52 protein-coding genes and 2 pseudogenes (2 of these 54 cut by a window edge) are annotated in these 57067 nt (G+C 59.4%); 27 read left to right on the forward strand and 27 right to left on the reverse strand.

Features of this window, described 5'->3' with window-relative positions:
- The 5 genes from WDB86_RS01115 to WDB86_RS01135 form a co-directional block, all read left to right on the forward strand.
- Positions 1–292 carry the final stretch of a glycoside hydrolase family 19 protein gene (locus WDB86_RS01115; RefSeq protein ID WP_406736354.1) on the forward strand. It extends 362 nt beyond the left edge of the window, so 292 of the gene's 654 nt are visible here — the last part of the coding sequence; its start codon lies off the left edge, out of view; the stop codon is at positions 290–292.
- 11 nt (positions 293–303) lie between these two features.
- Positions 304–639, forward strand: a complete 336-nt coding sequence (locus WDB86_RS01120) for a hypothetical protein (protein ID WP_406736355.1) — start codon at positions 304–306, stop codon at positions 637–639.
- 64 nt (positions 640–703) lie between these two features.
- Complete coding sequence (locus tag WDB86_RS01125; RefSeq protein ID WP_406736356.1) at positions 704–2500, forward strand: SGNH/GDSL hydrolase family protein; 1797 nt, start codon at positions 704–706, stop codon at positions 2498–2500.
- Between the two features lie 462 nt (positions 2501–2962).
- A complete protein-coding gene (locus WDB86_RS01130; RefSeq protein ID WP_406736357.1) occupies positions 2963–4696 on the forward strand; it encodes a hypothetical protein in 1734 nt (577 codons plus the stop codon).
- 17 nt (positions 4697–4713) lie between these two features.
- Positions 4714–5616 (forward strand): calcium-binding protein, encoded by a 903-nt coding sequence (locus WDB86_RS01135; RefSeq protein WP_406736358.1) that lies wholly within the window; start codon positions 4714–4716, stop codon positions 5614–5616.
- Between the two features lie 50 nt (positions 5617–5666).
- Here WDB86_RS01135 and WDB86_RS01140 read toward each other — a convergent pair.
- The 5 genes and pseudogenes from WDB86_RS01140 to WDB86_RS01160 all read right to left on the reverse strand — a co-directional run.
- A pseudogene (locus tag WDB86_RS01140) lies at positions 5667–5830 on the reverse strand (transposase); the annotation flags it as partial.
- 75 nt (positions 5831–5905) lie between these two features.
- Positions 5906–6631, reverse strand: coding sequence for a class I SAM-dependent methyltransferase (locus tag WDB86_RS01145; RefSeq protein ID WP_406736359.1), 726 nt, complete (start codon positions 6629–6631; stop codon positions 5906–5908).
- A 163-nt stretch (positions 6632–6794) separates the two neighbouring features.
- Positions 6795–7493 (reverse strand): annotated as a pseudogene (locus WDB86_RS01150) (integrase core domain-containing protein).
- Positions 7494–7749: 256 nt separating this feature from the next.
- On the reverse strand, positions 7750–8445 hold the full coding sequence (locus WDB86_RS01155; protein WP_406736360.1) for a hypothetical protein: 696 nt from the start codon (positions 8443–8445) through the stop codon (positions 7750–7752).
- 4 nt (positions 8446–8449) lie between these two features.
- Positions 8450–8959: a hypothetical protein gene (locus tag WDB86_RS01160; protein WP_406736361.1), complete on the reverse strand. Its 510-nt coding sequence runs from the start codon at positions 8957–8959 to the stop codon at positions 8450–8452.
- A gap of 552 nt (positions 8960–9511) precedes the next feature.
- On the opposite strand from WDB86_RS01160, the gene WDB86_RS01165 reads away from it, so the two are divergent.
- From WDB86_RS01165 to WDB86_RS01180, 4 genes are all read left to right on the forward strand, one after another.
- Positions 9512–10150: a hypothetical protein gene (locus tag WDB86_RS01165; RefSeq protein WP_406736362.1), complete on the forward strand. Its 639-nt coding sequence runs from the start codon at positions 9512–9514 to the stop codon at positions 10148–10150.
- Positions 10151–10567: 417 nt separating this feature from the next.
- Positions 10568–11122, forward strand: coding sequence for a DEAD/DEAH box helicase (locus WDB86_RS01170; protein WP_406736363.1), 555 nt, complete (start codon positions 10568–10570; stop codon positions 11120–11122).
- Positions 11123–11170: 48 nt separating this feature from the next.
- Positions 11171–12318 (forward strand): IS3 family transposase gene (locus WDB86_RS01175; protein ID WP_406736364.1). Its coding sequence is split into 2 segments (ribosomal slippage): positions 11171–11441 and positions 11441–12318, totalling 1149 coding nucleotides; the frame shifts between segments, so codons are not numbered across the junction.
- Between the two features lie 56 nt (positions 12319–12374).
- A complete protein-coding gene (locus WDB86_RS01180) occupies positions 12375–14303 on the forward strand; it encodes a helicase C-terminal domain-containing protein (protein WP_406736365.1) in 1929 nt (642 codons plus the stop codon).
- A 226-nt stretch (positions 14304–14529) separates the two neighbouring features.
- Here WDB86_RS01180 and WDB86_RS01185 read toward each other — a convergent pair whose 3' ends face one another.
- Together WDB86_RS01185 and WDB86_RS01190 are read right to left on the reverse strand one after the other, a co-directional pair.
- Positions 14530–14661 (reverse strand): DUF4113 domain-containing protein, encoded by a 132-nt coding sequence (locus tag WDB86_RS01185; protein WP_406736366.1) that lies wholly within the window; start codon positions 14659–14661, stop codon positions 14530–14532.
- A 1-nt stretch (position 14662) separates the two neighbouring features.
- A complete protein-coding gene (locus WDB86_RS01190; RefSeq protein ID WP_406736367.1) occupies positions 14663–15196 on the reverse strand; it encodes a LexA family protein in 534 nt (177 codons plus the stop codon).
- A gap of 174 nt (positions 15197–15370) precedes the next feature.
- Between WDB86_RS01190 and WDB86_RS01195 the strand changes: the two genes are divergently transcribed.
- Entirely contained in the window at positions 15371–15604 is a 234-nt protein-coding gene (locus WDB86_RS01195) for a hypothetical protein (RefSeq protein ID WP_406736368.1), read from the forward strand.
- Between the two features lie 365 nt (positions 15605–15969).
- Here WDB86_RS01195 and WDB86_RS01200 read toward each other — a convergent pair whose 3' ends face one another.
- From WDB86_RS01200 to WDB86_RS01225, 6 genes are all read right to left on the reverse strand, one after another.
- Positions 15970–16197 carry a helix-turn-helix domain-containing protein gene (locus WDB86_RS01200; protein ID WP_406736369.1) on the reverse strand — a complete coding sequence of 76 codons (228 nt, stop codon included), beginning with the start codon at positions 16195–16197 and terminating at the stop codon, positions 15970–15972.
- A gap of 107 nt (positions 16198–16304) precedes the next feature.
- Complete coding sequence (locus WDB86_RS01205; RefSeq protein WP_406736370.1) at positions 16305–16835, reverse strand: hypothetical protein; 531 nt, start codon at positions 16833–16835, stop codon at positions 16305–16307.
- A complete protein-coding gene (locus WDB86_RS01210) occupies positions 16832–17134 on the reverse strand; it encodes a hypothetical protein (RefSeq protein ID WP_406736371.1) in 303 nt (100 codons plus the stop codon). The genes WDB86_RS01205 and WDB86_RS01210 overlap by 4 nt, the downstream gene beginning before the upstream one ends.
- Positions 17118–17447 carry a hypothetical protein gene (locus WDB86_RS01215; protein ID WP_406736372.1) on the reverse strand — a complete coding sequence of 110 codons (330 nt, stop codon included), beginning with the start codon at positions 17445–17447 and terminating at the stop codon, positions 17118–17120. The genes WDB86_RS01210 and WDB86_RS01215 overlap by 17 nt, the downstream gene beginning before the upstream one ends.
- Positions 17448–18037: 590 nt before the next feature.
- Positions 18038–19597, reverse strand: a complete 1560-nt coding sequence (locus WDB86_RS01220; RefSeq protein ID WP_339107630.1) for a DHA2 family efflux MFS transporter permease subunit — start codon at positions 19595–19597, stop codon at positions 18038–18040.
- On the reverse strand, positions 19594–20715 hold the full coding sequence (locus WDB86_RS01225) for an HlyD family secretion protein (RefSeq protein ID WP_406720968.1): 1122 nt from the start codon (positions 20713–20715) through the stop codon (positions 19594–19596). The genes WDB86_RS01220 and WDB86_RS01225 overlap by 4 nt, the downstream gene beginning before the upstream one ends.
- A gap of 161 nt (positions 20716–20876) precedes the next feature.
- On the opposite strand from WDB86_RS01225, the gene WDB86_RS01230 reads away from it, so the two are divergent.
- Positions 20877–21536 (forward strand): TetR/AcrR family transcriptional regulator, encoded by a 660-nt coding sequence (locus tag WDB86_RS01230; RefSeq protein WP_406736373.1) that lies wholly within the window; start codon positions 20877–20879, stop codon positions 21534–21536.
- A 20-nt stretch (positions 21537–21556) separates the two neighbouring features.
- Here the strand turns inward: WDB86_RS01230 and WDB86_RS01235 are convergent, their stop codons facing one another.
- Positions 21557–24163, reverse strand: a complete 2607-nt coding sequence (locus WDB86_RS01235; protein ID WP_406736374.1) for a chemotaxis protein CheB — start codon at positions 24161–24163, stop codon at positions 21557–21559.
- A gap of 77 nt (positions 24164–24240) precedes the next feature.
- Between WDB86_RS01235 and WDB86_RS01240 the strand changes: the two genes are divergently transcribed.
- Both WDB86_RS01240 and WDB86_RS01245 read left to right on the forward strand, forming a co-directional pair.
- A complete protein-coding gene (locus WDB86_RS01240; protein ID WP_406736375.1) occupies positions 24241–24615 on the forward strand; it encodes a response regulator in 375 nt (124 codons plus the stop codon).
- Between the two features lie 97 nt (positions 24616–24712).
- A complete protein-coding gene (locus WDB86_RS01245; RefSeq protein WP_406736376.1) occupies positions 24713–27124 on the forward strand; it encodes an ATP-binding protein in 2412 nt (803 codons plus the stop codon).
- A gap of 25 nt (positions 27125–27149) precedes the next feature.
- Here the strand turns inward: WDB86_RS01245 and WDB86_RS01250 are convergent, their stop codons facing one another.
- The gene (locus WDB86_RS01250) at positions 27150–29093 is read right to left on the reverse strand and encodes a putative bifunctional diguanylate cyclase/phosphodiesterase (RefSeq protein WP_406736377.1); all 1944 of its coding nucleotides are present in this window, start codon (positions 29091–29093) and stop codon (positions 27150–27152) included.
- Between the two features lie 360 nt (positions 29094–29453).
- Here WDB86_RS01250 and WDB86_RS01255 point away from each other — a divergent pair, with 360 nt between their 5' ends.
- Positions 29454–30632 carry a M20 aminoacylase family protein gene (locus WDB86_RS01255; RefSeq protein ID WP_406720964.1) on the forward strand — a complete coding sequence of 393 codons (1179 nt, stop codon included), beginning with the start codon at positions 29454–29456 and terminating at the stop codon, positions 30630–30632.
- An 86-nt stretch (positions 30633–30718) separates the two neighbouring features.
- Here WDB86_RS01255 and WDB86_RS01260 read toward each other — a convergent pair whose 3' ends face one another.
- Positions 30719–31516 carry a Crp/Fnr family transcriptional regulator gene (locus WDB86_RS01260; protein WP_339107622.1) on the reverse strand — a complete coding sequence of 266 codons (798 nt, stop codon included), beginning with the start codon at positions 31514–31516 and terminating at the stop codon, positions 30719–30721.
- Positions 31517–31576: 60 nt separating this feature from the next.
- On the reverse strand, positions 31577–32584 hold the full coding sequence (moaA, locus tag WDB86_RS01265) for a GTP 3',8-cyclase MoaA (RefSeq protein WP_406736378.1): 1008 nt from the start codon (positions 32582–32584) through the stop codon (positions 31577–31579).
- 155 nt (positions 32585–32739) lie between these two features.
- Here moaA and WDB86_RS01270 point away from each other — a divergent pair, with 155 nt between their 5' ends.
- The 3 genes from WDB86_RS01270 (at position 32740) to WDB86_RS01280 (ending at position 36754) form a co-directional block, all read left to right on the forward strand.
- A complete protein-coding gene (locus WDB86_RS01270) occupies positions 32740–33231 on the forward strand; it encodes a hypothetical protein (protein WP_406720962.1) in 492 nt (163 codons plus the stop codon).
- A gap of 456 nt (positions 33232–33687) precedes the next feature.
- Positions 33688–35277 (forward strand): Re/Si-specific NAD(P)(+) transhydrogenase subunit alpha, encoded by a 1590-nt coding sequence (locus WDB86_RS01275; RefSeq protein WP_339107619.1) that lies wholly within the window; start codon positions 33688–33690, stop codon positions 35275–35277.
- A 13-nt stretch (positions 35278–35290) separates the two neighbouring features.
- Positions 35291–36754 (forward strand): NAD(P)(+) transhydrogenase (Re/Si-specific) subunit beta, encoded by a 1464-nt coding sequence (locus tag WDB86_RS01280; RefSeq protein ID WP_339107618.1) that lies wholly within the window; start codon positions 35291–35293, stop codon positions 36752–36754.
- A 40-nt stretch (positions 36755–36794) separates the two neighbouring features.
- On the opposite strand, the gene WDB86_RS01285 is transcribed toward WDB86_RS01280, so the two are convergent.
- From WDB86_RS01285 to WDB86_RS01305, 5 genes are all read right to left on the reverse strand, one after another.
- Positions 36795–37163, reverse strand: coding sequence for a hypothetical protein (locus WDB86_RS01285; RefSeq protein WP_406736379.1), 369 nt, complete (start codon positions 37161–37163; stop codon positions 36795–36797).
- Positions 37163–37450, reverse strand: a complete 288-nt coding sequence (locus WDB86_RS01290; RefSeq protein ID WP_406736380.1) for a hypothetical protein — start codon at positions 37448–37450, stop codon at positions 37163–37165. The genes WDB86_RS01285 and WDB86_RS01290 overlap by 1 nt, the downstream gene beginning before the upstream one ends.
- A complete protein-coding gene (locus WDB86_RS01295; protein ID WP_339107615.1) occupies positions 37447–38016 on the reverse strand; it encodes a sigma-70 family RNA polymerase sigma factor in 570 nt (189 codons plus the stop codon). The genes WDB86_RS01290 and WDB86_RS01295 overlap by 4 nt, the downstream gene beginning before the upstream one ends.
- 72 nt (positions 38017–38088) lie before the next feature.
- Entirely contained in the window at positions 38089–38394 is a 306-nt protein-coding gene (locus WDB86_RS01300) for a hypothetical protein (RefSeq protein ID WP_406736381.1), read from the reverse strand.
- A 48-nt stretch (positions 38395–38442) separates the two neighbouring features.
- The gene (locus tag WDB86_RS01305; protein ID WP_406736382.1) at positions 38443–38895 is read right to left on the reverse strand and encodes a hypothetical protein; all 453 of its coding nucleotides are present in this window, start codon (positions 38893–38895) and stop codon (positions 38443–38445) included.
- A 194-nt stretch (positions 38896–39089) separates the two neighbouring features.
- On the opposite strand from WDB86_RS01305, the gene WDB86_RS01310 reads away from it, so the two are divergent.
- On the forward strand, positions 39090–40379 hold the full coding sequence (locus WDB86_RS01310; protein WP_406737065.1) for a DUF3422 family protein: 1290 nt from the start codon (positions 39090–39092) through the stop codon (positions 40377–40379).
- Positions 40380–40705: 326 nt separating this feature from the next.
- On the opposite strand, the gene WDB86_RS01315 is transcribed toward WDB86_RS01310, so the two are convergent.
- Positions 40706–42274, reverse strand: coding sequence for an AcvB/VirJ family lysyl-phosphatidylglycerol hydrolase (locus WDB86_RS01315; protein WP_406736383.1), 1569 nt, complete (start codon positions 42272–42274; stop codon positions 40706–40708).
- Positions 42275–42462: 188 nt separating this feature from the next.
- Between WDB86_RS01315 and WDB86_RS01320 the strand changes: the two genes are divergently transcribed.
- The 3 genes from WDB86_RS01320 to WDB86_RS01330 all read left to right on the forward strand — a co-directional run bounded on the left by WDB86_RS01320 (position 42463) and on the right by WDB86_RS01330 (position 45212).
- Positions 42463–43686, forward strand: coding sequence for a glutathionylspermidine synthase family protein (locus WDB86_RS01320; RefSeq protein ID WP_339107611.1), 1224 nt, complete (start codon positions 42463–42465; stop codon positions 43684–43686).
- A gap of 100 nt (positions 43687–43786) precedes the next feature.
- Positions 43787–44368, forward strand: a complete 582-nt coding sequence (locus WDB86_RS01325) for a DUF1190 domain-containing protein (RefSeq protein ID WP_339107610.1) — start codon at positions 43787–43789, stop codon at positions 44366–44368.
- A 151-nt stretch (positions 44369–44519) separates the two neighbouring features.
- A complete protein-coding gene (locus WDB86_RS01330) occupies positions 44520–45212 on the forward strand; it encodes a DUF1236 domain-containing protein (protein WP_339107609.1) in 693 nt (230 codons plus the stop codon).
- A gap of 334 nt (positions 45213–45546) precedes the next feature.
- On the opposite strand, the gene WDB86_RS01335 is transcribed toward WDB86_RS01330, so the two are convergent.
- A complete protein-coding gene (locus tag WDB86_RS01335; protein ID WP_339107608.1) occupies positions 45547–46293 on the reverse strand; it encodes a DsbA family protein in 747 nt (248 codons plus the stop codon).
- 169 nt (positions 46294–46462) lie between these two features.
- On the opposite strand from WDB86_RS01335, the gene WDB86_RS01340 reads away from it, so the two are divergent.
- The 6 genes from WDB86_RS01340 (at position 46463) to WDB86_RS01365 (ending at position 54518) form a co-directional block, all read left to right on the forward strand.
- On the forward strand, positions 46463–47608 hold the full coding sequence (locus tag WDB86_RS01340) for a pyridoxal phosphate-dependent aminotransferase (protein WP_406736384.1): 1146 nt from the start codon (positions 46463–46465) through the stop codon (positions 47606–47608).
- A gap of 68 nt (positions 47609–47676) precedes the next feature.
- Positions 47677–48939 (forward strand): N-acetylmuramoyl-L-alanine amidase, encoded by a 1263-nt coding sequence (locus WDB86_RS01345; RefSeq protein ID WP_406720954.1) that lies wholly within the window; start codon positions 47677–47679, stop codon positions 48937–48939.
- A 173-nt stretch (positions 48940–49112) separates the two neighbouring features.
- Positions 49113–51674, forward strand: coding sequence for a PBP1A family penicillin-binding protein (locus WDB86_RS01350; protein ID WP_339107605.1), 2562 nt, complete (start codon positions 49113–49115; stop codon positions 51672–51674).
- 96 nt (positions 51675–51770) lie between these two features.
- Positions 51771–52898, forward strand: a complete 1128-nt coding sequence (prfB, locus tag WDB86_RS01355; RefSeq protein WP_339107603.1) for a peptide chain release factor 2 — start codon at positions 51771–51773, stop codon at positions 52896–52898.
- Positions 52899–53140: 242 nt separating this feature from the next.
- A complete protein-coding gene (locus WDB86_RS01360; RefSeq protein WP_339107602.1) occupies positions 53141–53704 on the forward strand; it encodes an adenylate kinase in 564 nt (187 codons plus the stop codon).
- Between the two features lie 67 nt (positions 53705–53771).
- Positions 53772–54518, forward strand: a complete 747-nt coding sequence (locus tag WDB86_RS01365) for an SDR family NAD(P)-dependent oxidoreductase (protein WP_406736385.1) — start codon at positions 53772–53774, stop codon at positions 54516–54518.
- Positions 54519–54572: 54 nt separating this feature from the next.
- Here the strand turns inward: WDB86_RS01365 and WDB86_RS01370 are convergent, their stop codons facing one another.
- The 3 genes from WDB86_RS01370 to WDB86_RS01380 all read right to left on the reverse strand — a co-directional run.
- Positions 54573–55073 (reverse strand): polymer-forming cytoskeletal protein, encoded by a 501-nt coding sequence (locus WDB86_RS01370; RefSeq protein WP_339107598.1) that lies wholly within the window; start codon positions 55071–55073, stop codon positions 54573–54575.
- Positions 55063–56376 carry a DUF5930 domain-containing protein gene (locus WDB86_RS01375; protein ID WP_406720952.1) on the reverse strand — a complete coding sequence of 438 codons (1314 nt, stop codon included), beginning with the start codon at positions 56374–56376 and terminating at the stop codon, positions 55063–55065. The genes WDB86_RS01370 and WDB86_RS01375 overlap by 11 nt, the downstream gene beginning before the upstream one ends.
- Before the next feature lie 231 nt (positions 56377–56607).
- Positions 56608–57067, reverse strand: the 3' portion of a protein-coding gene (locus WDB86_RS01380; RefSeq protein ID WP_339107596.1) for a peroxiredoxin. 17 nt of this gene lie beyond the right edge of the window; only the last 460 of its 477 coding nucleotides appear in the window; the start codon falls outside the window, past its right edge — the gene reads right to left on this strand; its stop codon occupies positions 56608–56610.

A 57067-nucleotide genomic window follows, 5' to 3' on the forward strand; every position in this document is an offset into this window, starting at 1 on the left:
GGGCGATCCGTGGCTCGGGCTATCGGCGGTCTGGTTCTGGCAGGCGGGGGCGGGGCGCAGCCTCAATGCCTATGCCGATAAAGGCGATATCGAGATGATCACCCGCCGCATCAATGGCGGGCTGAACGGTTATGCCGACCGGCTGGCCCTCTATACCCGCGCGGGGCTGGTGCTGCTGGGGCAGGGCCCGAACGATGTGCGCGCCTTCCAGCGGCTGGCCGGTCTGACGGTCGACGGCCTCGCAGGCCCCGCCACGCGCGGCGCGCTCCATTCCCATCTTCTCAAGCTCTGAAAGGATCTCCCATGCTTGACGCAATTATCGCGGCGCTGATGCCGCACATTCTGCAACTGCTGGCGCTGGCGATTACCGCGCTGGTCGGCTGGATCGCCGCCGAGGTCAAACGCCGCTTCGGTATCGAGATCGAGGCCCGCCACCGCGAGGCGCTGCATTCGGCGCTGATGACCGGCGGGCAGCTCGCGCTGGCGCGGCTGGGGGCAGGGGCGGGCCCCACGGCGCTGACGCAGGCCGCCATTGATTACGCCAGAACCTCGGTGCCCGACGCGATCACCAGGCTCGGGCCTTCGGCGCAGGTGCTGCAGGATCTGGCCGAGGCCAAGATCGCGGCGCTGGCCGCGTGATCTTCTGCCGGCGCGCGGGCGGATCGCGCGCCGGCTCTATCCGTTTCAGAACAGGAGGACCGTTATGGTCAGCTATACCTTCCCGCTGCCTGCGGGTGAATTTGTCGCCCTGATGCGGGCCGATGCGCAGGCGGCACGGGTGCAGAACTCGGGCGGCTTCGACATCTACCTTCTGGCCGGCGTAGGCGATGAGGCACCGCGCAGCCTTGCGGGGGCGCAACGGCTTCCGGCAGGGGCGCTGCGCGATGTGGAGATCGCCACGCTGTTTCCCGGCATCGCGGGGGCCGATACGCTTTGGGCCTGGGGGCTGATGGGCGGGGCGGCCAGCGTCTCGCATGCGGGGGTGCTGTTGCCGCAGCCGGTGCGCGAGGCACGGCTTGCGCCGGGGGCGGGCGAGGGCGAGGTGATGCTCGATCTGGTCGCGCCCTATGATGGCGGCAGCCCGCTGACCGCGCTGGAATACAGCCTCGATCAGGGGATCAGCTGGACCGCGCTGCCCGATGTGGCGGGCGGCAGCTATACGCTGGCGCTTGGCACCGGCAGCCACCTGCTGCAGCTGCGGGCGGTGAACGCGCTCGGGGCGGGGCCGGTGTCGCGCCCGCTGCGGGCGTTGGGCGGGCGTCCGGCGGGGCGCAAGCGTTTCAAGCGGCTTGTCTTTGTCGGGGCCTCGATCATGAACCGCACCTTCGGCGGGGCCAGCCTTGCCGAGGATTCCTCGGGCGGCAACTGGGCCGATATGGAGGCCAAGCTGGCGGCCAATGGCGCGCCGGGGGTCGAGGTGCGCTGCCGCGCGGTGGGCGGCTATACGGTGGCGCAGATCCAGCCGCTCCTGCAGGAGGCGCTGGACGCCTATCCCGGAGATGACACGCTGTTCTGCCTGCATGCGGGCGGTAATAACGCGACCAATGCTCAGGATCAGGCGGATTTCGAGGCCGAGGTCGACGCCATGCTTGCGGTCATCGCCACGCGCCCGGGGCAGGTGCTCTGGTCGGATATCAGCTGGCGCACGCCCTATGTCACCACCAAGGCCGATGCGGTCTCGACCGCGGCCAATTACAACAGCTGGCTCAAGGCGAAACTGCTGGCGGCCAAGAGCACGCTGTTTGCGGACGGCTACTATGATGACATGACCGCCGTGACCTGTTTCAACGATTGGGTCTATGCAAATCGGGCGCATTTCTTCGAGACCGATGACATCGTGCATCCGGACGCGGACGGGCAGGAGCGGCTGCGCGGCTGGTTTGCCGAGCGTCTGGCGCCGCTGGTCAGGGGCAGCCGGAAGGCGGTCCGCTTCGGCTGGGCGGATTTTGCGCCGGAAATCACCGCGCCCGCGATCAACGCCTTCGTGCTGATCTCGCCGCAGATCGTGCATGGCTGTCACCGGCTGAGCTTCACCGAGACGGGGGTCTATTTCGATGGCCCTGCCGACAAGGTGCTGAATTACGACGGCAGCTATGGGGGCCTGACCGCGAAAGGCACCTATACCGGCGCGGCGGTGCTTTATAACTCGACGGGCCGTGCGGACGGGAACGCCGAGTGGCAGGGCACTCTGGATTACATCGAGTTCACGCGCCGGTCCTGTTCGTGGAACACTGCGCAGGCGGTGAAGATCGAGCTGTATGCGGCCCCGAACACGGTGCTCGATATCGACTTCACGGCCTCGCGCAAATCGACCAGCGTGACCAATGCGCTCTGGACGGGCTCGGATGGTACCAGTGTCGAGCATAGCGGCACGGCGGACCCGACCTCGATCGTCTCGGCGCAGTTCACGACGGACGGGAATGGCCGGCTGGAGCTCGTGCAGACGCTCCTCTCGGGCTACGCCTATGACGGTGTGCTCTGGGTGCGCAACGCCGCGTGACGGGAAAGGAAAAGGGGGGCCGGTTGGCTCCCCGCACTCTGCACGCCTTAGGACATGTGAACCCAATTTTCATAGCGCGGGCAGGTTAAGGGCTGCCTAATTCGTGGGGTGAGTGGAGACCTTTACTCGATGTTGAAGCAAGCTCGAGAATGCCACCGCGCAATCTACAGTTAAAGGCGCCGAGCATCGAGCGCAAAAGATACTAAGAGAGCGGCAAGTCGAACCATTGGGTGAACTAATAATCGTGCGAAATGCAGTCTGGGGATCGGTGAGGGAAATGAAAATCCCTTCTTGTCGTGACGTTTGAAAGCCGTGGAACGATTATAATCTAGAAAATTTTAATATAAATCTACGCATTAGATACAATTAGAAATTATATCATTTACTGTTTCCAAAGAAGAAACCCGCACAATCAGAACTTGAGAGCAAGCCTCTCTGTTAGCTGGTTGGTGGACGCATACGATGAAGATATCGGTAAGCGAAAATTTCCATATCGTCTCTGACGATATGTTTGGAGGAAACCTATTAGCAAATAGGGACGATATTTCTACTACCAGCACTTACTCCGATTTAATCTCAGATCTGGGAGTAACATCGCTTCGATACCCTGGGGGATCGTTAACTGAATATTATTTCGATATTAATGACCCAGATCAGACGACAATAGCAGATTTAACCGGTAATTTTAACGGGGATACATCGGAGAAAGATTTCGTCGCTCTTTCCGATTTCATGTCCTTCTCCGCAGAGCGCGGGATATCAGTAACCATTGTGATTCCGACCAGAACCTATCTTACGACTGGTGTTGATGAGAATGGTGACCGTTTTGCCGATATTGACGAAGAAGTACTTAGATCGTTCATTCAGGATGTCGTGTCTGGTGAATATGGCGAAGCTTCAATCGACGCCTTTGAGTTGGGTAATGAATACTGGGGATCAGGCGAGATGTCCTCTGTCGAATACGGCAGAGTTGCCTCTGAAATGGCATCTATTATTGATGACGAACTAGCGTCTCTCTCTCTTTCGATAGAAGATGCCGAGAAAATTAAAATTTTAGTTCAATCCGGCCATAACTGGGGCGACGCAAAGCTCAGTGACGAATATACAGATATGACTTCAACGGAAGTGATATCCGAATTAAACGATAGTTATGGATTGGATCTCGACAGTAAGGCGCTGTATTCTGATGGAACTGTAAATTGGACATATGTGTCGAATAAGCTTGTCCTATCAGAATTCTCAGAGAACGAACTAGAAGCTGTGGATGGAATCACGCCTCATTTATACACGTCTGATAGCGAGTTTGAGGACGAAGTTTCCTACATCACCAATCAAATAGATAGAACCTGGGGAGAAGAAAAGCCAGGAATACAGATCTATGTCACCGAGTGGAATCAGAATACTAGTGGTTATGGTTTAGATCGTGATGAAGATTATGGCCTATGGCAAGGCCAAGAAATTCTAGAAACCTTTGAAGAAATGGTAGCTGCAGGTGTTGACGGTGCAGATATATGGCCGCTTCTGCAAAATACAGCAAATGCACTATCTCAGGGTTTCGAGTATGAAACGTTGACACCTGCGGGAGAAGTTTTTTCTCTCATGGCGGAGTCGTTGCCTGGGAAGGCTCTTGTTGAAACATCGGATGATCAAGATCATTCGGATTTATATTTCTACTATGGAAACGACGAAGCGGTAATGTTTATCGCTGCGGATGAAGACCAAACGATCTCTTTAGACTTATCTGATATAATGACTGAGATTGGCAGCGTCACGGCGGTAAAAGTCGGCGTATCCGATCAGTCAGAAGTCGGTAGTTCCCGTGCAGAGACTGTCCTAACGGAATTTGGAAATGACGACCTTGTCGACGGGAGTAGCCTTAAATTCGATTTACAGGCGGGTGAGGTAATGCAGATCTCGATTGTGGATTTCGAGCCAACCTCGGAATTTCAAAACGTAATGGACGATGTAGATACCTTACTCGAGCTCGCCGAAGACGATGATGAGCCAACAGATGTTGATGTCCCGGTTGATACCGAAGATCCCGTTGATGATGTGGTTGATCTGCCCACCGTTGATCCAGTGGACGATGAGGAAAATAGCGAAAACGAGGATGATGATGGCGGTGGTGGTGATTCCGGCTTTGGGTTTTTAGGTTTTGCTCTGCTCGTACCATTAGCACTGCTCGGAATAGCATAACTAAAAGAGGTGGTCTTGTGTTTGGAATTCTCGGAATTTGCGCCTTGGTAACTGCTGGGATGGCCGGAGCTTTTATATTCGATGGTAGTAAAGATGAAAACGATGAGGATGAAAGTGTCTCGAAAAAAAACGGAGACCTTCTGTCAGAAGAGGGGGGAGGGCAGTTGAGTGAAAGTGGGGGTGAAGTATCATCTCCAAATACAGATTCTGTTGTAGAAACAGAAGAGCCCATATTGGATGGGTTTGATGTGAATCCTTCTGACACTACGGAAGATGTTTATGGAAGCGATTCTGACGATTCTTTTGAAGGAACAGAGGGAGATGATTTTATAACCTCCAGCGGCGGAGATGATACCATATGCGCCCAGGAGGGAGACGATACAATATCCGGCGGAGTTGGCGACGATTCACTAGATGGTGGCGTGGGCGATGATCTCGTGATCGGCGGGGATGGTGAAGATGTTTTAGAAGGAAATTATGGAGCAGATTGGTTGAAAGGTGAAGCAGGTGGCGATTATCTCGACGGAGGTTCTGGAGAAGATACCCTTAAAGGGGGTGATGGCGACGATACGCTTTTCGGAAGTTTTATGAATGATGATGGAAGTGTTGACTATTTACTTGGTGAGCAAGGTAACGATTATATTGTTCTTGGTTCTGGAGATTATGCGGACGGCGGCGAAGGTGCTGACACGTTAAGCGTTTCGTATTCGAATACTTCACCAGCGTATGTAAGTAATTTTGATCCACTGAGTGATATTTTGGAAATTGAATGTGATAAGAGCGATCCCTCGATTTCTATCGAGAAAAGCAACAATAACAATATTTCAAAAGTCTTAGTAGATGATGTGGTTGTAGTCTATCTTCATAGTGAATTCGATGTCGATCTAAATTCAATTCGTATTTCGTATTCGAAAGGTTAATTTTTAGCGCCAAGAAAACCAAGCATGCATAGTGGCTACCTGTAGCAGGTCTCACTGATCAAGCTCGCATCCATGCCGCCATACTTGGTGCACCATTTGTACGGCGTCGCGCCGCTCATGCCATTTCGCGGCACAGCTCTATAGCCCGAACGCCGCATTCCATCCGGCTCAGCACGCTCAAACTCTGCGCCTCGGTGAAACGTGTCTTCTTGATCGGAATCTTCTCGTTCATCCTGCCGAGAAAATTCTATTTTTGCATCCCGTTAAAATTAGGAATGATTAGTGTACTTTAGGTCCTGATAGACAAATAACAACTTGACCTGATTTTATCAGGTGCCCGTTTTCCCGAGTTTTTTAAGTAATAGTCTTCTATAAATGTTCTCTGATCTGGAGAAAAAGTGTCCCAATCCTGCCAGAGGATATCGAAGCCGATTTGATCGCACATCTCTTCCATCGCTCGGAAAGAGGGAATGCCTACAACGGTATTTATTTGGCCGTCGTAAGTCGGAATTGCATTCAGATCGAAATTTACATTTTCTTTGATTAACGAGATCTCTGGTTCGGTAGAAAGAGTAAAGTCGCTATCCAAAATTACTAGTTTTGGTTCTAAAGCCTTAATGAGTCTCAATAGACGATGATGATCGGCAATATGATAAAATATGCCTAGCACGCAGACGATATCATATCTTATACCATCCTCTATAGCTTGCTCCAAAAAGTCGAAAATATTTGCATGAATTAGAGTTGTTTGGGCTACATTTTTCGAGTCGGGGAAAAGGTTGAACCGGTCAATTAAGTGTCTCCTGCCTTCAACACCGGTAACCCTTGAGGTACCCAATTTTGAAAAGACGTATGACCAGCGACCATCGTGCGCCCCGAGATCCAACACGCTCGCGTCGCAAAATTGGCTTTCGATAGGTTTTATAATTTTAGAATAGCGTTTTTCCAAACGTACAATTGAGCCTTCAGACTCTTTGTACTCTCGAACGGAATGTAAAAAATCAAAAACGCCCAATTTCTTGCTCCCTAGCGTGGGTCGTAATTAGAATATTTTTTTTCTTAAAAAAAGCAAGCTACTAGCTGTGCACTATCACGCGAAATTTTTGGTTATCTTAAAATCGAGCCAAAATAACGACTGGGCAGGTAATCCCCCGTTTTTGCGGGGCTTGGTTGTAAATTTACGCGGCCATTCTCAGTTTCTGGGCGGGGGGCATCCCGCTATTGCCCATGTTGGGGCGTTCATTGTTGTAAGACCCTAGCCACTCGGCGGCAATCTGCGGCACCTCGTCGATGGTTTCAAAGATGTAGAGGTCCAGCTATTCATGCCGGACCGTCCGGTTGTAGCGCTCGACGTAAGCGTTTTGCTGCGGCTTTCCGGGCTGGATGTGCGCCAGAGCAATGCCCTTGTGCTCAGCCCATTCCATGAGAGTGCCACTGATGTACTCTGGACCATTGTCGACCCTGATCGTCTTCGGTGCGCCCCGCCATTCGATGATCTGGTTCAGCGCCCGGACGACCCGTTCGGCGGGCAGCGAGAAGTCGATCTCGATGCCCAAACCTTCACGGTTGAAGTCGTCCAGAACATTCAGTAGGCGGAACTGGCGCCTAGCTCCAAGTCGATCAGCCATGAAACCCATGAACCAGACCTCATTCTGCATGCTGACATTGGCATGCATGCGTTTGAGGCGGCGGTTCTCCTCCGCCATTGCTTTTATCTCGGAAATTAGGCTCGCATCCCCGCAATACTTCGCCCGCCATTTGTACAGCGTAGCACTGCTCATGCCATTTTCACGGCACAGCTCAGCAGCAGGAACACCGCCCTCCATTTGGCGCGGTACGCCCACGATCTGGGCCTCGGTAAAACATGTCTTCTTCATCGGAATCTCCTCGTTCATCCTGCCGAGAAAATTCTACTTCCGCATCCCCCTAAAATCGGGGGGATTACCCTCCGCGCGTCGGGCGATTGCTCAACCTGCGCCGATCGGCGTAAACACCAACTGAGCTCCGCTCACGGCTGGATGAAAGACCGGTGGCAGGTCATCCGGGATAAACTATCCCAAAAGGTGGACCACTTCCGTGTGGCAAGGCCAATCTCACTCGGGTGGATGAGGGGCCCGTGGTAGATTGCGAAAATCATTTTACATAACGATACTTCAAAATTGTATCTTCAAGATGATGTAAGCTGCTAGAGCTTCTGTATATTTCAGAGATTTTGGCGTACTTTTTTAGCTGAAATTCCTTAAGGTAATTTATCCCCAGAAGCTTAGCGGCGTCAGTCAAGGTGCTGTCTTCAGGTCGGATGCCAGCTACAGTGAGGATTTCCACTTCCCGCCACATTTGCAAGGATACGAACATGACTAAGCTCTTTTGGCTATAGCTGTAGGAGTTTTTTATCATTGCTAAGAGCATAATTGATCGCACAATTCCATCACGTTTGGAGCCATCGTGCTGAAAAAGCTTATTATGAATTACTTGACCGCGAGGGCTTGCAAGTGGGTTACCCGTATAGATGGGATCTTTTTTTTGAAGATAATCTTGGAATGTCTCCAACATTTTACGTTTATGACTGAAAAGTATACATAACCTCCAGTAATTATCTTTATTTATTAGACCGTTGGTGTGCTCTAGAAGATTGTAAAAATGTTCTGGGCTTGCCCATTTTAAGAACGCGTTTAAGTCTTCCATGGTCGGTGCTGCTATCGTCTCACAATTGCCAATTTTCTCAAACTCTGTTTGAGATCCCCAAAAAGAAATGGGGGCATCATGGAGGGTAGAAGACTGTGTTTCAGTTGTAGCGGTGTGCGAAGCTTTTGAACTATTTTCAATCATTACCCTAGCTCTTCCAATGTCTCGGTCGTCGATCAATGTTTACATTCGTTAAGTGAATCTTGCATTTTTTTTCCGTATCTAGGCAGGCATTTATGACTTCCACTAAATCATCTGTAGTGTCATGCTCGTAACGCTCTGAACTTTGCAGAATGTCCAAAAATGCTATTTTGATCACAGATCCATGAATGCTCTGTGGCGAAAATTCGATTATTGCAGTTTCTAAGTTTGCCAGCCTGAGATCTATCTCTTGAAATAAGAGCGTAAGTCTCTCTATTTTTTTATTAATTTCATAAAGTGGCGATCCGATTTTGGGACCATCAAGGTTTTTCAACATTTGCAGAAGAGTATCTATCTTAGACTTTTTTCTAAGAAAGTCGTAAGTTGAAAGCTTATCCTCAACATTTTGACTTCGGCGCGTCAAATTAACGTATTTTGAAATTAGCTTTTCAAGCTCATGATCATGCATTAAGTGAATGAATAGAGTATTATATCCTAAGTTGACTTCTAGTTTCATGGTTGATCCCGTATTCCTCAGGTTATCTAAGAAAACATTGCCTGCGCGGATTTAGAGAAGAGATTTGCAGATCAAATACGTCTCTTATCCATGGGGCATATGGTTCTTGCTTTTTATCGCGGAGTTCTCAAGTTTAAGTTCGCTTGAATTCGCTCATCTCTAGACATAGTAGAGAAATCCGGTATGACTTTTGCGCTAGCAATCGCTTCGACAATTAGTTGATCAAGTAGCTGTTTGTCATGATTGACACTAGCCTGCATTAAGGCGCTGATAAGTTCCAGGTTCATTACTCGCCCCCCCAGGCGTTTGTCGGATACTCCTATAAGTTGCGTGATTCTGGTTTACCAAAACTGAATCTTTTCTAGGATATAATAAACGTCATCGGTTTCCTAAGTATCAGATCGGCCTCACTTGCTCCCGCGCTAACTGGTCGGATTGAGTTGGCCCCCAAAATTCAGACAATCTTATAAGTTTGTGGAAGAGATCCGACCACCAAATATGCTTTCGAGTTGCCCGAGATTGCGCATTGCAGGTAGCTATTATACGAAGGTAATGGGACAGGATGCGGTCAAGAGCACGCTGTTTGCAGACGGCTACTATGATGACATGACCGCCGTGACCTGTTTCAACGATTGGGTTTATGCGCATCGGGCGCATTTCTTCGAGACCGATGACATCGTGCATCCGGACACGGACGGGCAGGAGCGGCTGCGCGGCTGGTTTGCCGAAACGGGGGTCTATTTCGATGGGCTTGCCGATAAGGTGCTGAATTACGACGGCAGCTATGGGGGCCTGACGGCCAAGGGCACCTATACCGGCGCGGCGGTGCTTTATAACTCGACGGGCCGTGCGGACGGGAACGCCGAGTGGCAGGGCAATCTGGATTACATCGAGTTTACGCGCCGGTCCTGTTCGTGGAACACCGCGCAGGCGGTGAAGATCGAGCTGTATGCGGCCCCGAACACGGTGCTCGATATCGACTTCACGGCCTCGCGCAAATCGACCAGCGTGACAAATGCGCTCTGGACGGGCTCGGACGGCACCAGTGTCGAGCATAGCGGCACGGCAGACCCGACCTCGATCGTCTCGGCGCAGTTCACGACGGACGGGAATGGCCGGTTGGAGCTCGTGCAGACGCTCCTTTCGGGCTACGCCTACGACGGTGTGATCTGGGTGCGCAACGCCGCGTGAGGAGAAAGGAAAAGGGGGAGCCGTGTGGCTCCCCGCACTCTGCACGCATTAGGACATGTGAACCCCATCTTGATAGCGCGGCAGGTTAAGGGCTGGCTAATTCGTGGGGGGGTAGGTTTCGGCCCAAAGCCGACCTTCGTGCCAGGCGCAGCGGATGACCGGTGTCAGCCCTACAATACACTCGCTTCTAAAGCGGCGGGGCTGCCCAGGGTGGAATTAGGTCTGATCAGCAAGGCAGCACAGAAGCTGGAGCAAGTGCTAGATTCGACTGGTGCGAATGTCTGCCCGGTCCGCCGGCGGGGCAGAAAGCGCCGTGATCTGTTCCTCCAAGATATGCCACATCCGAGCTCTCTTCCCATGGCCATGAGCGACTCCGTCAACTACTCTACCTCTGGTTAATCTGCACAGGGGCAGCCAATGGTACTTGATCTTAAGAAATTAAAAGCGGGAAACTCGTCGAAAAAGCAGACTGATCCTCGCAAGATATTCACAACATTGAAACGTAATCCACGTTTCAAGCGGCCTTCTGATGAGCAGGGCGACGTCTTGGACGCTTGGTATGAAGTGCGAACTCAAGAAAACGTAACCTTGAAAATGAATACGGGCTCCGGAAAAACCATCGTTGGTCTTCTTTGCCTGCAAAGCTGCCTGAATGAAAGCAAAGGTCCAGCCGTCTATGTTGTACCAGACAACTTCCTCATTACCCAAGTTGTAGCTGAAGCAGGCGACCTGGGCATCGCAGTGACGGAAGATGTTGAAAGTGCAAATTTTCTATCTGGCGAAGCGATACTTGTGATCAATGTCTGGAAGTTGTTCAACGGAAAGTCAAAGTTTGGCGTTGGCCAAGGCAACAGTCAAATCCGAATTGGTTCAATCGTCATAGATGATGCGCACGCTTGCCTCGCTACGGTTGCGGACCAATTCAAGATCAAACTAAGTGGGGATCATCCGGCATACGGACCTTTGTTGTGAGGTGGTCCCCGAAAACCGGACACCCTGCTAAGCTTGCCGCCAACGAAGATGAGGAAGAACAGCGTGGCTGGCAAACGAAAGAATTACGGCGCTGAGTTCAAGGCGAAGGTGGCGCTCGAGGCGATCCGTGGCGAGCTGACGGTCGCCGAACTGGTGGCGAAGCATGGCGTGCATCAGACCTTGATCAACACCTGGAAGCGGCAGGCGCTCGATGGCATGTCCGGGATCTTCTCGGGCAAGGCCGAGGCGAAATCCGCCGAGAAGGACGGCGAGATCGAGAAGCTGCACGCCAAGATCGGCCAACTTGTGGTGGAACGCGATTTTTTAGCGAAAGCCTCCGGTCGGTGAGTGCGGCCCGGAGGCGCGAGATGATCGATCCACGGCACCCCGTGCTGTCGATCGTCCGGCAATGCGCGCTGATCGGCATGAGCCGGTCGGCGTGGTACGGGCCGGGCAGGACCGAGACGCCGCTGAACCTTGCGCTGATGAAGTTCATCGACGCCCAGTTCATGGAGACGCCGTTTTACGGCAGCCGTCAGATGGCAAGGCACCTGCGCAAGCAGGGCTATTGCGTCGGGCGGAAACGCATCCGTCGGTTGATGGCACGGATGGGCCTGCGCGCCGTCTACCAGAAGCCAAAGACAACGGTGCCCCACCCCGAACACCGCAAATATCCGTATCTGCTCAGAGATCTGGTGATCACACGCCCGAACCACGTCTGGTGCGCGGACATTACTTACATCCCGATGCGGCGTGGGTTCCTCTACCTGATCGCGATCATGGATTGGGCGACGCGGCGGGTTCTGTCCTGGCGTTTATCGAATACGATGGATACCGACTTCTGCATCGAGGCGCTGGAGGATGCCCTCAAGCTGCATGGCAGGCCTGAGATATTCAATACGGATCAGGGGAGCCAGTTCACCAGTCCGCGCTTCACGCAGATCCTGCACGACGCGACAGTGAAGGTCTCGATGGACGGGCGCGGGCGCTGGATGGACAACGTCATGATCGAACGGCTATGGCGGTCCCTGAAGTACGAATGCGTCTACCTTCACGCCTTCGAGACCGGGTCGGCAGCCCGGGCAGGCATCGGAAAGTGGATCGACTTTTACAACACCGAGCGTCCTCATTCGGCGCTCGGCGGCAGAACACCGGTCGAGGCCCATCAGGGCCCTGACCTACGGGCGGCGGCATGATCAACAGGCAAGCTTAGCAGCGCCGCAAAACTGTCCGGAAAATGGGGACCACCTCATTGGAACTGTTCGCAGACGATTTGGAGCAGCAATCCGAGCAGCTATTTCTCGATGTACAGGCGGATGATCCTACTGCGGTGATGTCTGTTCCATTCTGGGCATGGGAGAGAAAAATAAAACAGGCGACAGCCATTCTTCACCCACACCGAAAGGATGATATCCTTCAATGGCCATGGCCACTGATCCGTGATGTCCTGCCGCTATGTCAAGTGGCGTTTGGTGGCGGTCACCTAGAGATCGCGCCACGCTATCTCCCGATCGATAACATCCCAGCTTTCACTGACGCTACCCGTCATATTTATATGACGGCAACATTGGCGGATGACGGAATTCTGGTGTCTCATTTCCAAGCAGATCCAGACGAAGTTCTGCACCCCATTCGTCCCAAAAGTGGTGGTGATATCGGAGACAGGATGATTTTGGCACCGCAAGAAATCAATCCGGATATTACGGTAGATGAAATCAAGGACCTAGCGCTTCGCCGATCTAAAGACGTCAACGTTTGCGTGATTGTTCCTTCAAGGGCACGTGCAAAATACTGGGATGATGTAGCAAGCCAGACGCTGGACAAGGACTCTATTGAGGCTGGAACAGAGCGCCTTCGACAGGGGCACGTCGGCATCACTGTATTCATCAATAAATACGATGGCGTCGATCTTCCCGCCGAGGCTTGCGAAATTCTTATCATTGACGGCCTCCCGGAGGTTGAGGGGTTGTTGGCGAGAACAGAACAACTGGCACTTAACGAGACCCGTCGACAACTGGTTCGGCAAATCCAGCGGATTGAGCAGGGCATGGGACGAGGCGTACGATCAAGCGAAGATCACTGCGTGGTACTTCTAATCGGATCGCGCCTGACACAGAGAATTCATAATCCCGAGGCGTGGAGCTTGTTCTCTCCCGCGACCCGAGCGCAGCTAGCATTGGGCAAGGAGATAACCGAGCAGATCCGAGGGAAACCACTGGGTGATCTTGAGGCGGTAATTGATCTGTGCCTTTCGGAAGATGAAGACTGGGTCGATACTAGCAAAAGCGCAATTGTGAATGCGGACGAAGCCGAGCCCGGACATGTAGAGCCATCCACAATCTTTCTTAGGAAAGCATTCGACGCTGCTAGGCTGAAACGCTTCGATAAAGCAAAGGAACTGGCTCAAAACGCAGTGTCGAGCGTGACCGAACGCCGTGCCAAAGGATATCTGAAGCAGCAACTTGCGGAATATGTTCACCATATCAATCCGAGCCAAGCGCAGGAAATACAACTATCTGCGGTTGAAATGAACCGCGCACTCATTCGCCCCATTCAAGGTATTACCTATAGCAAGCTGCAAATGCCGAAAGGCAGTCAAGCTGCGGCTGCCGTTAAGGCAATGGAGCGTCATCTTGAAAAAAACGAACTCATCCTATGGGTGAACTCCCTTATTGAAGTGCTCGCCTGGGGTGAGGCGAATAGCAAGCGTTTCGAACGCGCCATGCGTGACTTGGGCACGTTTCTTGGCTTCGGATCCCAAATGCCTGAGGACGATTACGGCAAGGGTCCCGATAATCTTTGGTCTTTGGGTGGGTTGGAATACTTAGTCATAGAGTGCAAAAGTGGCGCAACCGGCGCCAAGACAATCAATAAGCATGATTGCAATCAGCTGACTGGATCGATGGCTTGGTTTGGAAAGCAGTATGACAAGTCGTGCTCTGCCACACCGATAATGGTTCATCCGAAAATAAATCCGGAAAACGCAGCGACCCTTCACCCGGATGCTCGCATTATAACTGTTGAGAAACTAGATAAACTTATAGAGTCCTTGCGGGGATATGTCCGAGCTATCGGAGGTGAAAATGGCTACACAGACGAAAAGATAGTAGCCAGACAACTCCGCGATTTTGGCCTGACTGCCGAAGCGTTCGTTAGGAACTTCACAGTTAAGGGTAAGTAGATTTCAAATACAAAATACCTCGCCCATTATCAGCCAATACCATTGGGTCGATGATGGGCGAGGGCTAATTTTCTCTATCCTCAATGGGCTGCAATTTTTCCCGCCCTCAGTGTTCGGCTGCAACCCGGCAAGGCCCACTTCCTGCGCATTCCTGCCGTTCGTGACAAGCGCGGCGAATGGCGGCTCACCGCCCTTATGGCACAATATTTGCAGGATTTGTACAGGGTCAACGGACGATAGGCAGATCGGTGACTCGCGTGGTCCATTTGGGGCTGCGATGACTTGCGTGGGCTGTCCCGCTATTGCGGATGCCTTCAGCCGCTAGTACCAACGTCTTCTTTCCGAAGCGCGCGTTCACGCTAACCCTGTAAGCGTCGGGTCGAAGATGCGTTCTGCCGAGACATAGAAATTTGCGCTGTCGGAAAGCGCGATGAGATTGGGGCGGCGCATCGCTTAGTCGACAGGTAGCTTGCGCACGACGCCAGCGATGACGCCCCAGATCTGGCTGTTTTCGGTAAGCTCGATATCTTGGTAGGACTGGCCGCGTTGGCTGTTGTCAGGTAGACGGACCCGTCTTTGCGGCGCTGGATGATTTTGGCGACGATTGCATCCTCTACAATCGCCAGCACAACGCGCCCGGGGCGGCACTTCGCTGCGCGATCCACTGCGATGAGGTCACCATCCCGTATTCCCACATCCCACAGACACTCGCCCTCCACGCGCCACCAGAAGGTCGAGGACGGGCGGCGCACGACCCAAGCGATTGGATCGATTTCGTCCTCGATGTCATCACCCGCAGGCGAGGGGAAGCCTGCGTTGACCAAAGGCTCGGCGAGGGGGACAGAATGCGGTTGCGGTTGAATAGGTTCATTCAAACAGGGAATGACAGGCATATGGCGCTCCGTTCGTTCTTGCAATGTTCCTGTTAGCTTTGGCGATGGGATTCGGTCAAGTCAGATGGCAGCGCGCTATAGGGTGCGGCGTTGTCGCTAGCTATTTTGTGGGCGCGGGGCCCATTCGCTCTAATCTGTATTCGTATGGACCGAATGACGCGATGGGAGAGAGCGATGAGCAAGCGAGAAGATTTCCTTTGGATCGTGCAGGCGATCATGATCAAGCATAACGATAATATCGTCGGCTGGTCGGGCGTTGCCGGTGATGCGGTCGCCGCAAGCTACTGCATTCCCGCGAACATGACGGCCCGCGATGCCGCGCTCGGTTTCTGTGGAGCGAAGATCCGGGGATTTGGCGCTACGCAAGAGGTGCCGGAATGGATGGCTGATCTGCAAGACCCGCTATGACGTTTCGCAGACACGATCATATTGTGAAAAGGCGAGCCGGTTGGCTCCCCCGCTTCCAGTCCGGAAACATCCGGTCTGACTAAGGCTGACTGGGGTTCAAGCCTAAAAGACGAACGAGGCGCAAACAAAGCCGCACGCGCTGCTATCCGAACGCAGAGGGCTATCGCAGAAGTCTTGTATCGCTGATTGTTTCGCAAAAATTACGCGTAAATAACGATAGTATATTGTAATTAATCAACAAAACTATGCCCTCTGGGGGCACCAGAATAAACGCTTAACATATTGTTTTTAATGCTATTCTGTGAATTTCGCCCTGCTTTTTCCATCATCCTTTCCATCATCTGGCGAATGGTGGAAAGCGGGGCTCATACCCCACCTTCGAGCCATTTTTCCATATCTACGCGGCGCACGTGGCTGCCGGACTCCCGATAGATTCGGATCTTCCCACGCTTCTCCGCATTGTAGACGGTGTTGCGATGGACCGAGAAATAGCGCTGAACTTCTGTCAGCTTGATCCATTCCGGCACGCGGTCGCTTGCGGCAACCGGCGTTGCATCGGTATCGCTCGGGGTGAATTTGTCATGCTTGCTCATTGGTGGTCTTCCCCTTGATAATCTTCCTTCTGCTCCAGCCGCTTCCGGCAGGGCGCGATCCAGTGAAAGCGCGCGGGCTCGCCCGCCGCGTCCTTGCGCCAGACAATTCAGCAATAGGCCGTCGCGGAGCTGCCGTTCTCGGACAGCTTGCCCTTGTGCATCACGACCCGCTCGGTGAACTGCAGAATGTCCGTGGGCGGATGCAGCGAGAACAGGCGCGTGTGGCGTCCGATTCCCTCAAGGAAGGCGCTGCGCACGATCACGGCCACGCCAGCGCGGCTCTGGGCGAGTGCTTTCAGAATGAACTGTTCGGCCAGCCGGAAGGGCGGGTTGGTAATCGTCCAATCGAAGCTGTCAGGATTCGCCGGATAAAACAGGTAATCCTCGATTGGGAAGCCCGCGCCGTAGTCGTGAACGTCGCTGTCTGTGACGACCCCGAACGCCTCGCGAAGGGGGCGCACCATGTGGCCACGGTTTGCGGCGGGTTCGTGACAGGCTATGCTGGCCAGATCCTGACCGATCGACAAAAGCCAGTCGCACAGCGCGCGGGTGGCCCACGGCGGGGTCGGGAAATCGTCCAGGCTGTCGTGTGGCTCGGTGCGCTGCTGCATGACGGCGCTGCTGGTGTTGCGGGTCATTGGCTCCCCTTCCTCACGACCCGATTGGCGGGTGCGCTGTCCTCGTGGTGGCCGGTGGCGCGCTGGCGCTCGGCCTGTTCGTCTTTGGCGTTGGCTTCAGCGGGGGTGATGGCGTCCTGCTGGTAGGAAAGCAGACCCAGGCTTTTTGCCCTCGAATAGGCCATGCGCAGGGTCACGCCGAAATAATCTGCACAATGGCTGCATCTACCCAAGTCCAGCAGACAGACCTGATCATCGCCCGTCATCTTGGCAAAGGCTCGGAGCTGTCCTTCTGCGTAATTGTTAAGCTGCTGGTTCATGCGTCATCCTTGCTTGAAGCGCCCTTATGGTGTCGATCGCGCGGCGTTTGACCGGGTCTCGGCTATCGTTGGACAGCTCCGCGAGCAGTGCTTTGATCCCGTCTTCACTGGTATCGGTTCGCCGCGCGCGGATCTCGGCAAGCACGGCGTGCCCCTCAACGGTAAGGCCTGCATTTAGCAGTCCCTTGCGGCGCAGGGCACGATATGCGTCCTGCACGTCGCTATGGTGCGTATTGTCAGCCTCGACATACTCTCCGGCCTGTGCGCAAAGGCAGCGGCATTCCAGATCGGTAAGGTCATCCATGCGGGTCATGCGTCACCTCCCTGCGGGTATTTGCTAAGGTGCTCGATAGCCCGGTCAACGACCTGATCTTTGTAGTGGGCATATTCTGGGCGACCGACGACCCGAAGAAGGTCTCCGATGTGACACAGGTGCCGCTCCCGCTCTTCCTGCCTCACCCGTTCGTCACGGACGGCAAGGGCTGCATCCGAGTCAGCCTTGGTGAGGGCGCGGATTGCCTCTCTACACGCGTATGCGCTCGGATGGGTGGTCGCGTCATGTGCCGCCTTCAATGCTGCTTCATATCCGACAAGAAAGGCAGTTTCGGTTCAACATCGAGATTTCGCGAAACTGAATTTAAAACGGAAATTTCAACGCTCTGAAGCAGAACTTTGTGACGCTTCCCAACATTATAATTCAATGGCCTTTGGTGCGGCTTCCGTTGCGCGCCATATGCGCCACGTTGATGCCGCGCAAGTGTAGGCCGCATTTGCGGTGATACTGGCTGCGGTATCGGCGCGGTGGGCCCCGTTTTTCGGCGCAGTTGCGGCGCTGTCCATATAGGGTGCGAATCTGTGCGGGGGGTGGCACTGGCGCTTGCACTGGTGCCCCGCGCATGGGGATCAATGCGCGGGGGGCTTGCCTTGGGCCTGTGGTGGCTTCATCGCCAAAGCCATCGCGGCGAGGCCGGCAAAGAGGCAGGTCAGGACGACGAATGTGTCGATAAACGCCATCACATGTGCCTGCGCCGAGACGCGGGCCGCCAGTTGCGACAGCGCGGCGGTGGTGCCATCCATCCCCGAGGAGCTATAGATTTGGGCCAGAAGATCGCGCTGGCGGATCGCTTCGGGATTGGCCCAGCTGACCGCTTCGGACAGACGCGCCCCATGAAGGGCCTGACGGTCGGTCAGGAGCTGGTTGATCAAGGCAAGCCCCACCGCGCCGCCCAGATTGCGCATCAGGTTATACAGCCCCGACGCGCCCTTGATCTTGGCAGGCGGCAGCGTGCCAAGCGCCAGATTGTTGATCGGAACCATGCAGATCATCAGTGACAGGCCGCGCAGCACCTGTGGCCAGAACAGTTCCCAGAAATCCCAGTCTGCCGTCATATAGGTCAGCAGATAGGTCGAGCTGCCAAAGCCCAGAAACCCCATCAGCAGCATCAGTCTGAGATCGATTTTCGAGGCCAGTATCCCCGCCAGCGGTGCCGCAATGAACATGGCGATGCCCGAGACGAAAACCGTCTCGCCGGTCATCAGGCTGTCATAGCCGCGCACCGTCGCCAGATAGAGCGGGTAGAGATAGGTCATCCCGTAAAGCCCGATCCCCATGACGAAGGAAAAGACCGAGCCCACCGAGAAATTGATATCGGCAAAGGCCGACAGGTCGACCACCGGATTTTCGCGGGTGAAGGCGCGCCAGAATGTGACCACCGCGCCGATCGTGGCCACGACGAAAAGAATGGCGACGGCCTCGTCCTGAAACCAGTCATTGCCGGGGCCTTCTTCCAGCACATATTCGGCCCCGCCCAAGAAACATGCCAGCGCCAGCAGGCCGGTCCAGTCGAAGCTGTCGAAAAGCGACCAGTTGGGTTCGTCGAAATCGATCAGGCTCAGCGAGCCGAGCGTGACCAGAATCCCCGCAGGCACATTGACCAGAAACAGCCAGTGCCATGACAGCGCGTGGGAAAGATAACCGCCCACTGTCGGCCCGACGGTCGGGGCCAGCGTGGCGATCAACCCGATGATGGGGGAGACGATATTGCGTTTGGAGGGTGGGAAGATGGTGAAGGCTGCGGCAAAGACCGCTGGGATCATGCCGCCCCCCAGAAACCCCTGCAATGCGCGCCACAGGATCATCTCGTTGATCGAGCCTGCGGTGGCGCACAGGAAAGAGGCCGCCGTGAAACCTGCCGCCGAGGCCGCGAAGAGATAGCGGGTGGACATCATCCGCCCCAACACGCCCGAGAGCGGGATCATGATCACTTCGGCGATCAGATAGGCGGTCTGCACCCAAGAGATCTCGTCGCTGGAGGCACCCAGCCCCGCCTGGATTTCCGTCAGCGAGGCCGAGACGATCTGGATATCCAGAATTGCCATGAACATCCCGAAGACCATCACCATGAAGGCGATCATCCTGCGGGGCGTCATCTCGGGCGCAGCATGGGCAGCGGCGGCGTTCATTGCGCGCTGGCCGTATCCGTCGCACCGGGTTCGGGCGACGTGCGCCTGTCGATTTCGATCACCGCCGAAAGACCGGCGCGCAGGCGTTCATGATCGTCCTCGGGCAGGGTGATCCGCACCGGAACCCGCTGCACGATCTTGGTAAAATTGCCGGTGGCATTATCGGCAGGCAGCAGCGAGAAGATCGCGCCCGTCGCAGGGGCCACCGAACTGACGACCCCTTCGAGCGGGTGATCCTTATCGGTATCAAGCACCACGCGGGCCTTGGCACCGGGGGCGATGCCGGCCAGCTGGGTCTCTTTGAGATTGGCTTCCACATAGAGGCCGTGATCGGGCACGACCGCTGCGAGGGTCTCGCCGATGCTGACCAGTTCGCCCTGCTTGATCGCGATATTGGCCACGACCCCGTCGAAGGGCGCGCGCAGGACCGTATGGTCCAGATCGCGCTGCGCTTGGGCCACCGCCAGTTCAAGCTCCTTGCGGCTGGAATCGCTTTCGGCCCGTTCGGCGCGCAGCACATCCACATCGGCTTCGGCTCCGGCGATGGCGGCCACTGCGGCGGTGCGATTGGCCTGTGCCGTGGCCAGTGTTTCGTTGGCGGTATCCAGATCCGCCTGCGAGGTGACGCGCCGTGCCGCCAGATCCTTGGCGCGTTTAGCATTGGTTTGCGCATTGCTCAGCGCCGCGTCGCTTGCGGCAAGCTGGGCCTTGGCTTGGGTCACGGCGGTTTCGGCGGCCGCGATCTGCGTGTCGATACGCGCCAGAGTGCGTTCCAGCGTCGGCAGTTTGGATTGCGCCAGTTCAAGCGCGATCTTGTAATCGCCCTCGTCGATGCGCAGCAGCACATCGCCCTTATGCACGTGCTGGTTATCCTGCACGGGGATTTCCGAGATATAGCCCTGCAGTTTCGATGACATCAGCGAGACATCGGCCTGCACATAGGCATCGTCGGTTTTCACCATGAACCGCCCATGTGTCCACCAGCTGATGCCGAACCAGCCGCCGGCCAGAATCGCGACCACCGCGACGCCGGTCAGGATCTTCTTTTTGCGGTTGCCGGATTTCGGGGTGCCGGAATTTGCAGCGGAATCCGGCGCGGATTTGGGATCGGAGGACATGGCAGACTTTCGGGACATATGGGCGGAACAGAGGATAAAGGGCAGGCGAAGAGATAAATCGAACCATTGGGTTCGATGTCATTAACGCAAGCCTGCTTATCAATCAAGACTTTATCGAACCGGATGGTTCGATTAATAATGGGGAAAGTTTGAGGGCCGTAATGACCGAAAAAGATTCTCCGTGCGCCGGATATGCAAAGCGACATGCTGCGGGCCAAGACCCCGAAAAGCGTGAACAGATTCTGGATGGTGCCTGGGAGATGTTTCTGGAGCGCGGCTTTGACGCGACCACGATGAACAGCATCTGCAAGGCGGCGGGTGTCTCCAAAAGCACGCTTTATGTGTATTTTGCCGATAAGCAGGATCTGTTCGTGGCGCTGGTCGAGCAGCGCAAACGTATTTTTCTGGCCGGTGTCGAGGATTGTCTTGCCGGACCGGGAGGGACGCGGGACAAACTTCTGGGGGCGGCGCGCCTTCTGGCGGGGCGGCTATGCGCCGAGGATGTGGTGCGGGTGCAGCGGATCGTGATTGGTGTGGTTGAACGGATGCCCGAGCTGGGGCAGCGTTTTTACGAGGCGGGCGCGCGGAATTTTCTTGGCGTCTTCAGTCAGTGGCTGGGCGCGCAGGCGCAGGCCGGACAGCTTTCGCTGAGCGATCCGGTGATGGCCGCGCACCGGTTTTCCGAACTGGTGACGGCGGGGATCTGGCGGCAATGTCTTTTCGGATTGCGTACGGCCCCACCCAGCGACGCCGAAATCGAGCGCAACTGTCAGGAGGCGGTACGCATCTTCCTGCTGGCCTATGGCCCGCCTGCCGTCTGACGCAGGCAGGGGCTAGAATCTCAGGCGGGCGTGGTATCGATGCCGTGAAACAGCAGCATCGCCCCCGTTGTCGGTTCGGCCTGCGTGGTCGATTTCTGCATCATCGGGTGGACCTCGATGCGCAGATGATGGCCTTCGTGATCCCCTTCGGCATTGCGCGATGTCTTGGAGCTGATCACCTCACGCGCCAGTTTCGGCAGGTCGATGAAGGACAGCTTCGGCGTGACCACCGCCAGCGGGCGGTTCACATCATGGGCTTCCAGCAGGAAATGCGCCCCGACCAGATCGCTGAAACGCCGGATGCGCAGGTCGCTATCCACGAAGATCACCCCGACGCGCAGCTTGCGCAGGACCGTGTCGGTATGCTCGTTCAGCTCGGAAAGCTTGTCGATCTGCAATTCGTGCTCTGTGCTCAGCGTCACCAGTTCTTCGTTGACCGCGTGCAGTTCCTCGTTCGAGCTTTGAAGCTCTTCGTTGGAGGCCTGCAATTCCTCGTTCGAGGCCTGTAGCTCTTCGTTGGAGGCCTGCAATTCCTCGCCGCTGGCTTCCAGCCGCTCGGTCACATGCTGGAGCGTTTCCTCGGTCAGGCGCAGGTCGCGTTCCAGTTCCTGGATGCGGCGGGTCAGCAGCAGCACATCCTCGTTGAAGCTGATCGGCTTGGCAGATTTGGGCGGGTCGTCCTCCGCATCGGTCTCGCTTGCCTCGCGGAAGGTGATATCCACCAGCATGAGCCGCGAGCGGGTCAGTTGATCCAGCGGCTCGATGCGCAGCACAACCGACCGCAGGCGTCCGCCGCCCATATCCACCTTCACCTCGCGCGACGAGATATCCAGCACCCCTTGGCGCAGGCGCTCCATCCCGACCTTGATCGGGAATTGCAGATCGCGATGCACGATCTCGTCCACCGTCCATTCGGCCAGATTGTTCATCGTGTCGATAAAGGCGCTGGCGGCCCCGAACCAGCTGAGCACATGCCCGTCCGTGGTCACCAGAATGGAGGAGGGCGCGTAGCGTTTGAGCAGCGCATCATATCCCGCAATCAGCATCTCGCGATGCGACATGTCGAAGAAAGTGCTGTTGGTGGCGGCGTTGCGGCGCGGGGCAGGGCGGGCCGAGGTCACCGGCGCGCGCTCGGAATTGCGCGTGGCCGAGCCCAGCTGGTGTGACAGGATGTTCCTGTCCAGCACCCTGCGGCTGGAGGCTTTCTGGAACAGTCGCCAACGGGCATTGATCTGTTTGAATTCCGGTCCGAAGCGGCCGATCGTCTCGGACGGGCCAAGCAACAGGAACCCGTCCTTGCGCAACCCGAACAGGAACATCGAGATGATGCGCGCCTGTGGTTCCTCGTTGAGATAGATCAGCAGGTTCCGGCACGAGACCAGATCCAGATTCATGAAGGGCGGGTCACTGAGTGCGTCATGCACCGAGAAGATGATCGACTGCCGCAGCTTGGGTTCGATGATATACTGGTCGCGATGCTGGATGAAATATTTGGCCCGCAGCTCGGCGGGGACTTTGGCTACGCTGGTTTCCGAATAGATGCCCGCCGAGGCGATATCGATGGACCGGCGATGCACATCGGTGGCGATGATCCGGAATTTACGGTCAAGTCGGGCGGCTTCCAGCGCTTCGCTGAGTTCGATGGCAATCGTATAGGCCTCTTCGCCGCTGGCACAGCCCGGAATCCAGATACGCAAAGGGGCATCGTCATCGGAACGTTCCACCAACTCATCCAGCGCATCCTTGCGCAGGATGCGGATCGCTTCGGGATCGCGGTAGAATTCGGTGACGCCGATCAGCAGGTCCTGATAAAGCTCCTCCAGCGCATTCGCATCCTCGGAGAGCAGAACGCGATAGGCCTCGAGCGAGGGCAGGCCCCGCAGATGCTGGCGGCGGTCGATCCGCCGCTGCACGTTGATCGGCTTATAGGACGAGAAATCCACATGGTATTTGCGTTCCAGAAGTTTCAGGATCGCCTGCGAGGCCGATCCTTCCATCTCGGTCAGGGCACCACGGCCTTTCTTGCCCATCGTGAAGACGATAGAGATCGCCTCGGGCATCTCCTCGACCTCCAGCACGCGGTCCACCGCACCGGCTGTCAACACCGAGCGCGGCATCGAGGAAAACGCCGCCTGTGCGGGGGCCTGTGCCAGTACCGTGGCATCGGCATTATGCAGGATTTGCGCGCCGCGGGTGCCATCGGTGCCCGAGCCGGAGAGGATGATCGCAACCGTCGCTTCGGGCGGGCGTTCTACCAGAGAGCGAAAAAGCGCATCAATCGGCATGGGCGGGCGGTGCCCTCTCTCGCCGAAGGCCGTGGTCACGAAATGGTCCCCGACCAGTTCGACCGTCTGGTTGGGCTGGTTGAGATAGATGGTGTTCGGCTCCAGCCGCATGCCGTCTTCGATATGTTCGATGCGCATCTTCGAACGGCGGCTGAGCAACTCGTCCATCATGGACCGGTAATCGGGCGATAGATGCTGGATAACGATATAAGCCCATCCTGTCGAATCGGGGCAGTTGGAGAAGAAAGCCTCCAGCGGTTCCAGCCCGCCCGCCGATGCGCCCAACGCCACAACGGGAAGAGCGTGTGAATCCCCGTGCTGAGCCTGAGATGCATCGGTCATCGTGAAGTCCTTGTCGGTCTTGAGTTAATTCAAACCGTAGCACATACTCTGCCAGCCGCAACTTTAAGGACACCCCCTTGGCCAGAATTCTTATTGCAGATGACGACGAAGACTATCTGATCGCCTTTTCGGAGGGGATGGAGGCGCTTGGCCATGAAACCGTCTGTGTGACGCAATCCGACAGGCTGCTTCCGAATCTGGAACTGGGCGGGTTCGATATCGTTTTTCTCGACGTGGTGATGGCCGGAGGCGGGGCGATCGTGGCGTTGCACAAGGTGCGTGAATTCAGCGCGAGCCTTCCCGTTGTGGTGATTTCGGGCATGCCCGAGGTGGTGGATTCGCCGATTTTCACGCTGGGTATGCGCGCGGCAAATGCGCGGGTGTCCAAATCGACATCGCTCGCTAAGCTGTCGGAACTGGTCGATGATCTCGTCAGTAAAGCGCGGCAATAACACGTATCGCGTGTAGCCACCCGCCGGTTTTGCAGTGGCGTTACAGGCGCGCATATGTCACGGGCCTATCTCAGGGGGCGCAGGCGGGAAGGATCGCATGAGACACAGAGTGCAGCTCGAAAATCGCCTGTTTGCGCGCCCGCAGATCCGCAATGTTTCCGGCGGGTCCTATGCGCTGTTGGGGGCCTATGCGCTGCTGGGGGCCTGTCTGGCGCTCTGCGCCTGTGTTCTGCTTGGCGGCTATGTTCTTGACATCGCGCTTTTGCGCCAGCTTGCGCCGGGCTGGCCCGCGATGGTGCCGCAGACCGCCTATGCCCTGCTGTTTCTGGCGCTGGCCCAAGGCGGGCTGTTGCGCGGTATCGGGCGGGGGCCGGTGCTGGTGGCGCTCGTGCTGGCGCTGGCAATGGCGGGGATCGGGATCGAGGACCAGTTGCATGCCCTGCCGCAAACCCAGATCCGGCGGCTGTCTCTGAACCCGCTGGTGACCTCCAGCACCGGACGGATGGCCCCCGCAACCATTGCGGGCGTCTTGCTGATGGTGGCGATTTTGGCATTGCAGATGGCCGGAGCCAACTGGTGCAAATGGGGCCATGCGGCGCTTGCGAGTTTCGGCATCTTTTCGTGCCTGATCGCGATGGATGCCTATTTCTTCGATGCACCCGCCTTGTCGCGCATCACCTTCTTGTCGGCGATGGCCTTCCATACGGCTTTGGGGTTTCTGCTTTTATATGTCGTGGCTTTGCTGGCATCTCCCGAAGGAAGCTGGGTGCCCGACCTGTTTGCCGACCTTCCGGGGGGGCGTATGGCGCGTTGGGTGCTGCCTTGGGCCGTAATGGGGCCTATCGCGCTTTGCTATGTCGCGCTGCGCAGCACCGAGCACGGGCTGATCTCGCCCAATTTGCGGCTCAGCAGTCTGGCCATTGTGCTGCTGCTGCTGGCGGCGGTGGCCACCCTGCGCGGGGCACGCTACCAGAATATCGCCGCGCGCAGGGCGGTCTATGAAGAGCGTCGCCTGCGCGAGGTGCTGGATGGGCTGGAAACGGCGGTCTTCGTGATTGATGCGCAGGGCGTGCTGCGGATGGTCAACCATGCCGCCGAGGAGATGGCGGCCAATGCCCCCGACACCTTCCTGCAGACGGCAGAATTCCATTCGATGCGCAACCGTCGTCCGTTGGAGGGGGACGAGCATCCCGTCACACGGCTTCTGGCGCAGGGCGGTCCGACAGAGCTGCATTGCGGCTGGATCGATACGAGCGGTCGGGAACATGCGCTGCGGCTGTCGGTGACGCGGACCCATCCGGGGCAAGGCTTTGCCGAGCCGGTGCGGATTTTGGCCATTCAGGACCAGACCGAGGGCTGGATCCTGCGCGAGAACCTCTCGCGCACCGAACGGCTGGATGCGATCGGCCAGATGGCGGGGGGCGTTGCCCATGAAATGGCCAATATTCTGGGGGCTGCGCGCCTTTCGGTGGATACGCTGCTGCTGAAACCCGAAGAGCTTTCCGGGACGCAGCGTGGCAAGATCACGGCCATCCGCACGGTCTGCGAGCGCGGGGCCGATCTGACCGAACGGCTTTTGAACCTGACCCGAGACCGCGCCGCCGAGGACGAGACGCTGCGGCTGGACGCGAAGCTGCGCGAGGTTGCGGATCTGGCCCGCCAGACGGTTCCGGCGGCGATCCGTTTGGACCTCGATCTGGGCTGCGGGGATCTCTTCGTGCGCTGTGTGCCGCGTGATCTGGAAAGCGCGCTGCTCAATCTTGTGCTCAATGCCAGCCATGCGATCATGGAAGGGCCGGGGGCGGGCGGGATCACGCTGCGCAGCCATGCGTGCCCCGATGGTCGTGTCGCGATTTCGGTGATCGATACGGGGCCGGGCATGTCGGCGGCATTGCTCGAACATGTGCGCGAACCGTTCTACACAACGCGCGAGGCGCAGGGCGGCACCGGATTGGGGCTGCCGATGGTCGATAATTTCGCCCGTCAGTCGAATGGCCTGTTCGAGCTGCGCTCGACCGAAGGCGAGGGCACGACCGCGACGCTGGTGCTCGGGGGGGTGTCACCGGCCGATGCCGAAGCTGCCCCGCCGCAGATGCAGCTGCCGGATCTGGGCGGTCTGCGGGTGCTGGTGGTGGAAGACGACCCGCATTTCCATGATATTCTGACCCAATCCCTGCAAATGCTTTCGGCCGAAGTGCTGTCGGCCTCGTCGGCGGCGCAGGCGCTGGATATTCTGGCGCGCCAGACCCGTGTGCCGGATCTGCTGATCACCGATATCATGCTGCCGAACGGGTTGGACGGCTATCGTCTGGCCTTTGAGAGCCGCAAGATCTGGCCTGATCTGCGGGTGATCTACATGTCGGGCTATACCGACCGGATCAGCCGTTCGGGGCGCAGCGTGCAGGGGCTGTTGCTGCGCAAACCGCTGGCACTGGACAATCTGGTCAATGCCATTGCGCTGACCTTGCATAACAGGCCCGGTGATGGGCCGGGCCCGTCTGCGCCGTGACGCGCTGTTGTTTTGGCGTGCGGGGCTACTTTTGCGCAGAGGGCGTCGGTGAGGCCGGATTGTAGCGGGTGGGGGCCTGTATCAGGTCTTCGATAGACATCGGACGGGCAAACAGGAACCCCTGCGCGCGCGGACAGCCCATCGCCTTGAGCATCTGTAGCTGTTCAAGGGTTTCGACGCCTTCGGCCACCACCTCGTAGCCGCATTTCCGTGCGATCAGCAGGATGGCTTCGGCAATCGCGCCCCCCGAGCTGCTTTGCGACAGCTTGGCGCAGAAAGACCGGTCGATCTTGAGAATATCCACCGGCCAGTTGTCCAGATGGCGCAAGCCCCCATAGCCCGTGCCGAAATCATCCAGCGCCACTCTCGCGCCCCTTGTGCGCAATTCCAGCAACGACCGCAGGATCTGCCCCGAGCGTTCGTCCAGCATGACCTTTTCGGTGACCTCGATGGTGATCATGCTCCAGTCCAGATGGTGCCGGTTCAGCATGGACTGGACATCGAAGACGAATTCGGGGTTCAGCAGGTCGAAGGCGGTCAGGTTGATCGAAAGGGAGGCGGGGCGGGCGCCGCGCTGACCCAGACCGGCCTCGTTATAGGCCATCAGCGCGCGTTCGAGCACCGTGCGGGTCAAGGTCTCGGCAAGGCGGTAGTCCTTGAAGATCGAGGCGAAAGCATCGGGCAGCAGGATGCCGCGCTGCGGATCGCACCAGCGGGCCAGAACCTCGTAGCCTTGCACTTCGCCCGTCCCGCTATCGACGATCGGCTGGAAATAGGGTTCCAGCCGGTGGGCCCCGATTGCCTCGTCAAAGCGGCGCCCGATGGCACGCGAATTGAAGCGTTCGTGATGGCTGGGCGAGAAGATGGTATTGACCGCGCGCCCTGCATGTTTCGAGGCATAGAGCGCGCTATCGGCCAGTTCGAACAGGTGACTGAAGCTGCGCCCCTGCGACGGAAACAGGCTGGCCCCGATGCTGACCCGCCCCAGATCCGCTTTTCCCAGCATGGCCGCACCCCGCTGCACCGCCGAACGGCAGCGCGACAGAAGCGTTTCCAGATAGTTCGACGAGGTCCGACCCGTTTCGACGAAAATCCCGAATTCATCCCCGCCGACACGCCCCACGATCGCAGGCGGAGGGAAGGCCGACGTGATGGCGGAGGCGATGATGCGCAGATATTTGTCGCCGAAACTATGGCCGTAAATATCGTTGATCGACTTGAAATGGTCGATGTCGAGCATGATGAACGCCCCCTGCGCCTCTTTGGCATTCAGAAGGTCAAGCCGCATCGCGACCTTGCGCTCGAACGAGCAGTGGTTCTCGACCTGCGTCAGCGGATCGACCTCGGCCTCGCGTTCCAGCCGTTTCGCGCGGCGCTGTGCGGCCTGATAGCTGTTCTGGAGCGCCTGCTTTTCCAGATGCACGGCCAGCGTATGCGCCAGAAGCTGGGCGGTGGTGTCAAGCTGTTCGGCGCGATAGGCGCAGGCGGGGGCGCTGGTCGGAAAGGCGGTGCTGAGCCCCCCGAGCCGCCGCCCCGTTTCGCTGAACAGCCCGTGGCTGTAGAACACGTAGTCCTCGGTGCTGCAGCTATAGGGCGGGGTTGCGCGCCCGTGCAGATGGGACTGTGCCGTGACCTCTTCCAGCCCGAAGCTGAGCGCATCCTCTTGGGCGGTGCGGCCCTCGGTGAAGCTCTCGGTGCGGCTTTCGGCGGGGCTGTCCTGCGCAAGGGTGACATGCGCGCGCGTGGCCCCTGTCAGACGTTGCGCCAGCGCCGAGAGGTCTTGCAAAAGTAATGGGGAACTGTCCGTCGCGTCCAGCGTCGCGTCCTGCTTTTCCTGCCAATGGGCTGCGCGCAGGTTCCGCATTTCCAATTCGTGCAACTGATAGGTCCCTCGCGTCTGCGCAGGCGGAAAAGGCTGGCCGACCATCGTGACCGAAATGGGGGCTGTCCCGCGAGATTTATGTGCCATCGCAATGTCCTAAGCAAGAAAACCGATCAGACTGGTCAAACGCATCCACAGGGAGAAAATGGTCAAATTTTGATTTATGATTAACTCAACTTTAAGGTGATCACGCTTCTTGGCGCTTCGTCAATCATTTTCCGCATTCTGCGGATTTTTTTGCCCTAAAGGCCGAATATTGCGTAATTTTACAGCCAGTTGCGGGGGCGGGGTGTCGCCTCCTGCGCCACAAAGCCGTCTTCAGGCCATTCATCGGGGCCAAAGATCCTCGGGGGGGAGGCAAAGCGACACGGGCAAAGACGGCAGGCCTTGTGCCCGCGCACGCCATCGCGCAAGCTGCGAGGGGATTTAGCGTAGAAAGAGCCGCCAATGCCGATCAAGACCCGTTTTGCCGAGATGCTTCCGGAAATCACAGCATGGCGGCATGACTTCCATCAGCATCCTGAACTGTTGTTCGATGTTGGACGCACGGCTGGGCGGGTTGCCGCGCTTTTGCGCGAGTTCGGCTGCGACGAGGTGGTCGAGGGCATCGGTCGCACAGGTGTGGTCGGGGTGATCCACGGGCAGTCCACTCAGGCTCAGGGACCTCGCGCAGAGCGTGCCATCGGGCTGCGCGCCGATATGGATGCATTGCCGATCCTTGAACAGGCCGATGTGCCCTATGCCTCGACCGTGAAGGGCAAAATGCATGCCTGTGGCCATGACGGGCATACCGCCATGCTTTTGGGGGCCGCGAAATACCTGTGTGAAACGCGGCAGTTTGCAGGGCGCGCCGTGGTGATTTTCCAACCCGCCGAGGAAGGGGGCGGTGGCGGCCTTGAAATGTGCCGCGACGGGCTGATGGACCGCTTCGGCATCGAGGAGGTCTATGCCATCCATAATATGCCGGGTATCCCCGTGGGCGAATTCGCTATTTGCGATGGTCCGATCATGGCGGCTTGCGACCAGTTCGATATCCGTGTGCTCGGGCGGGGCGGGCATGCCGCGACCCCGCATGATGCGGTGGATGCGGTGGTTGTCTCGGCGCAGATCATCATGGCGCTTCAGACCATCGCCTCGCGCAATGTGAACCCGCATGATCAGGTGGTGGTCTCGACCTGCGCGGTCAAATCCGACAGCTCGGTGCATAATGTCATCGCGCAGGAGGTGAAGCTGCGCGGCACCGTGCGCACCATGCGCCCCGAGTTGCGCGATTATGTCGAAGCGCGCCTGCACCAGATCGTGACCGCCACCGCAGAGGCCTTTGGGGCGCGGGCCGAGATCCATTATGACCGCGGCTATCCCGTGACCTCGAACCCGCCCGAATATGCCGCGCTTGCCGTGCAGGGCGCGCGCGGGGTCACCGATAAGGTCAATCCGGATGTCACCCCGATGATGGGGGCCGAGGATTTCAGCTATATGCTCGAAGCCCGTCCCGGCGCCTATATCTGGCTGGGCAATGGCGATAGCGCGATCCTGCATAGCCCCGATTACATCTTCGATGACCGTGCCTTGCCTTACGGGGCGAGCTGGTTTGTCGAAATGGTCGAGACCCGTCTGCCGGTTTGACGTGACGGGTCTGGCGTGACGGGTCTGGCGTGACGGGGGTGACCTGACGGGTCCGGCATGCGGTCGGCGCAGCGCCGGTGTCGGGCTTACAACAGAGGGCGCGTGACCTTTTGCGGCAGGATGATATCCTGCGCGCGGGCCAGCTTTTCGGGGTCGGGCAGGGTCAGCCAGCCCCGCTTCCATTCGGCCAGTTTCTCGCGCCGCAATCTGGCCAGCGTCTTGTTGGTATGCACCAAAGACATCCCCAGCGCGTCGGCCAGATCCTGCTGCTTCCAGGGCATCGGCACGGTGGGTCCTTTCAGGCCCCGTTCCGTTCCGGGGGCGGCAGAGCGCGAAGGCTCCAGCTCGATCTGGCGCAGGAAGATCTGCAACAGCGCCCAGGCGATGCGGCTTGTGGCTTCACGCTGACCGATGGCGGCAAGGCTTTCGCCAAGGAAATGCTCCTCGCGGGCGGCCAGCCATGTCACGGTAAAGGCGCGTTCGGGCTGTGTGCGCATCAGATCCCAGAAGGCGCTGCGATCGAACACGCATAGCCGCATGTCGGAAGAGCTTTCGAAGCCGTGGCACATTTCGCCCATCACAGCGGTCTGCAGCCCGACGAAATCACCGGGAAACACGAAGTTCAGCACCTGACGGCTGCCATCGGGCAGGGTCTTGTAGCGCATCCCCAGACCCTCAAGAACGGTATACATCTGCGGGCTTGCCGCGCCTTCAAGCATCACCGTCGTGCCCGCCGCTACACTCATCTCTCCGGCCTTGAACCGCTCCATGAACGCGATTTCCTGATCGGAGAATGTCTCGAAACAATCCTTCTTGCGGAGCGGGCAATCGGTGCAGGCGGTGCCATGCCCCGAACGCGGGCTTGCTGGTGTGGCGGATGACATGTTCTTTCCCTCGTGACCTATGTCCTGAGACAAGCCGCAAAGGAGGGGTTGGTTCCCTGTCTAGCCGCCGGTATGGCTCATATGGCGCGACATCTGCCCCGCGACCTGCTGGCGCGAATAGTCGAAATCGTGGCCCTTGGGTTTGCGGGCAATGGCGTCGCGGATGGCAGCGATCAGGGGGGCATCCGCGTGGTCGGCGCGCAGGGGCGCCCGCAGATCGGCGCGGTCCTCCTGACCCAGACACATATACAGCTCGCCCGTGCAGGTGACGCGCACCCTGTTGCAGCTTTCGCAGAAATTATGGGAGAGCGGTGTGATGAAGCCGATTTTCTGACCGCTCTCGCGCAAGCGGACATAGCGCGCAGGCCCCCCCGTGCTCTCGGGCAGGTCGGTCAGCGTGAACCGCTCGGCCAGACGGGTGCGCAGCGCCGAAAGCGGCCAGTACTGGTCCAGCCGCAGGTCTTCGCCCATCTCGCCCATCGGCATGACCTCGATGAAAGTCAGGTCGAACCCCTCGTCGCCGCACCATTTTACCAGATCGAACAGCTCTGCCTCGTTGAACCCTTTCAGGGCGACGGTGTTGATCTTGACCCGTAACCCTGCCGCTTTGGCGGCCTGTAGCCCTTCGAGAACCTGCTCAAGCCGCCCCCAGCGGGTGATCTGCGCAAATTTCTGCGGATCAAGCGTATCAAGCGAGACATTGATCCGGCGCATCCCCAAGTCGGCCAGCTCTGTGGCATACCGCGCCAGTTGCGAGCCATTGGTGGTCAGCGTCAGCTCGTCAAGCGCGCCGGTGCCGAGATGGCGGGCAATCGCGCGGAAAAAGGTCATGATGTCGCGCCGCACCAAAGGCTCGCCCCCCGTGATGCGCAGCTTGCGCACGCCCAGCCCGATGAACGCCGAGCAGAGCCGGTCAAGCTCTTCAAGGCTCAGCAGATCGCGCTTGGGCAGGAACTGCATATGCTCGGCCATGCAATAGGTGCAGCGGAAATCGCATCTGTCGGTCACTGAAACCCGCAGATACGAGATAGGCCGTGCAAAAGGGTCTATGAGAGGCGTATGTGTCATGTCCGAAATCTAGGTTTGCCAGCGGCATTGAGCAAGCGGTCTCTGGGATTTGCGCAATGCGATTTGCCCAAGGAATTCCCTTGCGCTAGCTATACGGGCGTGACCTGCGGCAATGGCTTCGGGAACACGCGGTATTTTTATAAAAGGATGGGTGCATGATGGCGAGGCAGCGGACGCAGGAACGGGTCTGGGGGCAGACCGTGCGGTTGAAACAGGGGCTGGTGGTGCTGGTTTGCGGCCTTGGCCTGAGCGCCTGTTCCCAGTTGGGTGGCCATACGGACCCGGCGGCTGCACCGGGGACGGGGCTGATCAAAAGCCCCATTCCGCAGGGGGCGGCCCATACGGCTCAATCGCTGGATCAGGCCAGCGCGGGCGAGCGCGCGGCGGCGATGGCAACCAGCACCGGCGGCACCAAGCTTGGCACGACCGTGGCCAGCCTCGGCGACCCGACCCAAGCCGGTTTCTGGCTGAAGACCTCTTTGGTGAAAACCCAGACCAAGGGCCGGGTCACATTGTCGAACGGCAAATCCGTGCAGGTGATGCTTCTGCCCGCCGAAGATGGTGCCAGCCAGCTTTCGCTCTCGGCGCTCCGGATGCTGGATGTCTCGCTTACCGACCTGCCGACCCTGACGGTCTATGCGCTGTAATCTGCATTGGCGGGGGGTGTGCTGACCCGCGACCGGCCCGTCGGAGGATGGGCCGGTTTTTTATTTGCCAAAACCCGTGTGGAAACTTGCCTATAATTTTCAAACCGTTGCTGAAAAAGAGGCAGTATTAGTGCCCTATATTTGAATGTTTCCGCAAACATACTGCGGTCTATGGTCGCAATCAAAAAAATATATGGCAGCCATGCTGTCTATTAATGGATTGCAGGTGAATTTGAAAAGCACCGCAAGATGCTGAAAAATATATGAAATTATTCAGTATGCCTTGGTATGCAGAGGTATGCCTTTGTATTCCGGGGTGAAACGCTCTTCTTTTCAAGGATTTCGACTATAGGGGCGCTTGTGAAACAATCTTGCGCAGTCTAATCCTTTTGCAGGGCGTGTCGCTTGGGGCATGTCGTCTATTGACCTGACACCGCGTCAAAAGGGGGGATCAACTTGAAGATCGGTGCTCCAGAGGAGATTTATTCGGGGGAATCGCGTGTTGCGATGACGCCGGATTCCGCGCTCCAGCTGCAAAAGCTGGGCCATGAGTGTTTCATTCAATCGGGGGCCGGCATCAAGGCGGGCTTTACCGATGCGGCCTATACGGCTGCCGGCGTCACCGTTATCGAGGGCGCCGAGGCGCTGTTCGACGCGGTTGATTTCGTCGTCAAGGTGCGTCCGCCGGAGGAGGCGGAGCTGTCGCGCCTGAAGACGGGTCAGACGCTGATTTCGTTCTTCTATCCGGCGCAATCGCCGGAGATGCTGGAAAAAGCCAAGGCCACCGGCGCGAATGTGATCGCAATGGATATGGTGCCGCGGATTTCGCGCGCGCAGAAGATGGATGCGCTGTCGTCGATGGCCAATATCGCGGGCTACCGCGCGGTCATCGAGGCGGGCAACAACTTCGGGCGCTTCTTCACCGGTCAGGTGACGGCGGCGGGTAAAGTGCCGCCGGCCAAGGTGCTGATCGTGGGCGCGGGTGTGGCAGGTCTTGCCGCCATCGGGGCCTCGACCTCGCTGGGCGCGATCACCATGGCCTTTGACGTGCGTCCCGAAGTGGCCGAGCAGATTGAATCCATGGGGGCCTCCTTCGTCTATCTGGACTTCGAGGAAGCCCAGACCGATGGCGCGGCAACGGGCGGCTATGCGGCCCCGTCTTCCCCCGAATTCCGCGAAGCGCAGCTGAAGAAATTCCGCGAGCTGGCACCGGAAGTCGATATCGTCATCACCACCGCCCTCATCCCCGGCCGTGATGCGCCGGTGCTCTGGACCAAGGATATGGTCGAGATGATGAAGCGCGGCTCGGTGATCGTCGATCTTGCCGCCGAGCGTGGCGGGAACTGCGAGCTGACCGTCAAGGACGAGCGGATTGTCACCGAGAATGGCGTGACCATTCTGGGCTATACCGATCTGCCCTCGCGGATGGCGACGCAATCCTCGACCCTCTATTCGACCAATATCCGCCATATGCTGGCCGATCTTACGCCGGAAAAAGACGGTGTCATCAACCATAACATGGAAGATGACGTGATCCGTGGCGCGACCGTGGTTCATCAGGGGGAGATCACCTTCCCGCCGCCGCCGCCCAAGGTGAAGGCGATTGCCGCGCAAAAACCGAAGGAAAAGGCCAAAGAGCTGACGCCCGAGGAATATAAGGCGCAGGAAAAGGCGGCCTTCCGCAAGCAGACCATGTCTCAGGTCACGCTGCTGGTGGCGGGCACCGTGCTGCTGCTTCTGGTGGGCGCGGTCGCACCGGCCAGCTTCATGGCGCATTTCGTGGTCTTCGTGCTGTCGTGCTTTGTGGGCTTCCAGGTCATCTGGAATGTCTCGCACAGCCTGCACACGCCCCTGATGGCGGTCACCAACGCGGTGTCGGGGATCATCATCCTTGGCGCGCTGTTGCAGATCGGCGCGGGCACGCAGGTCTCGGGCGGCTGGCTCGTGGTGATCCTCTCGGCCATCTCGATCCTGATTGCCACGATCAACATCGTCGGCGGCTTCCTGGTTACGCGCCGGATGCTTGCCATGTTCCAGAAGTCGTAAGGGGGTGGGATCTATGGATATCGCTCTGATCTCGGCCGCCTATATCGCGGCGGCCATCCTGTTCATCCTCTGCCTTGGTGGCCTCTCGGGGCAGGAAAGCGCGAAACGCGCTGTCTGGTATGGCATCTCGGGCATGGCTCTGGCCATCATTGCGACCGTTTTCGGTCCGGGTGTGGGCTTCTACTGGCTGATCCTGCTGATGCTGATCGTCGGCGGCGGCATCGGTGCGCAGCTGGCGCGCAAGGTGGAAATGACCGCCATGCCGCAGCTTGTGGCGGCGCTGCACAGCTTCGTGGGTCTGGCCGCTGTCTTCATCGGCATCAATACCCATATCGTGCTGGCCTCGGTCATGCCGATCATTCTGGAACATGCCCAAACCGGCGTAATGCCCACCGCTTATGAGCAACTGTCGGGCTTTGCCGCGATTGTGGCGCATAAGTCGATGGCCGAGGTGAATATCCTCAAGGTCGAGACCTTCCTTGGCGTGTTCATCGGCGCGGTCACCTTCACCGGGTCCATCGTGGCTTTCGGCAAGCTTGCAGGCAAGATCGACGGCAAGGCCAAGAAACTTCCGGGTGGCCATGTTCTGAACGCCGGTGCGGCGATCCTGTCGCTGGCGCTTCTGCTGTGCTACATGGGTGGCTCGGGCGCGTGGACGCTGATCCTGATGGCGCTTTTGGCCTTCTTCATCGGCTATCACCTGATCATGGGCATCGGCGGCGCCGATATGCCGGTGGTGGTGTCCATGCTCAACAGCTACTCGGGCTGGGCGGCCTCGGCCATCGGCTTCTCGCTTGGCAATGACCTGTTGATCGTCACCGGTGCGCTGGTGGGTTCTTCGGGCGCGATCCTGAGCTACATCATGTGTAAGGCAATGAACCGCTCCTTCGTGTCGGTGATCCTTGGCGGCTTCGGCACGACCACGGGCCCCGCGATGGAAGTCGAGGGCGAGCAGATCGCGATCGACGCCGGTGGTGTGGCGGATGCGCTGCATGATGCCGATAGCGTCATCATCGTGCCGGGTTACGGGATGGCTGTGGCACAGGCGCAAAACGCCGTGTCCGAGCTGACCAATATGCTGCGCTCGCGTGGCAAGACCGTGCGCTTTGCGATCCACCCCGTGGCAGGCCGCCTGCCGGGTCATATGAACGTGCTTCTGGCGGAAGCCAAAGTGCCCTATGACATCGTGCTGGAGATGGACGAGATCAATGACGACTTCCCCTCGACGGATGTGGTTATCGTCATCGGCTCGAATGACATCGTGAACCCGGCCGCCCAGGAAGACCCGAATTCGCCCATCGCGGGGATGCCGGTTCTGAAGGTCTGGGAAGCGAAACAGGTGTTTGTCTCGAAACGTGGTCAGGGCACGGGCTATTCCGGCATCGAGAACCCGCTGTTCTATAAGGAAAACACCCGCATGTTCTACGGCGATGCCCGTAAGTCGGTGGATGAACTCCTACATATGATGAAAGCCTGATCAGGCGAAGAAAAGGCCCCGAGGTTTCTCGGGGCCTTTTTCATTGGTGATGCGCGTCAAGCCTGTCCAGCACCAAGGGCTGAACCTGATCCAGCAGCGCATCCAGATCGCGGCGGAAGTCGCCCATCGCCGCTTCGGTCGCTGCGCGGTCAAAGGGTTGGGCCGTGCCAAGCGCCACAATTCTGGCGCGCGCCTCCAGCACCTCTTGCAGGGCGGGGGTCAGGGTCTCGCGGTTCTCGGCCAGAGCGTCCCGCAGATCGCGCCGGATCTCGCGCGGGAAGATCACCGCCTCGCCCACGGGGCCGGTCAGCTGGGCGCGCAGCGACATCAGCCGCAGCCCCGCGCCGATCGCCAACGCATTGCCCAGAAGAGATACCGCCAGCACGCCAATCAGAACCTTGCGCTGCATCAGAAGCCTCCCGGCAGCAGGCTGCCGGTGATCAGCGCCAGGGCCAGATCATCGCCCAAGAGCGGCCCGATCACGCCCCAGCCAAGGGCGAGCGTCACAATCAGCGCGCCACCGAAGCCAAGCGTAACGGGCAGGGGGCGGATGAGAACCTCGGCCAGAGGCGGTCTGTGCGGCGTCTGTCGGGCGATCTCGCTCAGCACGGTGCGCGACAGTCGGGGGATGTCTACGGGTGTCGCCTGCATCAGTTCGATCACGCGCGCGTCGATGTCTTTGGTGTCTTGCGTCATGGATCGATCTCCTTGAGTTGGTCGCGCAGTCTGGCGCGGGCGCGGATCAGCAATTGTTCGACAGCCCCCGTCGACAGCCCCATGATCTGGGCAATCTCTCGGGTGCTCAGCTCGCCACTGGCGCGCAGCAAAAGCGCGCGCCGCTGGCGGTCGGGCAGATGGTGCAGGGCGGCTCGCGTCAGCCCCAGCCGCTGGCGCATCGCCAGATCATATTCGGCAGGGGGATGGTCATCGACCGGGTCGGGGGCTGCGTCAAGCCCCAGAAAGTGCCGGACCCCAAGACGCCGGTTGCGGTCGGTGCAATGGTTGGCGGCAATGCGGTAGATCCAAGTCGAGACGGCGGCCCGCGCAGGGTCATAGCGGGAGGCTTTCTGCCAGACGCGCAGGAACACCTCCTGCACAACGTCCTCGGCCTCTTCGGGGCGGCGCAACATAGCGGCGCTGAACCGCGTTACTCCGGGGCCGAAGCGCTGCATCAGGCGCTGCAGGGCCTGCCGGTCGCCCTGCGCCAGTGCGGCCATCAGCGCGACCCATTCGGTTTCGGGGCGGTTGTCGGCCTGTGTCACGCGGGCCTCCTTCCGCCCGATCCCTGCCTGCAACCGGATTGGATCGCAGGCAGGAAGGAAGGGCAAGCGTGATCAGCGGGTGACACTGATCTTGCGGCTTGTCTGGCCGGTTTCGCCATTCGTGCCGGTCGCCGTAACGGTGGTTTCGGTGCCGGTGCCGTCGCTGCTACGGGTGCGCGTTTTCGAGGCGGTCTGCCCCGTCGGGCTGGTCGCCTTGGTGGTCGTGGTGCATTTGGCCTGACCGTTTTCACGCACGCAGTCGCGGTCCTTGGTGACGGTGCTGCCTTTGCCGGTTTGCACGGTGACGCTTTGCGCCTGCGCGGTGGCGGCCATCGTGAACAGGCCAAACGAGGTCAGCAGAACAGGGAGAAGTTTCATAGCAAAATCCTTTTGCGGGGGAGAGAACAGAGCATGACAGCCCCGTTGTTAAAACGACGCAGGCGAGAGGCCTGCAGGAAGGCGGGCGATCAGGCGCGCCAGTTCTGACGCGCTGAGATGTCCGTCGCTGTTGCGGTCGGCACGGGTAAAGCCCTGTGTCTGTGCCTTAAACTCGGACCAGTCCACAAATCCGTCGCGATTTGTGTCACGTTTCATCAGACGCTGGCCATCCGCATGCTGCCTGCGGGCCTGTGCGGCCTGCGCCACATCCTGCGCGCGGATTTTTCCATCCTGATCGCGATCGATCCCGTTGAAGATCGTGCGGCGCAGGGCGTCGAATTCCGCCAGATCCAGCCTCCGGTCCTGATTGCGGTCATAGCGATCAAGGATCTGGGCGGCGCGGGCCATATCTGTGTCGGGGCTGGCTTCGGCCAGCGGGGCGAAAAGGGCAAACAGGCAGGACATCACAAGCGATGAGGGGCGTGACAGGCGGCAGGTCATGGCGGTCTCCGGCAAACTGGCGATGTCTTCCTTTACGCAATCCGCGCGCGGTCCCTACGCGTGCCAGCAGAAAAACTGTTGCGGCATACGAATGTATGCTAATAAATACATGATATTAATGCACAAAATTATTTACAGGCGGGTGTGATTGAGGCAGGCTCCGACGGTCGTAACCAGGAATGACTGTCATGCCCATGCCTCCGGTCGAAGACCATCCGCAGCGCTACCCGATGGTGGCAGAGCTTCATGCGCGCCCCTTTCCCAAGATTTCGGTGCCCTCGCATGTGGTCTATCTGGCGGTGAAAGAACCGCTGGGGGCGGCATCGCGTTCGCGGGCGGCAGATATGGAACATCTATGTGATCTTCTGGACCGGCATGGCGCGCCGCTGCCTCCCGAAGGGGCCACCCATCATGCGGGAAATATCGGGCGATACCGGCTTTCTTGGGAAAGCCATACAGAGTTTGTCAGCTATCTTGCGCAGTCCGACGGGGTGTCGCAGCGCCCCTTCGATCCTGCGGAAACGGCGGTTTTCCCCGAGGACTGGCTTAGAACGGCCCCCGGAAAGCGTCTGGTGGCCGTGCATATCCGCATCAAGGAAATGCCCGAAGATCCGGGGCAACTGGCCAAGATGGTCGATGACTGGTTCGTACCGGAAAATCTGGTCTGCACCTGGGTTGTGGATGAGGCGATCGCTTTGGCGGGCGATTTCCGCATCGATGCGGCAGGGCAGATGCGTTTTGCGCTTTTCGTGCGGCCCGGCACGGGGCCGGGTCGGGTCGGGAGGGTGGTCCAGCGGCTCTGCGATCTGGAGGCCTATCGCGCGATGTCCATGCTGGGGCTGTCGCGCGCGCGCGAGCTGACCGCGCGGCTTAACAGCCTTGATCCGGCCCTGTCCTCGCTGATCGCATCCATGCGCGATGCCGATACCACGCCCGAGAAGGTGTTGAACGCGTTGCTCGATATCTCCTACGAGCTGGAGATGCTGGCGATGCATCTGTCCTTTCGTTTCGGGGCGACCCGCGCCTATGCCGCCTTGGTGCGCGAGCGGGTCGAGATGCTGCGCGAGACACGTTTTGCGGGGCGGCAGAAGCTGGGCGAATTCGTCTCGCGCCGTTACGATCCGGCGATCCGCACCGTCTTTGCCGCCGAGCAGCGGCTGAATGCGATGCTGGAACGTGCCGGTCGCGCCGCCGAATTGCTGCGCACACGGGTGGATGTGGACCGTTCGGCGCAGAACCAGAGGCTGTTGGAAAGCATGGATCGCCGTTCGGATCTGCAGTTGCGCTTGCAGCATACGGTCGAGGGGCTATCGGTGGTGGCGATCAGCTATTACGCCGTCAGCCTGTGCGGATATCTGGCCTATCCGCTCGCCAAGAAGCTGGGCATAGGCAAAGAGATGATGGTTGCGGGGCTGACGCCACTGGTTGTGCTGGCGGTCTGGCTGATGCTGCGGCGGATCAAGAAAGGCATGGGCGCGCATTGACGGCCTTGCGGATAGCAAGGCCGAGATCGGGAGGGGGCGGTTTGGCACGGACCTGCTTTGGCGCGCGCCAATCCGGCTGATACCCTCGCGGTCCCGTTCAGCGTCAAACAGGCCGATCCAGGCCCCCAGTCCGCGCGGGCCCGCGCTGTCATTAAAGGCGCAAGCTCATTTCGGTGTTTCGCGCGTTCCACAGGGGCCCGCGATCGATCCTGCATCGGGGTAGGCTGCTCTCGCTTTGATGGGCCGTGGTGATGCCGCGGGGGCGCTCTCCCGTAGCGGTGGCCGTTTTGACACGGCACCGGCTGACCAGTTCGGGAGGGTCTTGCTCAGGGTAAGGCGGCGGTATCGGCGGGCAGAGGCGGGAGCAACGGCACGGGCAAGGAGACGGGCAGTGAAACGGTGCCAAGCGCAGGCGGTCTGTCGGCGTCGGTCTGCACTGATGGCGCGGGGGCGGGGTCTGCCTGTTGTGCGGGAAGGGCATCGGCAGGCGGCCTTGCCTCCTGTGCGTCGGGAAGGCGCAGACCCAGTATGGCCTCTGCCGCGCGGTCATAGTTTTTGTCCAGATGATGGCCCCCTTCGAAGGCCAGCGCCGTAACCGAGGGGCTGGTGGGGCAGGCGCTGTATTGGTCTTTGCGCCCGTACAGGCAGAGCACATGCAGGGACGGCGGCAGTGCCTCCAGGGCCGCGACCACATCGCGGCTGCCGGTCTTCTGGCCAAGCCATCCCCCCATGACCACCTCGAAGCCGGTATGGGTTTCGGGCGAAAGCAAGGCCAGCCCCAACACGTTCTCGCGCAGCGTCGCGGGCAGCAAGGGCGCATAGAATGGGGTGACATTCGCCCCCAGCGAAAATCCCGCCAGAATGACGTTCTGCGTGCCGAAACGGGCCGCAAAATGCGAGTGGATGCGGGTCATATCGGCGGCAATCCTGTCCGGGCTGCGTTCCTGCCACAGATAACGCATGGTCGAAATCCCGATGACAGGTAGCCCGTTCTGTGCCAGCCGGTCTGCGATTTCCTCGTCGAAATTGGCCCAGCCGCCATCGCCCGACAGGAAAATCACAAATGCCTCCGGTGGGGTGTCCGCGGCGCTATGATCGGTGGCCGCTTCGGGCAGGTGGAGAGTGATCGGCAGATCCTGCAGATCCTGTGCACGGGTGCCGGTGTCAAAGGCGTGATCGGTTCCGGCCAGCGCCAGATAGGCCTGCACCAGCGCCGCGTTACGGGCCTCGGTGCTGTCCTCGGCGGGCGGGTAGAAGCGCACACCACGCACCGCCTGTAGCACCGAGGCCGCGTCGGTTGCGGCATCATGCCAACGCAGCACCGTCTTGCGGCCCGCTTCGGGCAGGGCGGTCTGACAGGTATCGGGCAGATCCCTGTGCAGATCCTGCGTCACGATCCCCTTGAACTGGTCGGGGCGGGTGGCGGCCGCCAAGCGCGCAAGGGCCGTCCCCTCTCCGATGCCAAGCAGGACGGGGGCACGGGGCGCGGCCTCCCGCCGCTTGCCGATTTCCTGTGCGATATATAGCAGGGCGTCGGTTGCCTGCTCGCAGCCGCCCCCGAGATCCAGCAGCCAGTCCGGATCGATGGTAATGACAAGCGTATGCATGTCCGCCAGTGTCCGGGCAATCGTTTCGCTCCGGCCTGCCGTGGCATCCGCCGCCCCGCCCGCCAGTAAAAGCGCGGTCGAACGGATGTCGTCCTGCGGCTCGGCAATCGAGGTGACCGCCAGAAACAGCGCGCTGCTTTGCGGTTGTGCCATTGCGCGCAGACCACCGAAGATCATCAGGCCCAGCAGCAGGGTCAGCATCAGCCCCGGTCTTACTATCAGCGCGCGGCTTGGCGCAGGGGGCAACAGGCGCAAGACAGAACGGGCGGGGAAAGGCGAATGCGGCATCAAGCGGTCTCCTGCAATGGGCAAAGCTATAAGCGGCAAACCCTGATGAGCGGTTAAACCCTCGGAGGAAAACCGCACCGATGGCGGCCAAGGCTGGCATGGGGGGCCGAAAACGGGTAGAGCGCGGGCAAGGCCCCCCGCGATATCCGTAGGTTTGCGGTATCCGGTCAGGGTCGGAGGAGGATGATATGCGCAAACTCGATCTGCCCGAACGTGCTGGCTGGCGCGATATGGCCAAAGAGGTGGGGTTCACCTTTGCCGATATGCATGGCGAACCCTATTGGGACGAAAGCTCGGCCTATGAATTCACGCTGCGCGAGATCGAGGACCGCATCGAGGACCCTGCCACCGAGCTGCACGCGATGTGCCGCGAGGCGGTGGACCGGATCGTGAATTCGGAGGAATTGATCGGGGTCATGGGCCTGCCCGAGGCGCATTGGGATCTGGTCCGCAATAGCTGGCGCGACGGGCAGCCCGAACTGTATGGCCGTTTCGATCTGGCCTATGACGGCAAGGGTCCGGCCAAGATGCTGGAATATAACGCCGATACGCCCACCTCTTTATACGAGAGCGCGGCCTTCCAGTGGCAATGGCTGGAAGAGCAGATCGCGGCAGGCGTGCTGGCGGAGGACGCCGACCAGTTCAACGGCATCCACGAGGCGCTGGTCGAGCGGTTCCGCGCCCTGTTTGCGCCCAAGACGGACCTGCATTTCACCGCGATGGGCGGCAATCCCGAGGATTATGCCACGGTCGAGGCGCTGGGTTGGGCCGCGCGCGAGGCGGGTCTGGGGGCGCATTACTGTGATCTGGAAAAGATCGGGCTGAGCGAAGAGCAGCAGTTTCTTGATGACGAGGATCGGGTGATCGGCACGCTGTTCAAGCTGTATCCGTGGGAAGATCTGCTGCGCGAGGACTATGCCCAGTATCTGGCAGGGTCGGGGGCACAGTTTATCGAACCCGCATGGAAGGCGCTTGTCTCCAATAAGGCCATCCTGCCGATGCTCTGGTATTTCTTCGAGGGCCATCCCAATCTGCTGCCCGCCTATTTCGAGGAGGATGTGCGCGAGGGGCTGGCCGGAAAGGGCCGCCCCGCTCCCGAGATTGCCGAAAGTTTCGCCCGCGCGCATGGCCAGCTTCTGCGGGGCTATGTCACCAAACCGATTTTCTCGCGCGAGGGCGCATCGGTGCATATCATCGAGGGCAGCAAGGTCGAGACATCGCAGCAGGACGGCTATGCGCAATATCCCCGCATCGTGCAGGCCTATCAGCCCTTACCGGAATTTTCAGGCTTCCGGCCGATTATCGGGGCCTGGATCGTCGGCGGGGACTGCGTGGGGATGGGGCTGCGCGAGGATCGCTCGCGGATCACGCAAGACCTGTCGCGCTTCAAGCCGCATTTCATTCGGGGCTGATGCGCCCGTAGCTGTGGTGCCGATGCCGCGGACCTGTGATATGGGGCCTTATGCCGTGCGTGCTCGGGGCTCCGATACTGTTTGATGAAGGACCAGATTGATGAAGAAACGCTCACGCTATGTTGCCCTGACCATCATGGGGGCTGCCGCCTTTACGCTGGCGGGGTGCAAGGAGGAAAAGGTCGATGCACAGGCTTTCCCCGATCTGGCCTCTTGCGAGCAGGCGGCAGGCGCGGGGGGCGACTTCACCGCCGAGCAATGCCGCACCGCTTTTGCCCAGGCGCAGGAGCTGAACGTGGAATCCGCCCCGCGCTATGACAGCCTGCAGGTCTGCGAAGAGCAGCACGGGGTAGGGAATTGCGGCAGCGAAGAAGAGGCCACGGGGCATCAGGGCAGCGGTATGGGCGGGATCTTCATGCCGCTTCTGGCAGGCTATCTGATCGGCAATATGCTGGGCGGGCGCGGCTCGGCGCAGCCTTTGTATCGTAACGGGCAGGGGGGCTATACCAATGCCGACCGCTCGGCCAGCTTCTCGACCAATAACGGCAAGGCCAAGCTCAGTCAGGGGCTGTTCAAGAAACCGGCCACGACCATCGGCAAGGCGCCGATGACCCGTGCCACGGCGGTTTCGCGCGGGGGGTTCGGGACCAGCTCCAGCACCAGCCGCAGCTTTGGCGGCTGAGGGCGCTGGCCGGTTCCCGCCGATGGCTTGAGAATCTTGTGAACGGTTTGCGGGGAACGTCTCTGCCCGAATGCGGGTTGTTTGTCCAAATCGCAGCACAGCGCCGGATCGGTGCGCAGCGGCTGCGACGGGTAAGCTTAGGAGATAGAAGATGTTCAAGAAAACCACGATGACCGTTGCCGCATTCGCCACGCTTGCAACCGCAGGTCTGGCCACCAGCGCCTCGGCGTTTCCGGCCATGCTCGGCACCGACAGCTCGCTGCGCGCAGGGCCGGGGGCGGATTATCAGGTCAGCTCGACCGTGCCGCAAGCCGCTAATATCGAGGTGGATGGCTGCATCTCGACCGGCAGCTGGTGTCAGGTCAGCTATGGCGACAATACCGGCTGGACCCCCGCGTCGAATATCGCGATCCATGAGGGTAACAACATCGTCTATCTGGCCGATCGCCCGAAAAATGTCGATGTGAAGACCATCGAGATCAAGGATAACGGCAATGGCCAAGCGGCCGGTGCCTTTGCCGGTGCCGCCGCAGGTGGGGCGGCAGGCGGCGCCATTGCCGCAGGCACGGTGATCGGCGGGCCGGCTGGTGCCGTTGTGGGGGCGCTTATCGGGGGCGCGCTGGTTGGCGAGGCCGCCAAACCCGAGCCCACCACGGTCACCTATGTGCAGGAGCATCCGGTTGATCCGGTCTTCCTGAAAGGCGATGTGAAAACCGGTGCGAAGCTGCCCGATAACGTGGCATTGCAGCCCGTGCCCGACAGCAAATACGCCTATGTGAACGTCAACAAGGAACCGGTTCTGGTGGACCCGCATAGCCGTGCCATTGTCTATGTGTTCAACTGATCTCCTCTGTTGATGTAGATCCGGAAGCTGGCCCTCGGGCCAGCTTTCTGCTGTGTGGTCCGGAGCACGGATCCTGTCGGACGGGGCCGCCATCCAACTGGGCAGGCCCGAATAGCAGAATCCGCAAAAGCCGCCCCGCAGAGGACCGCTCCGGCTTGCCACCTGCCAGAGGCCAGAGAGCTGCCTGTTCGGGGGCTTCCGATCCCCCAGTGTCGCGTGCAGTGGAAGGCCCGGGGCAATCTCTCCCGAAACTTGCCATCAGGACCGGCGCTGCGTCTTATCGCCGCGCCAGACATCAGTGCCAGAAATCGGTGCCAGTTACAGCCGCGCCTGTTCAGCCGCGCTGATCGGCGACGATCTTTTTCATGGCCTCTTCCGGCGCATAACCGCGCAGCATCTCGTCGCCGATCACAAAAGACGGGGTACCGGACAGGCCCATCCGCTGGCCAAGCGCGTAATTCGCCTCGATCACCTTTTCAACCTCGGGCGAGGCGGCGGCTTTCTGGATCGCATCGCCGTCCAGATCGAGCTTCTTGGCCAGCGCCGAAAGGCTGTCATCGGAAATATCGCCACGCAGGGTCATCAAGGCGTTATGGACCTTCTCATACGCCTCATCGCCCGCGACCTGCTTGGTGGCAATGGCAAAACGCGCAGCCTTTACCGAGGCGTCGCCCAGAATGGGGAATTCCTTGACGATGAAACGGATATGGCCATCCGATTTCAGAAGCGCGTTGATTTCGGGATAGGCCTTCTTGCAATAGCCGCAGCGGTAATCCATGAACTCGACAATCGTCACATCCCCATCGGGATTGCCGCCCACCCATGACTCGGGATCATTGGTCAGCTCGTCTTCATTGGTCGCAATCAGTTGCTGGTCATTCTGCGCGATCTGGGCGTTCTGCTTCTTTTCAAGCTCGTTGATCGCCTCCATCAGGACTTCGGGGTTGTCCATCAGGTAATTGCGCACGGCCCGTCCGAAATCGGCGCGTTCGCTATCGGTCATCGACCCCAGATCAAGCGCGCCTGCGGGCTGGGCCAAAAGCGCAGAAAGGGCGAAGGCGGGAAGGAGTTTGCGGGTCATCTGGGTCCTCTGTCGATCCTTGGTCCGGCGCCACAGACCGGCGCGGGAGGTTGGTGCCCACACTGGCGCAAGCGCGGCGGCGGGGCAAGGGGGGGCACAGCCTTTGCATTGACCTATGGCAGCGGCTGGCCTATCGCGGCGGGGTCGAAGCCCAAAATGGAGCCCCACCATGCGTTTCTCAACCCGCGGACAAGTCGATCCTTTCATCGTGATGGATGTGATGGAGGCTGCGCGCGCAGCCGAAGGGGAGGGGCGCGATATCGTTCACATGGAAGTGGGCCAGCCCTCGACCCCCGCGCCCTCCGGTGCCCGCCAGGCGCTGGCGCAGGCGCTGGACGATCAGGCGATGGGCTATACGGTGGCCTTGGGTCTGCCTGCGCTGCGGCAGGGGATCGCGCGGCTTTATAAACGCTGGTACGGGGTGGATCTGGATCCGGCGCGGGTGGTGGTCACCTCGGGCTCCTCGGGCGCGTTCGTACTGGCATTCTCGGCGCTGTTCAACGCGGGCGACAAGGTTGCTCTGGGCGAGCCGGGCTATCCCAGCTACCGCCAGATCCTGCGCGCGATGTCGGTGGAACCGGTGGGCATGCCGACCAGTGCCGAAAACCGCTATCAGCCGGTGCCTTCGGATATCCCCGAAGATGTGCAGGGGCTGATCGTGGCCTCGCCGGGCAATCCGTCGGGCACCATGCTGGGCAAGGCTGAACTGAAGGCGCTGATGGATCTGGCCGAGGCACGCGATCTGGCTTTCATCTCGGACGAGATCTATCATGGCCTCCATTACGAGGACCGCGCGGTGACGGCGCTTGAGGTCTCGGATCAGGCCTATGTGGTCAATTCCTTCTCGAAATATTTCTCGATGACGGGCTGGCGGGTCGGCTGGCTTGTGGTGCCCGAAGACCATGTGCGCACAGTCGAGCGTCTGGCGCAGAACATGTTCATCTGCCCGCCGCATGCCAGCCAGATTGCCGCCCTTGCCGCGCTGGACTGCATCGACGAGCTGGAGGCCAATCGCGCCGCTTATGCCGAGAACCGCCGCCTGATGCTGGAGGCGCTGCCGCAGATCGGCTTTGACCGCATCGCGCCGCCCGATGGGGCCTTCTATATCTATGCCGATGTCGCCCATCTGACCGATAACTCGCTGGCCTTTGCCGAAGAGATCCTGCGCGAGGCAGGGGTTGCCGTGACCCCCGGGCTGGATTTCGACCCCGCGCGCGGGGCCACGACGCTGCGGTTTTCATATGCGCAATCGACCGACCGCATCCGCGAGGGGCTTGCACGGTTGCAGAGCTTCATGGCGCAGCGTGGCAAGTGAGCACTGACTTTCGGGGGGCGCTGCGCTAAGCTCGCCCCGAACAGGATACAAGAACGGAATCGGGCAGAATGCGGAGATCGGCGCAGCCGTGTCATGGGCGCTTGGCGCTTTTCTGGGTCATGGCGCTTTGGGCGTTTCTGGCGGGGTGCGGGCTGGCGCAGGCGCAAGACAGCCGGCTTTCGGCGCTGGCGCAGCTTGATCCGGCGCGCAGTGGCATCACCGGCGATGCAACGCAGACGGATCTGCGCTTGGGGCTGTCGCAGCCTGTCGCGTGGCGGGCGTTCTTGCTGGATAATCCGCCGCGTCTGGTGGTGGATTTCCGCGAGGTCGATTTTTCCGCACAGGATCCGGCGGTGATGCTGGGCAAGGGGGGCAAAAGCGGCGCGGTGCAGGTGCTGCGCTGGGGGCCGTTCCGCCCCGGCTGGTCGCGTCTGGTGGCCGAGCTGTCCGGCCCGATGAAAATCGCGGCCGCGCAGCTGCGTACCGGCGAGGCGCCGGAACTGGATATTTCGCTGACTCCGGTCAGCAAAGACAAATTCGAAACAACGCAGGGCGACCCGAATTCGGCCTTGTGGGATTTGCCGCAGCCGGCGCCGGTTCCGGCTCCGATCCTGCGCCAAGATGGCTCGCGCCCGCTGCGGGTGGTGCTTGACCCCGGTCATGGGGGCATTGATCCCGGTGCGGAGGCGGAGGGCACTTCGGAGGCGGTGCTGGTGCTGACCTTCGCGCGCGAGCTGAAAGAGGCCCTGACCCGCGCGGGGATCGATGTGGTGATGACGCGCAACGAGAATGTGTTTGTGCCGCTTGAGACCCGTCTGACGATTGCGCGCAAATCCGAGGCCGATCTGTTCATCTCGCTGCATGCCGACGCGCTGGCCAGCGGGAAAGCCACCGGAACGGCGATCTATATGCTTGACGAGAAAGCCACCGACGACGCGTCGCAAAAACTGGCCGAGCGCCATGATCGCGCCGATATTCTGGCCGGTGTCGATCTGGACGGGCATGGCGATGATGTCGCACGGGTGCTGATGGATCTGGCGCGCACCGAGACGCGCCCGCGCACCGTGCGTTTTACGCAGGTTCTGGTGGGAGCACTGAAATCGGCGGGGGTGACGCTTTACAAACATCCCGTGCAGGGGGCCGATTTCTCGGTGCTGAAATCCGCCGATTTCCCTTCGGTGCTGATCGAGCTGGGCTTTCTGGACTCGGAACGGGATCGCAAGCATCTGCTGGATGACAGCTGGCGCAAAACCACGGCCGCCGCGATCACGCAGGCTGTGCAATCCTGGGCGCAATCGGATGCGGCAGAGGCAAGACTTTTGCGCCAGTAGCCCTATAAATGACGCTGAATGCTGTAGAAACGCCGCTCACATAGCCGAGATGTGAGCGCGATCTTGCCGCGAAGGCGTATAACTTGTTTTGACCCCGCAGGCCGTGGCGGCTATAGGCGGGCAGAATTGCGGTTTTCCGCGATAAACGGGCATCCCCCGGTAAGGAGCGAACCTTGATCCGATTTATCCTGTCCTTCTTCGGCAGCATCTTTTCGTGGATTGTTACGGCGGTGTTCTTCGCCGCGCTGACGGTCGGGGCGATCTTCTGGATGTATTCCCGTGACCTGCCGAGCCATGATCAGCTTTCGCAATACCAGCCCAAGACGATTTCGCGTATCTATAATGGCGACGGGCGCCTGATCGACGAATTCGCCACCGAGCGCCGTCTGTTCGTGCCGATCGACGAAATTCCGCCGATCGTGCAGGATGCCTTCGTGTCCGCAGAGGACAAGAATTTCTGGCACCATGCGGGCTATGATCCGGTCGGGATCGCGCAAGCCGTGTTCGAGGCGGTGCGCACCGGCGGCCATGACGTGCGCGGGGCCTCGACCATCACCCAGCAGGTGATGAAAAACTTCCTGCTGTCTTCGGACCGGTCGGTCGAGCGGAAGATCAAGGAGCTTATTCTGGCCTCGCGGGTCGAACATGCGCTGCCCAAGAAACGCATTCTGGAGCTCTATCTCAACGAGATCTTCCTCGGCCAGAATTCCTATGGTGTGGCGGCGGCGTCGCTGACCTATTTCAACAAGCCGCTGTCGGAACTGAAGCCCTATGAGGCCGCGACACTGGCCTCGATGCCGAAAGCCCCGTCGAATTACCATCCGGTGCGCGATATGCAGCGGTTGAAGGACCGCCGCAACTATGTGCTGCATGAGATGTGGCAGAACGGCTATATCTCCGAGGCAACCTATCGCGAAGAGCGTGAATTGCCGGTGAAATCGGTGCAGAACGGGGATTACGCGCCGTTCCGCGACCAGATGCCGCCGCGCGACTATTTCACCGACGAGATCCGCCGCCAGCTTTCGCGCAGCTTCGGTCAGGACGAGTTCTTCTCGGGGGGGCTGACCGTGCGCGCAACCGTCGATCCCGAGATGCAGGCACAGGCCGGACGCGCCCTTCAGCATGCGTTGGAAGATTATGACCGCAGCCGGGGTGTCTGGCGGGGCACGGGGGTGACCATTCCGGCGGACAAGCTGAAAAACGAGGCCGATTGGCGCGCGGCGCTGGCCGATGTGCGCAGCGATAAGGTGCCGCGCGATGTCGAGGGCTGGATGCCTGCCGTCGTGCTGTCTGTCGGCAAGGAAGATGCCCGCATCGGCATCGAGGGGATCAAGGAAGAAGGCAATGGCAACTGGATCCCCGCCAAGGATGTGCAATGGGCCCGCAAGCTGAACGAGAACGGCAAGCTGGGTCCGAAGGCGCGTGTGGCGTCGGATCTGGTGAGTGTGGGCGATGTGGTGATGGTGCGCGCCATGACCTCGGACAGCGATGGCAGTTTCATCCGCTGGACGCTGCGGCAGGTGCCGCAGGTGGAAGGGGCCTTCATGGCGATGGACGTGCATACGGGCCGTGTGATCGCGATGCAGGGCGGCTTCTCCTATCAGTCGACCGTATTCAACCGCGCCACGCAGGCGATGCGCCAGCCGGGCTCGAACTTCAAACCCTTCGTCTATGCGGCGGCGCTGGATTCGGGCTTTTCGCCCGAGACGGTGGTGGTGGACGCCCCGATCGAGGTGAATACCCCGCAAGGCCTGTGGCGTCCGAAGAACGCCTCGAACAAATATTACGGCCCGACCCCGATGCGGACCGGTCTGGAACAGTCCCGTAACCTCATGACCGTGCGGATCGCGCAGGAAATCGGCATGGATACCATTGCCAATTATGCCGAGCGCATGGGCGTCTATAACCCGATGAAGAAGTTCCTTGCCAATGCGCTCGGGGCGCAGGAAACCACGATGTTCAATCTGGTCTCGGCCTATGCGATGTTCGCGAATGGCGGCAAGCGGGTGGAGCCGACGCTGGTGGACCGTGTGCAGGACCGCTACGGCCGCACGATCTACCGCCACGACCAGCGCGTCTGTGACGATTGCAGCGCCCAGACCCTGCCTGCGGGCGAGGGGCCGCGGATCGAGTCGAATTCCGAGCAGGTGGTCGATCCGATCACCGCCTATCAGATGATCTCGCTCATGAAAGGCGTGGTCCAGCGTGGTTCGGGCCGCGGGGTGAATATCAGCGTGCCCGTCGCGGGTAAAACCGGCACGACCAATGATGCAAAAGACGTGTGGTTCACGGGCTTTACCTCGAATATCGTCGCGTCGTGCTATATCGGCTATGACAATCCCAAAGGGCTGGGGGCGCATGCTTTCGGCGGGACGCTCTGTGTGCCGGTGTTCAACGAATTCATGAAGGAAGCGGTCAAGAAATATGGCGGCTCCGAATTTACCGTGCCGCCGGGCGGGCATTGGCAGAACTTCAACCGCTTCACCGGCGAGATGCTGCCGCCGGGGGCGTCGGGCGATTATGTGCAGGCCGAATATCTGCGCGAAGGCCAGAGCATTGCCGGTATGGGGCTGGTGGTTGATGGCGGCTTCGGCATGGGCTCCAACCTGCCGCTCTTTGCGCCCGGGGAAAGCGATGAGGGCGGGACATCTGTCACCACCTCCTCCGGCAAGACCGCGATCCTCCCCAAACAGCGCGCGAATTTCGGCACAATCAGTGCCGGCGGGCTATACTAACATCGCAGGCCACGGATTTTCGGCCCCTTCGACAACTTGTCGAGGGGGCCTTAAATCTGTATGACCGGCCAGAACAGGAAAAGGACAGGTTTCGACATGCGCGCCGAGACGCAGAACATCGTTGAACAGATCAAGAAATCGCTCGACCTTCTGGGGCAGCGGATGGACCTTGAAACGGCTCCGCACCGGATCGAGGAATTCAACGCCATGATCGAGGACCCGACGCTGTGGGACGATCAGGCCCGCGCGCAGAAGCTGATGCGCGACCGTCAGGCGTTGTTGGACAAATACGAGACCTATCAGCGCATCAAGCAGGAGCTTGAGGACAATATCGAGCTGATCGAGCTGGGCGAGATGGAAGGCGATTCCGATGTCATCTCGGAGGCCGAGGCCGCGTTGAAGGCCCTCAAGGAAGAGGCTGCCGCCAAGGAGCTGGAAGCGCTTCTGAATGGCGAGGCCGATGGCAATGATACCTATCTCGAAGTCCATTCGGGCGCGGGCGGGACGGAAAGCTGCGACTGGGCGTCGATCCTTGCGCGGATGTATGTCCGTTGGGCCGAGAAGAAGGGCTATGAGGTCGAACTTGAATCCGAGACCGCAGGCGAAGAGGCGGGCATCAAATCCGCGACCTACAAGATTTCCGGCCCCAATGCCTATGGCTGGCTGAAATCGGAATCCGGTGTGCACCGTCTGGTGCGGATTTCGCCCTATGACTCGGCGGCGCGTCGGCATACCTCTTTCAGCTCGGTCTGGGTCTATCCGGTGGTCGATGACAATATCGAAATCGAGATCAACCCGTCGGATATCCGCATCGATACCTACCGGTCTTCGGGCGCGGGGGGCCAGCACGTGAACACCACCGACTCTGCGGTGCGGATCACTCACTTGCCGACCAATATCGTTGTGACCTCCTCGATGAAGTCGCAGCACCAGAACCGCGAAATCGCGATGAATGCGCTGAAATCGCGTCTCTACCAGTTGGAGCTCGACAAGCGTAACGCCGCGATCAACGAGGCGCATGAGAATAAGGGCGAGGCGGGCTGGGGCAACCAGATCCGGTCCTACGTGCTGCAGCCCTACCAGATGGTGAAGGATCTGCGCACCGGACACGAGACCTCGGACAGTCAGGGCGTTCTGGATGGCGATCTTGACGGGTTCATGGCCGCGACGCTGGCAATGGGCGTCGAGGGCAAATCCCGCGCCGATGCGCAGGCGGCGGATTAAGACCGGCTTTGTTCAAGCACCGAATCTTAGGTGCCTAATCACGCGGAACAGGGAGGGCGAAGGCTCTCCCTTTCTCATTTTGGTGAACCGGATCTCAAGAAAACTGATCGAATTGCGTAAATTTATGCTGCAGGACAGCATCGTGAACAAACTGGTAATTGATTTTTGAACGATGATCGGGAAGATTATGAACAAGAGATGACTGCCTACAGGGCCCTTTAACGGGAAATTAGGAGGCCTTCATGAAACCTAGAATTTACATCACCGGTGCTGCGGGTGCGGGTTCGACATCGCTTGGTCAGAAGATCGCGCAGACGCTTCAGGTTCCCTATATCGATACGGATGACTGCTATTGGGCCGAAACCGAGGTGCCCTTTACCTGTAAACGCGAGATTGGCGAGCGCTGCGCGCTGATCGAAAAGGCGCAAGGCAAAGGCGGCCCCGAAGGCGGATGGGTTCTGGCCGGAGCCGCCGATGGCTGGGGCGACGCTATTTTACGGCAGGCCGATCTGGTCATTTTCCTGCGCGCGCCCACGCCTTTGCGGCTGACCCGTCTGCGCAAGCGCGAGGTTCTGCGCTATGGCACGCGGGTGGCACCGGGCGGCGATATGGAGCAGATCTACCGCACCTTCCTGAACTGGGCGGCCAGCTACGACGACCCCTATTTCTGCGGACGTTCACTGAACCGCCACCGCGACTGGCTGGAAAGCCAGCCGGTGCCGGTGCTGGAGCTGTCCGGTGCGCGTCCGATTGCCGAACTGGAACATGACGCGCTGGCCGAGCTGGAGCATCTGGTCGCGGCCTGAGTGACGGATTGTCTTTTGGGCGGAACTCCTTTCCCCTCAGCGCGTAGGGCAGGAAAGGAGCAGTATCATGGACTTCAACGGAAAAACTATCTGGCTGGTGGGGGCAAGCTCCGGCATTGGCGAGGCGCTGGCGTTCGAACTGGCACAGCGCGGCGCGCGGCTTGTGCTGTCGGCGCGCTCCGAAGCGCCGCTGCAGGCGCTGCAGCAACGGCTCGGGCCGCACCATGCGGTTCTGCCCGTGGATCTGGCGGATAAGGCCGGCGTCGATGCGGCATGTCAGGCGATCTTACCTCTGGTCGGGCAGGGGCCTCTGGACGGGATGATCACCACCGCCGCGCTTTACGATCCGGGGCTGGTGCGCGAGATCGATTGGGACAAGGCCGAGCAGCTGATGCGCGTCAATCTTCTGGGGACGCTGGCCTTTGTACAGGCCGCCCCCGCGCTGTTACGCAAAGGCGGTCAGCTGGCGATTTTCGGTTCGGTTGCAGGGTATTTCGGGTTGCCCAAGGGGCAGTTCTATTCGGCCTCGAAAGCGGCTGTGATCAATCTGGTCGAGAGCCTGCGGGTGGAATATGCGCCCGATATCGATGTGCGGCTGATCTCGCCCGGTTTCGTCAACACCCGCCTGACGCAGAAAAACCAGTTCGACATGCCCTTCATCATGGAACCCGAGGCCGCAGCAAAGGCGGTCGCGGATGGTCTTGCAGGCCATCGCTTCGAGATCCATTTCCCCAAGCGCCTCACGCTCGGGTTGAAGCTTTTGCAGCTTTTGCCCTATGCGTTGTCGCTGCGGCTGACAAAACGTCTTCTGTAAAGGCAAAAGGGGCAGCGCGATGGCTGCCCCTTGCAGAATGCAGGACTGCGGTGATCAGTCTTCGCTGCTAACCGGCGGAGCCAGTTTCGGCGTGACATCGCCCGATTGCAGCGGGTCTTCCTGACGCTGCACGGACCCTTCGAAATGGGCACCGGATTCAATCGCGATGGTTTTGTGGATGATGTCGCCTTCGACCTTTGCGGTCGAGGTCAGGCGCACTTTCAGGCCACGCACGCGACCGATCACACGGCCATTGACCACGATATCATCCGCAACGATTTCGCCGCGGATGGTGGCGGTTTCGCCAACGGTCAGCAGATGCGCGCGGATGTCGCCTTCAACAACGCCCTCCACCTGCACATCGCCCGTGGTGCGGATGTTGCCGGTGATGGTCAGGTCGGAAGACAGCACCGAAGCACCGGGCTTGGCGCGGGGCGCACCACCGGGAGGCGGCGCGAAATCGCTTTTGCGCGGCGGCAGGCCTGCATCGGCCTTGCTTGCTTCGGGTTCGCCGGATTTGGTGCCGGGCTCGTGGATTTTGCTTTTAGAAAACATTCTTTGCAGCCTTGATGAAGGTCATCGGATCAACGGGTTTACCGCCTAACCGGATTTCATAGTGCAGATGCGGTCCGGTTGACCGTCCGGTATTTCCTGTATCACCGATCAAATCGCCTTGCGAGACCTTTTGCCCTTTCTGCACGCGGATTTTGGACAAATGGCCATAAACGGTCGAAACACCGAATTCATGCTGGATTTTGATCACCTGACCATAGCCATGTTCCCATTCGGCGGCGGTGATCACACCATCGGCAGGGGCATAGACATGGTTGCCGATGGGCAGCGCCATATCGACACCGGCATGCAGACGGCCCCAGCGGTAACCGAAGGGCGAGGAATAGCGGAACTGCGATTTCAGCGGCAGCTGGAAGGGCAGCTTGTCGGCGGCGATGCGATACATGTTGATCTCATCGAGCTTTTGCAGGATCGACGCCGCGCGCTTGTCATCCTCGGTCAGGGAGGCGGGGCTTTTGGAGGACATCGACACGCTGCCCAAAGGGCCGCCCGTACCGGAATAGCCCTTGCGGATCTCGCTCAGGATCTTGTCGGTGTTCAGCCCTGCCTGTTTGAACATCTTGTCGAACGGCGCCATCGAGATGGTCACCGCATCTTCAAGCGTGGCGAAAATCTGGTCATTGCGTTGTTCAAGCTGGCGTTTCTGGAGCGCAAGCTGTTCGGTTTCCTGCCGTGCGTCCTGCGCGTCCTGCGTCGCGCTATCGCGTTCGGTCGCGATTTCACCCAGAGCGTTGGACAGCATCTGCACGGTTTCCGACATATCGACATTGCGCGCAGCGGGGCTGCCTTTGCCATCCTTGCCCTGCTGCAATCCGGCCAGCTGGGTCTTGGCAGCGTCACGTTCGTTCATCACGCGGCGCAGGGTCTGCTGCACCACCTTCAGGCCGGTTTCCAGCTCGCGGCGATGTTCTTCGGATTGCAGAAGCGCCGATTGCATCTGCGAGACCTGACCAAGCGCGGTCTGGAACCGCTCCTGCGCCGCCAGCGCCTCGGAGGCGCGGCTGTCGCGTTCACGCGCAAGGCTATCCAGGCGGTGTTCGAAGGCCTTTTGCGAAATGGCCGCCTGCTGCGCCGAGGAGCCTTCGGAAATATTGTCGATAAACAGAAGCGAGCTTGCCACGATGGACCAGCCAAACAGCACCGCCCCGACAGCCAGCACCGAAGCCTGCGTCAAAGGGCGCAGGCGCACAAAGCGGGTCGAGTCATCCGATTTCATAAAGAGGCGCTGCTCGGGGAGCCAGCGCTCCAGGGCAGAGTTGGTACGATCCAGTAGACGTCGGGGCAAAGGCTTGGGTCCTGCTCTTCCTGAGGGCCACATCGCAAGGGCGAGGCTGTGGCCGAATTGTCACCTGTGCGACATGAAGTGGTTGATAGATCTTGCGCGAGGCACGAAACCGATTAGCAACCACGCTGCCCATCTGACAACCTGATTCCTTGCCTGCGCGCAGGACATCGGCCACACTTCGCATCACATCAGCGAAATCCTGCCGAGATTTTGCGTTAATTCGTTAACGTTTTAGCCCAACTCTTCGGCTTTTTGCAGGACTTCTGCGGCATGGCCGGTGACTTTCACCTTTGGCCACTGCGCGGCAATCCGGCCTTCGCGGTCAATCAGGAACGTGCTGCGTGTGATGCCCATATAGGTCTTGCCATACATCGATTTCTCGGCCCAGACGCCGTAGGTTTCACAAAGATCGCCCTCGGCATCGGACAGGAGGATGACGTTCAGGTCATGCTTGGCGCAGAAATTCTCGTGTTTTTTCAGGCTGTCCTTGGAGATCCCCAGCACCACCGTATCGGCTGCGGCAAAGGCGTCCGACAGGCGTGTGAATTCCAGCGCCTCGGTGGTGCAACCGGGCGTGTTGTCCTTGGGGTAGAAATACAGGACAACCTTCTTCCCCTTCAGCGCCGAGAGTGTCAGCAGGGCCTCGTCGCCGCCGTTTTGCGTGCGAGGCAGGGTGAAATCGGGCGCTAAA

It is taken from the genome of Thioclava sp. GXIMD4215 (assembly GCF_045291555.1).
GTDB classification, from domain to species: domain Bacteria; phylum Pseudomonadota; class Alphaproteobacteria; order Rhodobacterales; family Rhodobacteraceae; genus Thioclava; species Thioclava litoralis.

Coding starts and splice junctions, on each gene's coding strand:
- WDB86_RS01315 (WP_406736383.1), bottom strand. CDS start 42,274: ATGCCGCATTCGCCTTTCCCCGCCCGTTCTGTCTTGCGCCTGTTGCCC.
- WDB86_RS01310 (WP_406737065.1), top strand. CDS start 39,090: ATGCCTCCGGTCGAAGACCATCCGCAGCGCTACCCGATGGTGGCAGAG.
- WDB86_RS01200 (WP_406736369.1), bottom strand. CDS start 16,197: ATGAGCAAGCATGACAAATTCACCCCGAGCGATACCGATGCAACGCCG.
- WDB86_RS01120 (WP_406736355.1), top strand. CDS start 304: ATGCTTGACGCAATTATCGCGGCGCTGATGCCGCACATTCTGCAACTG.
- WDB86_RS01255 (WP_406720964.1), top strand. CDS start 29,454: ATGCCGATCAAGACCCGTTTTGCCGAGATGCTTCCGGAAATCACAGCA.
- WDB86_RS01340 (WP_406736384.1), top strand. CDS start 46,463: ATGCGTTTCTCAACCCGCGGACAAGTCGATCCTTTCATCGTGATGGAT.
- WDB86_RS01370 (WP_339107598.1), bottom strand. CDS start 55,073: ATGTTTTCTAAAAGCAAAATCCACGAGCCCGGCACCAAATCCGGCGAA.
- WDB86_RS01335 (WP_339107608.1), bottom strand. CDS start 46,293: ATGACCCGCAAACTCCTTCCCGCCTTCGCCCTTTCTGCGCTTTTGGCC.
- WDB86_RS01160 (WP_406736361.1), bottom strand. CDS start 8,959: ATGAAACTAGAAGTCAACTTAGGATATAATACTCTATTCATTCACTTA.
- WDB86_RS01170 (WP_406736363.1), top strand. CDS start 10,568: ATGGTACTTGATCTTAAGAAATTAAAAGCGGGAAACTCGTCGAAAAAG.
- WDB86_RS01330 (WP_339107609.1), top strand. CDS start 44,520: ATGTTCAAGAAAACCACGATGACCGTTGCCGCATTCGCCACGCTTGCA.
- WDB86_RS01210 (WP_406736371.1), bottom strand. CDS start 17,134: ATGAACCAGCAGCTTAACAATTACGCAGAAGGACAGCTCCGAGCCTTT.
- WDB86_RS01285 (WP_406736379.1), bottom strand. CDS start 37,163: ATGCAGCGCAAGGTTCTGATTGGCGTGCTGGCGGTATCTCTTCTGGGC.
- WDB86_RS01250 (WP_406736377.1), bottom strand. CDS start 29,093: ATGGCACATAAATCTCGCGGGACAGCCCCCATTTCGGTCACGATGGTC.
- WDB86_RS01215 (WP_406736372.1), bottom strand. CDS start 17,447: ATGACCCGCATGGATGACCTTACCGATCTGGAATGCCGCTGCCTTTGC.
- WDB86_RS01230 (WP_406736373.1), top strand. CDS start 20,877: ATGACCGAAAAAGATTCTCCGTGCGCCGGATATGCAAAGCGACATGCT.
- WDB86_RS01325 (WP_339107610.1), top strand. CDS start 43,787: ATGAAGAAACGCTCACGCTATGTTGCCCTGACCATCATGGGGGCTGCC.
- moaA (WP_406736378.1), bottom strand. CDS start 32,584: ATGACACATACGCCTCTCATAGACCCTTTTGCACGGCCTATCTCGTAT.
- WDB86_RS01165 (WP_406736362.1), top strand. CDS start 9,512: ATGGGACAGGATGCGGTCAAGAGCACGCTGTTTGCAGACGGCTACTAT.
- WDB86_RS01360 (WP_339107602.1), top strand. CDS start 53,141: ATGAAACCTAGAATTTACATCACCGGTGCTGCGGGTGCGGGTTCGACA.
- WDB86_RS01305 (WP_406736382.1), bottom strand. CDS start 38,895: ATGACCTGCCGCCTGTCACGCCCCTCATCGCTTGTGATGTCCTGCCTG.
- WDB86_RS01225 (WP_406720968.1), bottom strand. CDS start 20,715: ATGTCCTCCGATCCCAAATCCGCGCCGGATTCCGCTGCAAATTCCGGC.
- WDB86_RS01270 (WP_406720962.1), top strand. CDS start 32,740: ATGATGGCGAGGCAGCGGACGCAGGAACGGGTCTGGGGGCAGACCGTG.
- WDB86_RS01290 (WP_406736380.1), bottom strand. CDS start 37,450: ATGACGCAAGACACCAAAGACATCGACGCGCGCGTGATCGAACTGATG.
- WDB86_RS01190 (WP_406736367.1), bottom strand. CDS start 15,196: ATGCCTGTCATTCCCTGTTTGAATGAACCTATTCAACCGCAACCGCAT.
- WDB86_RS01220 (WP_339107630.1), bottom strand. CDS start 19,597: ATGAACGCCGCCGCTGCCCATGCTGCGCCCGAGATGACGCCCCGCAGG.
- WDB86_RS01235 (WP_406736374.1), bottom strand. CDS start 24,163: ATGACCGATGCATCTCAGGCTCAGCACGGGGATTCACACGCTCTTCCC.
- prfB (WP_339107603.1), top strand. CDS start 51,771: ATGCGCGCCGAGACGCAGAACATCGTTGAACAGATCAAGAAATCGCTC.
- WDB86_RS01300 (WP_406736381.1), bottom strand. CDS start 38,394: ATGAAACTTCTCCCTGTTCTGCTGACCTCGTTTGGCCTGTTCACGATG.
- WDB86_RS01155 (WP_406736360.1), bottom strand. CDS start 8,445: ATGATTGAAAATAGTTCAAAAGCTTCGCACACCGCTACAACTGAAACA.
- WDB86_RS01205 (WP_406736370.1), bottom strand. CDS start 16,835: ATGACCCGCAACACCAGCAGCGCCGTCATGCAGCAGCGCACCGAGCCA.
- WDB86_RS01130 (WP_406736357.1), top strand. CDS start 2,963: ATGAAGATATCGGTAAGCGAAAATTTCCATATCGTCTCTGACGATATG.
- WDB86_RS01125 (WP_406736356.1), top strand. CDS start 704: ATGGTCAGCTATACCTTCCCGCTGCCTGCGGGTGAATTTGTCGCCCTG.
- WDB86_RS01280 (WP_339107618.1), top strand. CDS start 35,291: ATGGATATCGCTCTGATCTCGGCCGCCTATATCGCGGCGGCCATCCTG.
- WDB86_RS01320 (WP_339107611.1), top strand. CDS start 42,463: ATGCGCAAACTCGATCTGCCCGAACGTGCTGGCTGGCGCGATATGGCC.
- WDB86_RS01365 (WP_406736385.1), top strand. CDS start 53,772: ATGGACTTCAACGGAAAAACTATCTGGCTGGTGGGGGCAAGCTCCGGC.
- WDB86_RS01195 (WP_406736368.1), top strand. CDS start 15,371: ATGAGCAAGCGAGAAGATTTCCTTTGGATCGTGCAGGCGATCATGATC.
- WDB86_RS01245 (WP_406736376.1), top strand. CDS start 24,713: ATGAGACACAGAGTGCAGCTCGAAAATCGCCTGTTTGCGCGCCCGCAG.
- WDB86_RS01260 (WP_339107622.1), bottom strand. CDS start 31,516: ATGTCATCCGCCACACCAGCAAGCCCGCGTTCGGGGCATGGCACCGCC.
- WDB86_RS01345 (WP_406720954.1), top strand. CDS start 47,677: ATGCGGAGATCGGCGCAGCCGTGTCATGGGCGCTTGGCGCTTTTCTGG.